The sequence below is a fragment of the Streptococcus parasanguinis genome (assembly GCF_023109675.1).
GTDB classification, from domain to species: Bacteria; Bacillota; Bacilli; order Lactobacillales; family Streptococcaceae; genus Streptococcus; species Streptococcus parasanguinis_I.
Genome location: NZ_JALDUR010000010.1, coordinates 1 through 57089, shown reverse-complemented (window position 1 = coordinate 57089; position 57089 = coordinate 1). Strand labels below are relative to the sequence as shown.

The following is a 57089-nucleotide window of genomic DNA, read 5'->3' as shown; positions in this document are numbered from 1 at the left end:
CCGATGACCGAAATGAAGTCCCCTTCTTCTACTTGGAGATCCAAGCCTTTTAAGACATGGTTTTCATTAACCGTTCCTGCTTCAAATGTCTTATGAATGCCTTCAATTGATAATAATGTTGCCATACTTTTCTCCTACTTATTTCCTAACTTCAATCCGCGAACACGAAGACGTTTTTGCGCCTCAGGAGCGAACAAGACAATCGCGAGCAAGATCGCATTGAAGAGACGAACCATATTTTGATCGAGATTTGGGATCTCATAAATATTTAAGATAATCAAACGGTACACAATAGCTCCAACCCCGATGGAAAGCAAACGCCAACCAATGGTCAATTCGTGGATCAAAACTTCTGCGATAATCACAGCACTCAAGCCGACTACGATCGTCCCTGTACCAGAAGTCACATCTGAGAAACCATCATTTTGTGCAAACATGGCTCCACAAAGGGCAATCAAACCATTCGAAATCATGTAGCCCAACATCTTCATGTTATCTACATTGACCCCATTGGCCTCACTCATTGGAATGTTATCACCAGTCGAGCGCAAAACCAAGCCAAGTTGCGTCTTCATTAAGAGAGTTAACAAGATACAGACGATGATCAAGCAAGAAATGCTAATCAAAAAGACAGCTTCTTCATTAGAAAGACCTAATTTCATCACACTCTTGAAAATGGTACTAGAATCTCCGATAGAAAGGTTAGGAACCCCTCCCATGATTTTGATATTGATAGAGTAGAGACCGGTCAAAGTGACAATCCCTGTCAAGAGGGCTGGAATTTTCATTTTTGTATGGAGAATTCCAGAGACCAATCCTGCGATCATTCCGGCTAGGAAGCCTAAAAAGGTTGCAAGCCAAGGATTTCTTCCGGCTTGAATTTGGGATGCTACAACTGCTGCCCCAAGTGGAAAGGCTCCTTCTGCCGTCATATCAGCAATATCTAAAATTCGAAATGTTAAGTAAACACCGATCGCCATGATCGACCACAATAAACCTTCTGATAAACTTGATAAAACAAAATTCATCTCAAACCTCCTATTTTTCTACCTTCAACGAGCTAATATCAATTCCAAGCTCTTTAGCCATCTCTTTATTGGTGTGCAATTCTAATTTTTCAGGTGTTTCAACTGCGACTTTGCCGGTTTTCTCACCCTTCATGATGCGAATGGCCATCCGAGCAGCTTGTCTTCCCAATTCCTCATAATCAGTACCAAAGTTGTACAAGCCACCAGTAGCCACCATTTCAGCAGAACCTCCAAAAACTGGCACCTTATGGCTGATAGAAACCTGTTTGACAGTGTCCATTGTAGAAGAGATAATATTGTCCGTCGGAACAAAGACGATATCTGCCTCTGACATGATACTATCTGCTGCAGCTTTCACATTGTTACTATCAAGAATTGTTTTTTCAACCACTTGATAGCCTTTAGCTTCTAAGATCTTCTTCGCATTGTCTTTTTGGACGACGGAGTTAGGCTCACTTTGCGTATAGAGAATCCCAACTATTTTCGCCGTTGGAAGCACTTGCTTAATCATGTCTACCTGTGTAGCGATCGCATCTTCTGACTGGTCACTTGTCCCTGTGATATTGCCACCTGGTTCTTTCAGGTTTTTCACCAATTTCGCTGCCAAAGGATCTGTGACAGCTGAGAAAACAATAGGTGTTGATTTAGTGGTATTAGCCAAACTTTGTGCAGAAGGGGTTGCAATCGCAAAAACTAGATCACTTTTCTCCGCCAATTGTTTGGAAATGTTTTTCAGATTTCGTTGCTCTCCTTGAGCATTTTGGAAATCAATCTGGATATTTTTCCCATCCACATATCCCTCTTTTTTCAACTCCTCGATAAAGCCTTTTCGTGTCGCATCGAGCGACTTATGGGTGATGTACTGGGAAATCCCAATTCGAAAGACATTGTCTTTTTTAGTATCCTTTAGATTGTGTAAGGTCACCAATGATGTTAACAGAAGTCCTACAACCAGGACAGGTGCTAGCAATTTTTTCACTACTTTCATTTATTGACTCCTTTTCTGCAAAATAAACAAAAAATCCGCTTAGATGATACTCTAAACGGATGCTTGAAATTCTCCAACAAGTTACAAAACCTCGGTCCATTTAGATACTAGCTCTATGGACCATCATCAAAAATCTTAGCCACATAGATACAAACGAATTGCTTGGGTTGTTTGCATCCATGAGATCATGTCTACAAACACTATCTAAAGTAGCTAAAGTAAAATTTTTGAGTTGAAATGGCTTGTTGCTTCATGTTTATTTTCTGCTTTCTTTATTTATGGGTATTATCTTACCTTAATTTTTTTTGGCTGTCAAGACTATTTCAGAAATTTTTGAAATTTTTTGAAAATTCAACTGTTCCTGACAAGAAAAAAACAGAGGCTGGAACACGTCCAAGCCTCTATTTTTTAATCTTCTTTTGATTTTGTTTCTTCATCTTCCTCGACGATTTCAGAAATTTCAACTTTCACCTTGGTCACACGACCATTTTTTACTTTGTCATTTGTCAAAATGAGGTGTTTCTTTTGACTATCGACTTCACAGCTGAGTCGTTCTTTCAAGGATGGAATCCGCCCAACTTCAGTCAAATAATACCCTGCAATAGTATCCACATCATCACTTTGCAACTCAACATCAAAATATTCGTTAAAGTCATTTAGTGACATGGCTCCTTGTACGACATAGGTATTGTCCGCAATTTCAAAGACATCAATTTCTGCTTTGTCAGTCTCATCGTCAATTTCACCGACGATTTCTTCCAAGAGGTCTTCAAGAGTAACCAAACCAGACATCCCACCATATTCATCAAGCAGAATAGCCATTTGATTTTGGGTATTGCGCAATTCCTTCAAAAGATCATCCACAAAAATAGTCTCTGGAACAAACAAAGGTTCTTGTAAAATCTTTCTTAAGACAATATTATCAAAGCCATTGATAAATCCTTCGTTCAAGAGACGTTTGGTATGGATGAGACCGATGACATTGTCCTTGTCATCATCATAGACAGGAATCCGTGAAAAGTTTTGCTTAAGGATACTTTCAATGATTTCTTTGGTATCATCATTGATATCAACCATGAAGGCATCCGTCCGTGGCACCATGACTTCACGCGCTACCATTTCATCTAATGAAAAGATCCCTTGGAGCATCTCAATCTCGTCCGCATCTAGTGTTGCTTCACTATTGGTCAGCATATACTCGATTTCATCCCGCGTCATCTTTTCATCCGGATCATCGAATTCCATTGGCGTGATACGGCTCAAAAGGTTGGTCGACGCTGAAAGTAACCAAACAAAGGGGCTAACAATTTTTCCTAATAGAATCACAATCGGAGCCGTTCGAACAGCTAACTCATCTTTCAGGTTCATAGCGATTCGTTTCGGATAGAGTTCCCCAAATACGATCGAAATATAAGTCAAAAACGCTAGAGATAAAAAGCTTCCAGCTGCAACAGCCGTTTTAGTATTGCCCATCCATCCAGCAATGACATGACCAAGACTATCTGCAAGACTCGCCCCAGATAAGATGGTAATCAAGGTGATCCCCACCTGAATAGTGGATAAAAAATGGTTGGGCTGTTCCAAAACGCTAAGAAGACGAATGTATTTTTTATCCCCTTCTTCTGCTTTTTGCACTACACGAGAACGATTCAACGATACCATTGACATTTCGGTTGCCGAGAAAAAGGCGTTCAATAATGTCAAAACAATCAATAAAATAAATTCCAATAAAATTTCCTGACTGCCAGGGTCTTCCATGGATACTTTCCTCCAGTATATAATATTGTATATTATACCACAAAATATGAGAGCCTGCATTCTTCTATGTCATTTTCTTTTTTCACCATCAAAAAATCAGGACCAGGTCCTGATTTTAGTGCTCTGCACTGGTAAAATCATAAAAGAAGGCATTGAGTTTTTCAACCAGCTCTAGCGATGAGAGACTACTTGTACAGATAAAAGGTTTTTTCTTTAATTCCGGCATCATAAAGTTGGCCACCACGACATCTGCATCTGAAGCTTCGATATCCTCTACTGTTAGATTATACTTGATCATCTGAGTAAATTCAAAGTTATCCGTACAGTAGAAATCTAGAAAATCGATCATGGATTTAGCATGGTGGTCATCAAAACGACTGATAATCAAGACCTTAATGGACTTCCGGCGGCGCAATAATTGTGGTAAGAGACGTTCCCAGTGAGTGTAGACCGTGTAGATCATGTGCTTGATAATTTCTTCATTCAGATTATGCTTCATGGTCTTCATATAAGTGATGATATGGTCTCTCAAATCATCATAGAAGGCTGGGAAGATGCTCATAAAATCTTCGTTGGTATTGGTCTTGGTATCAAATAAGAGGAACTCCGAGAACAATTCCTTCCGACCTAAGTGAGCTGTATTATGAACGTGCATCAACATCTCATCAAGATTTTCGATATCTAAATCATAGGTATAGCATAGATCTTTGAACATATCTTTAATGAGTCTAGTGGATTCTTTTGCATAAGGATCTGTTTCTGCGGCCTCAATCAAGCTTTCTGGGCTGAAATAGAAATTTTCTTGAATAAAGATGATGAAGAACTGCTCCAGCACTTTTTCATTTAACTCGACACCCAACTGCAAGCTAAAGTAGCGCAACATCTCCTCAACATTGGTCACCCCTTGATATTGATCTTTATAGGCTTCAAAGGTCGTTGGAATGTTGATGAAATAGCCTTGCTTAATACGTGATAAGTACACTGTCAAGAGAACTTTGTAAGACTTAATGACAGAGAAGGTCAATGGATAGCCATAGAGCTTGAAGAAGAAGGTGATCAAATCGGTCACGGCCTCTTCCTTAAATTCTGGGAAAGGCCATTCCATATAGTAATAACGCTCTGCAAAATATTGGGCATAAAAGAAACGAACATCGATCTCATTCCCAACAAGGTTCAAGGGTTTCAAATCAATTTTCACATTGTATTTAGTTTGAAGTTTCTGATTAATTGTCCGAATCAAGCGATAGAAAGATTGGTAACTCAGATCAAACTTTCTGCAAATATATTCATTGGAAACATCCTTGTGGAAGAAGAGGTATTCAATCAAGGCGAAGGCTTGTGATTCTTTAAAAAAGTGATGGTAAATCACCTCAAGCCCAACCGAATCCTCATAACTGATCTTGATCCCATTGGTAGAGGATTCAATTAAAAAGTCATCAAATGTACTACGAAGATTAGACAAATCTTCTTTTAACGAACGTTCTGTACAATCCAAACGCTTGGCCAACTCTTTTAAGTGGAACCATCTTTTTTCCTTAATCAAGATTTCCAATAATTGCAATTGGCGTCTTTGTTTTTTCGATAAGAGCAGTCTCATCTTTTCCTACCTTTTCATATTTTCTTTCAAAATCACTTATATTTTAACACATTTCATAGCACTTGTTGACTTTTTTCCAGCATTTTTTCAAAAAACTGTACAAAAAAGACTCCAAGGCCCATATAGGCGCTAGAGTCTATGATTTATTAATGATACCAAATTCTTCTTTTTTCTTCTGCTCCTTAGCAGCACGGTGGTTATCATAAAGATTTACCAAGAATTTTACAATTTCTTTTCCAATCGAATAGACTGGAATCGCAACGACCATCCCGATAATGCCGTAGATATTACTTGAGAGCAATAAGAGAACCATAATGGTAATCGGGTGAACCTTCATCACGCCTCCAACGATACGCGGATAAAGAATATTCCCATCGATCTGCTGGATAATCAACATGTAAATGACTGCTTTGATCATCATATCCACATCTGTGAAGGCATAGGTGATGATCATCGGAATCAACCCGATGGTTGGTCCTACATATGGAATGAGATTGGCCAATCCAGAAAAAATGGCAAAGACCAAAGCGTACTTTAATCCAATAAAACTATAGCCAATGTAGGCTAGGGTTCCAATGATAAAGGCATCGATCGAAATCCCACTAATATAGCGAGAGACCGTTTCATTCAAACTAATCAAGAGGCTTGAAATGTGGAGTTTGTCATTGCGTAAAATGGTCCGCTCCAACATCGGTAATAACTTCTTCCCATCGACCAAGAAATAAACCAAGAAGACAGGGGTCATGATCAAGATAAAGACCGTATTGACAATGGTGTTAACCACACTTCCTAAACTGTTGGTCACACTATTCAAGAGATTTTGTAGGATATCCATATATGAGAGATTCAACTGTTGAATCGTCGACTGGATATTCACATTCTGGAACAAAGGATTGGTTGAGAGTTTTCGAACCAAACTTTGAACTTCCCAGTAAAGTCCTTGAGTTGAATTGATCAAGCTGGTTAACTGATTGATTAAGATAGGGAGCAGATAAAAGATTCCTAAGCCAATGATCCCAAACAAGAGTACTAAGGTGATCAAAATCCCAAACACACGCTTGATTTTTAAATGTTTTTCCAACAATTCAACAATCGGATTGGTAATGTAATATAAAAAACCTGCAATTAAAAATGGTAAGAGGATGGTATTCAGAACAGATACAAATGGAGAAATTAAAGTCCCCATTGATTTCCAAATATAGAAAATCACCGTCAATAATAAGATCTCACATGTCCAGAATAACAATTTACTATTTCGAAACATTCCTTACCTCCTGTTTTCTATTCTACCATATTTTATGATAGAATAAAGGAGATTTTAATCAAAAGGATGAAGTTATGAATAATTTGATTGAACTACAAGACGTCAATTTGATCCGCAATGGAAAAGCCCTTTTAAAAGAGATTAACTGGCAAGTAAAAGAAAATGAATGTTGGGCGATTTTAGGCCTCAATGGGGCAGGAAAATCGACCCTCCTCAAACTGCTCATGTCTGAATACTGGGCTAGTTCTGGCCAGGTAACGGTCCTTGGAACCCGCTTTGGAGAAGGGGGTATTCCTGAGTTACGTAAGCGTATTGGGATCGTTAGCTCCTTTATTTCAGAAAGACTGCCAGAACATCTTTTGACAGAGCAAATTGTCCTAACTGGTCAATACAAGAGCAGTATTTTATATGCTGCATACGGGGAGGAAGAACTGAACTGGGCACGGGATATGCTGACTTCAATTGGGGCTAGCTCTTTGATCGGTCGCAAATACCGGGAGCTCTCCCAGGGAGAAAAGCAGACAGTCCTCATTGCACGAAGCCTCATGGACCAGCCAGATCTGATCATTTTTGACGAAGCTTCTAGTGGATTGGATCTCTTTGCCAGAGAAAAACTCCTCCGTCAGATCCATCATATCAAACAACTGGATCACGCGCCTACCATGATCTACGTCACCCACCATGCCGAGGAAATTACAACAGACATGACCCATGTCCTCTTACTCAAACATGGCCAAGTGGTCGAGCAAGGACCAAAGGAAAAGATCCTAACTCCCCATGTCCTTAGTCAATTTTATGAAGCACCAGTATCCCTTATTGATCTTGGTGATGAGCGACTCTTTGTCAAACCAGAAATCGCACACTGAAAAGAAAATGAATAAAGCAAAAAGAGAGTGGGACAGAAATCGGTAATTCGTCAGAATTCGATTTCGTCGTCCCACCTCCGCACAGTTGAGTAGGGCTGTAAAAGCTGATGAAATCAGCGTAGTAGAGTCCACTCAACCACTGCGTCTTGATCGACAATCCAAAAATAATTGAGAGGCTAGGACTTTTGTCCCAGCCTCTTTTACTCTTATCTCAACGATTCCGTGCATACTCGATCAAATCGTATGGAAGCGTATTGGCACTTTCTCTTAGGGAATAGCTTTCTAATTCATTGACATTTTGACGCATACGGCGCGCTTGCTTGGCGGTAATCAGGTGTTGCGCTTCATATTCAAAAATAATCTTACGCTCCAAATAATAGCCTCTCAACATTTCATCGATATTATTTGGTTTCACGCGATTAATAACCCGCTCCACAAAGGCCCCACTGGTAATAATAGCAGTTTCTCTCAGACGAGATTCTTGTAGGAAAGAGATCAAACTGCTCCGATAAATCCCCTTGAGATCTTCCAAACTTTCGATAATGATTTCTGTATTGGCCAAATAAAGGGCCGCAATCTGGTCATAATCAATGGCCTCTAACTTACTGTCTTCTCGGGTCCACCAGTTTCGCAAGCCAGACCCAAAAGTTAAGATCTCATGGACGAATAAACGCAAAAGACGGAAAGACACCAAGAGGTAATAGGTTAAGCGAGACGAAAGATTGCGATTGACACGTTGCTCCATATTGCGAAGATAGTGTTGGTAGACACGGTAGCCCCGCTCTCGAATCTTCCCTTCTTCATAAGCCTGTTCCAAGCCGTCACTTTCAATACTCAAAATCAAGAGCTTCAACTGTTCCCAGTCCTTTTGAATGAGCCTGTTTTCTTGGCCCAGAATTAAGTTTTCTATGCGCCCATGGTAGTTATCAATCGCCGCATATAAGGGACCTTTGTGCTTGCTATTCTTTAGGTCTGCTTCTAATTCCATGACGACATCATTTAAAATCGCGATCTGCATCAGGTAGTCATTGGTTTCTTCCTTGTCTTCTGATAATTTTGGAAGTACCACTAAGCCAGCAATAAAGCTGACAAGGGTAACTCCTGCCACTAAAAAGAGTAGGATAGGGTATTCTTTTTCGATCTTGGTTGGAATCAAAAGAATCGTCGCAATCGAAACCGTTCCCTTCACACCCGAAAAGGTCAACAACAAGGCATCTTTTAGATAATTTCTCAACGATTTTTTTAGTCGAACCGTTCGGAACCAATAAAAGAGGTAAACCATGACAAAACGAATCAAAAAGAGCAAGGCTGTCAACAAAAAGACAGAAAGAACTAAAAGAAGATTATTGTAAATGGGACTACTTAAGATGGGCTTGGCAATCATTTCCAATTCCATTCCTAAGATGACAAAGACCGAACCATTTAAGATAAAGTTGACCGTATTCCAGACAGTATGACTCACAGTATCTACCCGCGCTTCAAGGAGGGTAATGTGCTTAAAGCGACTGGCTTTTAAGATCCCTGACACAACCACTGCAATGATACCAGAGACATGGAGTTCTTCTGCTAGGAAGAAGGTCAACAGAGGGAGGCTCAGTTCTAATAACAATTCACTGGCAATATCACTAGCGCGAACACTCAAGAGCAAGGTTTGCAGCCACCGGTTCACAAATGCCGTCAAAATCCCCACTGCAAATCCTCCAATAATGGAGATTCCTAAGGAAACCCCTGCCTCTCCAAGGGAGAAACTTCCGGTCGCAAGGGCTGCCAGGGCCACTCGAAAGGCAACTAGACCTGAGGCATCATTTAGTAATCCTTCGCCTTTTAAGATATTCGAAACCCGCTTTGGAAAGCTAAAGCGCTCAGACAGGGAAGCAAAGGCTACTAAGTCTGTAGGACCAAGGGCCGCCCCTACTGCCATACAGGCTGCTAAAGGAAGACTCAGCCATAAGGAGTGAGCTGCCCAGCCCAAACTAATGGTTGAGATAAAAATCACTGGAAAAATCAAATAGAGGATGACCCGCCAGTGTTTCAAGACAGAAGTAATATCTGCTTCTTCTGCCTCTCGAAATAAAAGAGGGCCAATGACCAAGGCCAGAAAGAGCTCGGTATCCAGATGAAAATTTTCTTCTGGGACAAAGAGAGCCCAACCAATCCCTAGTAAAATTTGAATCAAGGGTAGAGGAAGACTCGGCACAAGTTTATTCGTGGCATTTGAGACGATCAAAATCATCGAAAAGATCACTGCATAAAGGAGTAGTTCCATATCACTCCCTCCTTAGCGTTCTTGGCAGCAGGTCTCAAATTGCTGTTTTAACTCCGCAATCTTTTGGTCTGTCTTGGTTACATCCTTGTGCTCAATCTTCTTTTGGCACCGTTCCATCTCAAGCGAAACCAATTTCTTTTTTATTTTGAGCATCTTTTTGGTCATATGGGCTTCATCATAAAAACCCATTGCACGCTCGTGGATGGTTGATTCAACAAAATGATGTCTCAATCCTTCGATTTTATTCTTTAAATATTCTTTATCCATGACGGTAGCTTTCTAATTTTTCGATCATGACCAAAAAGGGTGGCTGATTCACTTGATTCAGTGTCCGGTAGATAGTCGCTGTATAGTCTTTTTGAGGCAGATGACTAACAAAGTCCAGCACTGCATCACGCTCGATGTCTCCTCCCTCATGACCATAATAGATCATAATAGCCATTCGCCCACCTTTTTCTAGGCGAGCACAGATTTTTTCCATCGCTTCAATCGTGGTAGCTGGAAGAGTAATGACCGATTTATCTGCAGATGGCAGATAACCCAGATTAAAAATAGCTGCTTTGAGGGTCTCCACATATTGGTCCACATGCTGGTGGCCATCCAAAATCAACTGGACATGTTGAAGACCCAACTTCTCCAATCTTTCTTGAGTATTTACAAGTGCCTGCTCCTGAATATCAAAGGCATAGACCTGGCCTGCTAGTTGAGCTAAAAAGGCCGTATCATGTCCATTTCCCATGGTCGCATCCACCACCACATCTTCTTTGGTGATGACTTCTGCTAAAAATTGATGGGCCATTTCAAGTGGTCGAAGCATTGGCAGTCTCCTTTTCTTCTAGCTTACATCCTTGGGTACTTCCACGCCGACGCATTTCAGTTTCAATAGCATTTAGGACTTCCCATTTGTTGAGACTCCACATAGGGCCAATCAACATATCCCGTGGCGCGTCCCCTGTAATCCGGTGGATGACAATGTGTTTGGGGATGATCTCCAACTGGTCACAGATGACCTTGACATATTCCTCCTGGCTCATGAGTTGAAGTCGTCCTTCATGATAGTCCCGTTGCATCCGTGTATTGGTCATCAAATGCAAGAGGTGCAACTTGATGCCATCAATTTCATTATCGGTCACACAACGGCGAACATTTTCCACCATCATCTCATGGGTCTCCCCAGGAAGGCCATTGATCAAATGGGAGACGATCTCTGCCTTGGGCACCTGTTGGCGAATACGCTTGACTGTTTCAACATAGAGATCATAACTATGGGCTCGATTGATCAATTCAGAAGTCGCTTCATAAGTCGTCTGAAGCCCCAACTCAATCGTCACATGCATGCGTTCTGTCAGCTCTGCTAGGTAGGCCAAGGTCTCATCTGGTAAACAATCCGGACGCGTACCAATGTTGATTCCTACCACTCCTGGTTCATTGATGGCCTGTTCATACCGCTCTCGAATGACTTCCACTTTATCGTGGGTATTGGTGAAATTTTGAAAATAGACCATGTACTTCTTCACATCTGGCCATTTCCGATGCATAAAATCAATCTCTTTGTAAAACTGTTCTCGAATCGGAGCTTCTGGGGCCACAATGGCATCTCCTGAACCCGAGACCGTACAAAAAGTACAGCCACCGTGGGCGACTGTTCCGTCTCGATTGGGACAATCAAAGCCTGCATCAATAGGGACTTTAAAGGTCTTTTCTCCAAATAAGGTTCGATAATAATCATTCAAGGTATTGTAGGATTTCATACCCTTCATTATAGCAAAAAAAGAGTCGAACTCAAAACGCGAGTTCAACTCCTATTTGTTAGTTATTTTTGCTTGCCTGTAAAGCGCCATTGAAATCGCAAGCGATCATACAAGGGATACTCAAACTGTAAGACAGCAAGACCCAAAATCATACTGCCAAGAACGTCTGATGGATAGTGGACCCCGACATAAACGCGGGAAACCACAATGGTCACAATTCCCAGAACCAGCAAGCCTTGAAGGCAATAGCGGGCTGTTTTATGTTTTACATGTTGGCTGATGATGATGATCAAACTTCCCAAAACAAGGGTAGACGCCAGTGAATGACCACTCGGGAAAGAAAAGCCTTTTTCCTCTACTAGATGAAGAATACTTGGTCTCGGTCTCTGGTAGATATTCTTTAGAAGAAGAACCAAAAGACCAGTCAATACCAGATTGCTTCCAAGGAAGAGGGCTTCACTGTACCACTTCTTATAGACAAAGACCGCCAGCAAAAGACCCACCCAGATGACAATGATCTTGGTACCCATGACATGGGTCACCTTGGTAAAGAAGGCCGTCAGTGCTGCAGGCAGATCGCCTCGAATAGCAGATTGAATCGTGCTATCAAAGCCTGTTAATTGTTGCGGGTAAAAGCGAATCACATACCCAAGAATGACAAAAATGAGAAGGGCGAAGCTTGCCTTCGCCCAATGTTGTTGTTTATTTTTCATATTTTTTTAAAATCGGTTGCAATAAGGTATAGATCAACCCAAATGCGATGGCCCAAATCACCCCTTCGATCAGGTTAAACGGTGCAACCATTGCGGCTAAATAGTGGACAAGCCCTAGTGTTTTCGAAATATCATAATTCATAAAACGAGCATACAAAGGGATTGCATAGACATAGTTTACCAATACCATCGTGATACTCAAGCTGATCGTTCCAACAATCGTTGCCAGGACAAATCGGCCATGGGTCCGTTCCTTGTTCCAAATCCATGCAAAAGCAAGAACAAAAACAAGAACTCCAATGATATTGATTGGTAATCCGATCAAGGTTTCAAGCCCCTTATTATTGAGGGCTAATTTAAGGACAGATCGGATCAAGGTTACCCAAACGGCACTTTTAAAATCCAACAGGACCAAGGCCAACAAAATGGCGATGATACTCAAATCAATTTTGAAGAAATCTATCAAGAAAGAAAATTGATAGAACATCAAAATAAAAGATAAAGCGGATAAAACAGCCACTAGGGTCAGTTTACGTGTATTTGTCATAACAGGTTCCTCCAATTTTTACAAAATTAGAGAAGCTGGAAAGACGTCTACTCCATCATTCTACTCTAAACTATTTAAACAAAGCTTAAACTAGAAACTATTCTAGTTACTTTAGCTGGTCTCCATCGAAACATGCCGTTAGTCAGTCTTAGACTCCAACGTACTATTCCCATGCATCAGCTCTAAACAGATCAGAATAGCTGTCAGTCTATTCGTCTCTCGTCTTCTCCCATCCAGACTATACTGTCGGTTGTGGAGTCACACCACATCAGCTTGCGCTCGCGGACTTCTTTTAGACTATGGAAAAGAACATTTCCTCGTAAAAGTCACCGCCGGTCGGGAATTACACCCTGCCCTGAAGACCCTTTTATGATAACAAAAAAAACTTGCCTAGGCAAGTTTTTGTAACTTTATAGATTACATCGTTCGGTTTTTTAGTTTTCATCGGCTATTTGAGCTTATCATGCTCATAACGATGGCTCAACTCCAGCCCCTTAAAACCTTGCTGGCGGAGTGCCTCATAGACAATCATGCAGACAGTATTGGAGACATTTAAACTACGGACATGCTCATCATTCATCGGAATGCGAATGGCCTTCTCCTCGTGCTGGCGCATAAAATCTTCCGGCAAACCTTTATCCTCGCGTCCAAACAAGAAATAATGGGACTTCCCATCCTGATAAGAAACATCCGAATAGGTCTGATTTGCAAACTTGGACACTAGGTGTACCTGACCGTCGCGCGCCGCTTCCATAAACTCTTCCAGGCTATCATAAAAGCGGACATCCAGCTTGTCCCAATAATCAAGTCCTGCTCGCTTCATTTTGCGATCATCGATCGGAAAAGCCATGGGGCGAATGATATGTAAGGGGGAATTGGTCGCCGCACAAGTCCGTGCAATATTTCCCGTATTTTGTGGAATCTGAGGTTGGAACAAGACGATGTGGTTTTGAGCAGCTGACTCTTGGTAGTCCAGTTCTTCAATATTCATACTCGATCTCTTTCTGATAAAAAAATAGCCACACTGCCCGGAGTCAAGCTCAGCAAACAGCGTGGTTACAGCTTCATTAACTTAACTCACAACAGGTTTGAGGTAAATCAACGAAGGTACTTTCTAAGTATATCACTTTTGAAGCTCCTGTCAATAGTTTTTTTAGATTTTTTTAAGAAACTTTATCAAAGTTTTCGATCCCTCCTCGTTCTACTCTTTTGACGATTTTTCCTACTTGTTCTTAGCTTCTCAATATTCCACCAAAAAATCCTTAAAAAAGATGAATTTTTCTTGAAAATAGAGTATGATAGAAGCATACTCTGGAGGTATTCTATGAAAATTATTGTTGTTGGTGGAGGAAAGGTCGGAACGGCCCTTTGTCGTTCTCTCGTTGCTGAAAACCACGATGTTATTTTGATCGAAAAAGACGAATCCGTTCTTAACCATATTACCAAACGGTTTGATATCATTGGAATTTTAGGAAATGGGGCAAACTTCAAGATCTTGGAGCAAGCAGATGTTGAAGACTGCGACATCTTCATTTCCATGACCGAGTACGATGAAGTGAATATGGTCTCTGCTGTTTTGGCTAAAAAAATGGGAGCCAAAGAGACTATCGTTCGGGTGCGGAATCCGGAATATTCCAATTCCTACTTCAAGGAAAAAAATATCTTGGGCTTCTCCCTAGTTGTCAATCCGGAATTGCTGACAGCTCGCTATATTGCCAATATCATTGACTTCCCAAATGCCCTTTCTGTGGAGCATTTTGCCAATGGCCGAGTTGCCTTGATGGAATTTAAAATCAAGCCAGATAGCAATCTCTGCAATATGAGTCTATCCCAATTCCGGAAGAAATACGGAAATGTCATTGTTTGTGCAATCGAGCGTGGCAACGAACTCACCATTCCAAACGGAGATTTTGTCTTGCAACCTCAAGACAAGATTTTCGTAACAGGTAACCGGATCGAGGTCGTTCTCTTCCACAATAATGTTCGCCCTCAAGTCATTAAGAGCATGATGATCATTGGTGCTGGAAAAATTGCCTATTACCTACTCAATATTCTTCAAGATGTACGTCGCAAGATCGATCTCAAGGTTTTAGAAGTCAATCGTGAACGGGCGGAATTCTTTAGTCAGGAATTCCCTGATCTCTATGTCGTCCATGGAGACGGAACTGCCAAAGACATTCTTTTAGAAGAGAGTGCCAATAACTTCGATGCTGTGGCTACTTTGACAGGGGTCGATGAAGAAAACATCATCACCTCCATGTTCTTGGATTCTGTCGGCGTCAAAAAGAACATTACCAAGGTCAACCGAACCAGTCTGTTGGAGATCATTGGCGATCAAGATATGACCAGTATCGTAACGCCAAAACGCATCGCCGTGGATACTATTATGCACTTTATTCGCGGACGTTACAATGCACAGTTCTCAAACCTAGAAGCCCTGCACCATGTCGCAAACGGTCGGATTGAAACCTTGCAGTTCCAAATTAAGGAAGACAATAAACTAACCCAATATCCCCTCTCTGAATTGAAATTGAAAAAAGGCGTCTTAATCGCTGCCATTATTCGAGATGGTAAGGCGATTTTCCCTAATGGAGATGACCGTTTGATGGTAGGAGATCGGATTATCGTGACCACCTTGATTCAAAATGTCACTAAAATCTACGATCTACTTGAGAGGTAAGCCTGATGAATAGAAGCATGATTCGTTACCTCTTATCCAAACTCCTCTTAATCGAGGCAGGTCTCCTGATCGTTCCCATAGTGGTCGCTGCAATCTATCAGGAACCTGCCAAGGTCTTTGTCTCTATTGGGGCAACCATGGCCATCTTACTTGGGCTGGGGCTACTTGGTAGTTTTCACAAACCAAAGGACTTTCACATTTATGCTAAAGAAGGAGTCCTGATTGTAGCCCTCTGTTGGATCCTCTGGTCCTTCTTTGGCGCCCTTCCCTTTGTCTTTTCGGGACAAATTCCCAACATTATCGATGCCTTCTTTGAAGTCAGCTCTGGCTTTACAACAACAGGGGCAACGATATTAGATGATGTGGGTGTCCTCACCCATTCTCTCCTCTTTTGGCGCAGTTTCACCCACTTGATTGGGGGGATGGGAGTATTGGTCTTCGCCCTTGCAATTATGGACAATAACAAGAACAGCCACCTTGAAGTCATGAAGGCAGAAGTTCCTGGTCCAGTTTTTGGGAAGGTCGTTTCCAAATTAAAAAACACAGCTCAAATCCTCTACTTCTTGTACTTGGGCTTGTTCTTCCTCTTTGTGGTTCTTTATTTCCTTGCTGGTATGCCCCTTTATGATAGTTTTGTCATCGCCATGGGAACGGCTGGAACCGGGGGCTTTACCGTTTTTAACGACGGAATTGCCCACTACAATAGTAGTTTAATCACCTATTTGGTCAGTATCGGGGTTTTAGTCTTCGGGGTTAACTTTAACCTCTACTACTTCCTCATGATCCGAAAATTCAAGGCCTTCTTTAAAGATGAGGAATTGCGGACCTATATCACCATCGTCCTCGTGTCCAGTGTCTTGATCGCTTACAATGTCCTTCATCTCTATGCCAATGTCGCTAAGAGTTTTGAGATTTCCTTCTTCCAAGTTTCCAATATCATCACCACTACCGGTTTTGGTTATGGAACGACGGAAAAATGGCCTCTCTTTTCTCAGTTCATCCTCTTGATGCTGATGGTTGTAGGTGGTTCTGCTGGATCGACCGCCGGGGGGCTAAAAGTCATTCGGTGCTTGACCTTATGGCGAATCGCAAAAAATCAGGTTCTTTCGACCTTGTCTCCGAATCGCGTTCTGACATTGCATGTCAATGATACGGTATTGGATAAGGATACACAGCATCAGATCCTCAAGTACTTTACAATATACAGTTTTATCACGATCGGCCTACTCTTTGTAGTCAGTCTAGACAATAATAACTTCATGACGGTTGTCAGCGCTGTCTTTAGTTGTTTTAACAACATTGGACCTATGATTGGAACAGGTCAAACCTTCTCCATCTTTAGTCCGATTTCAAAACTGTTACTTTCCTTAGCCATGATTGCCGGACGGCTTGAAATCTATCCAATGATTCTACTCTTCCTCCCTAAAACATGGTCTAAACGCTGATAGACAACTCTTTTACAAAATCAACACCCTTAGAAAAATAATTTCTAAGGGTGTTTCTGTTTATTTGCGATCGTCCTATTTTGATTCTTCATTTCGCTTCAGACTAAAATGGTCTGGCAAGGGGTCTGGTCCTACTTTGGTTCCAGGATGGCAACGTAGAATCCTTGCAATCCCCATCAAGACACCTTTCACACCAAAACGTTCAATCGCTTGGATCATATAATTGGAACAGGTCGGTTGAAAGCGACAAGAAGGCGGAAATAGGGGAGAGATCCATTTTTGATAGCCTCTGACCAGCGCAATTAGGATTGTTTTCATGCTTTTTTAGATTTAGTCACTGCTAGATTGTGCAACTGGCTGATTTCTTTTTTGTTCAAGCGACGGTATTCACCCGGACGAAGTCCTGAGACGTCCAAATTCCCAAACTGGGTCCGGGAGAGTTTATCCACTAAAAGTCCCACCGCTTCAAACATCTTTTTAACCTGGTGGTTACGCCCTTCATGAATGGTCAACTGAACCACTGAACGGTTCTTTTCGACATCCACTTTTAAGATCTCGTAAGTCGCTGGCTTGGTTTTCTTTCCATCAATGGTCACCCCTCGCGTCAAGGGACGCAAGTTTTCCTTATTGGCAATCCCTTTGACACGCGCCACATAGACTTTATCAATTTCATTTCGCGGGTGAATCATCTCATCTGTAAAATCGCCATCATTGGTCAAAATCAAGACACCAGATGTATCCCAGTCCAAACGTCCCACTGGGTAGATGCGCTCTGGTACTTGAGATAAAAGGTCAACGACTGTTGTCCGCCCTTTATCATCTGATACACTAGAGATGACGCCACGTGGCTTATTTAAAAGATAATAGACCTTTTCTTCGTTATAGATTGGAGTCCCTTCTACTTCAACCTGGTCACCGGTTTTAATGATAGTCGCTAATTCACGCACGACTTGGCCATTGACCGTCACCAAGCCTTGCTTGATCAGTTCTTCGGCCTTGCGACGACTAGCCACACCTGCATGGGCAATATATTTGTTAATTCTCATCTAGTTCCTCTGTTCTCTCTGAAAATAATTGACCTTCCTCTGGATCGATGTCCACTTCCTCAACCTTTGGCAATTCCTCCAAATGATTGATCCCCATATAATCCAAAAAATACTCCGTCGTGACATACAAATTAGGACGCCCGATGACTTCTTTTTTTCCATCTTCACGGATCAGATCAAATGACAGTAGTTTGGTAATAGCACCACTGGAATTGACGCCTCGAATGTCATCGACCTCCACGCGGGTGATCGGTTGCTTATAAGCAATGATTGACAAGGTTTCAAGGGCAGCCCGAGACAAACTTTGGTTCATAGGCGTTCTAGAATAGTCTCGTAAAACCGAAGCGTAGTCTGCCTTTGTCACCAATTTATAACGGGAAGCTGTCTCCATCAAACACAGACTGGTATCTGAGTCCTCCTGGTATTTTTGGGCCAATTTTTCTAAACTTTGCACCACACCTGTTGGGGGTAAAGAGAGAAGATCTGCGATTTGTCTGGCAGTAATTCCTTCTTCACCCGCTACAAATAAGAGTGCTTCAATTTCAGCTAATTTGCTCATGTTCAATCCTATTTAAGTAAATTTCTCCAAAAGCCGTATCCTGTACCACTGTGACCTCTTGAATCTTGATTAATTCAAGGGTTGCAAGAAATAGGGTAATGACCTCTTGGAGATCCGCTGCTTCTAGAAACAAGTCCTGCAAGAGAACTTGTGAGCGATCGTGGAATCGGTGACGCAGCTGGTCCATCAGATCCTCAATCTTGTATTCATCCTTTACAATGGTTGTATGGTTCTGGCGGAATTCTTCTTTTTTCTTCGTCAATAGTTTTGAGAAAGCCAAGAAGAGATCCACCGTGGTGCGATCATGAAGTAATTCGGTATCGTCATAGACCAATTCCATCTTTGGTTTCGAATAATAGAGGGCGCGCTCCTCGTGCTGCGAGGCCATCAACTCTCCTAATTGCTTGTAAGTACGGTACTCTTCCAATTGAGAAAGGAGGTCCTGCTCTAGATCCTCTGCTTCATCCATCTCCTCTGCGACCTTAGGAAGAAGTCTACGACTCTTGATCAGGGTTAGTTGACTAGCCATCAGCATGTATTCCCCTGCTACCTCTAGTTTCATAGCCTGGAGAGTCGCCAAATAAGCCAGATACTGTTCGATCACCTCAATCAAGGGGACCTCATAGATATCCATCTGGTATTTAGAGACCAAGTGGAGCAAGAGGTCCAAAGGCCCTTCAAAATCTTTAATTTTAATATCCATTATTTATATTTTTCTAATGTCACCATGGTTTTTAGGCCCAATTCACGCGCAATACTAAAGAGATCTACACCAAGTTCACGTTGTTTCAAAATATACTGCTCACGAATCGATTGCGCCGAAAGGTCTTGGTTGCCTTTTTCGATCAAGAAGGCTTCTAATTGTCGGAATCCCCACTGACGGGAGTAAGATTTTCCCTTATTATCAAAGAGATAGACACCATCGAGGAAGAGCTGCAACTCATCCAGTAAAGGCTCTGGAACTTTTAAAACCCGTTTTTGGCCATCTTTGCCCACTCGAATGACATGAAAGTCCAGCTGAATATCTTCGACCTTGACTTGGAGGATCTCACTTGGCAATAAGCCCATCTCCAGAATCAATAAGGCCATCAAGCGTCCCTGTGGGTTAGTTGATTCTTCCCAAAAATGGGTCAGATCCAACAATTCACGATCATGGGTCTTGGCCGGTTGAATTTTAGGTAAGACTAAACGATGGTATTCAGAAATAAAGCGTTCTTGATACAAATAATATAAAAATTGATTAACAGCGGATAATTTTCGTTTTTGAACCGCCGGTTTAAAATCTTTAATCGAAGCTTGGTAAATTCTCAAATTCGTCGGTGTCACTTTTCCATGAATTGATTCAATAAATTGGTCCAAATCATAGAAATAGGCTGACTGAGAATTTTCACTTAGTTCTTTTTGATCAATAAAACTTGCAATAAATTCTTTCATTTTGGAATCATCTCGTATTCATTTGAAAAATTATGCATTAGCGAATTGATGGCTTTGAGGATAGATTTCCGAGTAATAATCCCTTGGAAATAACCTTCTTCATCCACCACTGATAAGAAGGAGTCATCCACCAACTTGTGAAGGACTTCTGTCAAATTGAAGTCTAAGCCGATGACCCCGACCTCCTTCTTTGCAACGTCTACGATATCCATCGAAGCAAAAGTCTCCTCAGGAATCTCGTGTTTCAATTGATAAGATAGAATATCCGTTAGGGAGATCGTCCCCACAAACTTGCGTTCATCCGTCACTACCGGGATGCGACTATAGCTAATCTGGCTCAACAGCAAGACCGCATGGTCTACATTGTGGGTATCAATCAAGACCGCTAAATTTTTGGCAGGAGTTAAGAACGTCTCTTCCTGCGCCAGCAAGAAACGTTCAAATTCCTTTGCTATCATCTGCTAAACTCCTTTGTCAATTCAGGGTACAATTCATGATCTCGCGTATAATACTCTACCTTGAAGTTCGAATCGGTAATCTCTATCTTGGCATACAAACACTCGCGAATCAGACCACGAGGTTGGCTAACGGATCCAGGATTCACAAAGAGGGCTCTTCCTTCCTTCCAAGCATCTGGGATATGAAGGTGGCCGTATAGACAGATATCTGCTTCCTCCTCTTGGGCCCACAAATCCAATTTTTGAAAACTAAAATTGATCTGGAAAAGATGTCCGTGGGTCTGGATGATCCGTGTTGGCCCTAGTTGGGTCACCAAGCGTTCCGGATAGCCATCATAAAAATCCATATTTCCTTGGACAACGTGGATCCCTTTCCAGACAGGATCATCACTTTTTAGTTCAGAATCCCCATTGTGAAAGATCCCATCGACCTGGCCTAGGTATTTTTCTTTAATAGCTTCAACAATGGAGCGGTCTCCATGTGAGTCACTCATAACGATGATTGTTTGCTTTGCCATGATGGAAATACCTCCAATAACTTTTTAACAGCTAAAGCACGATGTGATTGTGTATTTTTTTCTTCTAGCGTTAATTCAGCAGCAGCACGGCCCGTTTCCCCAACTAAGAAGAGAGGGTCATAGCCAAAGCCGTGTTCCCCTTTGGGCTCAAAATTAATATACCCTGGCCAATCTGCCTCCACCACTAGGCTTTCCTTGCCTGGTCTTGCAACCACCAAGGTCGTATGGAACTGAGCTGAACGATCTTTCAAGTCAAAAACCATGGCCAATTCGTGCAACAATTTCGCATTGTTTTCCGCATCTGTCGCACCAACTCCCGCAAAGCGAGCTGACCAAACTCCTGGTAAGCCTCCCAAGATATCTACCTTCAAACCTGAATCATCTGCTAAGACTGTTTTCCCAGTTAGCTCTGCAATCGTTTCAGCTTTTAGGCGGGCATTCTCTTCAAAGGTCAGACCTGTCTCTTCGACTTCTGGAAGCTCTGGGTATTGATTGAGATTTTCCACTTCAAAGCCCAGCTTTTCAAACATATTACGGAATTCTTTGGTTTTTCCCTCATTTCGAGTCGCAATAAGAATCGTATCTTTGACCTTGTCTTGACCCAAGAAGGCTTCCACATCCACCCCATCACTTGGCAAATGCAAATAGAGCAATTTCCCTTTTTCAACCAAGAGCAAGGCTCCTTGACGCTGTACTATTTCAAAAGCTCTTCCCTTGACTTCATTCAAGATTTCGGTCAAAAAGGTCAGAAAACGAAAGGCTGAACCATAGCGCATCACCGATAGATTGAGAGGGAATCCTTCAGGATCCTTGGCAAAGAGAAGTTCCAGCTGATCTAACAGAGTGGAAGCTTCCGCAGGCACTTGACTAAATTGGTTGTAGTCTGCATCTTCTCCCCATTGGGCAATATACCAATCTTGGGGATCTTTGTATTCAAATAGTTTGTCACTCATAAATTTACATGCTCCACATTCACTGAACGTTCTAGCCATTTTTCGGCAATCGCTGCAAAGCTATTGGCATTTGCAGTTGTATAAAAGCGGTGGGTCTGCTCTATGAGTTCGCGACTCTTATTGAGCTCAAAATAGTTTAATAAAACGGAGATATCCCGAACACACTCTGCCCCACTATCAATCAATTTGACATCCGGTCCCATAACATTTTGAATGATCGGTTTTAAAAGGGGATAATGGGTGCATCCCAAGACTAAGGTATCAACCTTTCCAACTAGTGGTTTTAGGGTTTCGTAAACCACCTTTTTGGTCACACTGGATGCCAACTCGTTTGATTCCACTAAAGGAACAAACTTGGGACAAGCTAAACTGCTGACTTCCATGTCTGGTGCTAGACTTTGAATCTTCTCTTTATAAATTCCAGAAGAAACCGTCATCGGTGTCCCAATGACCCCAATTTTTTGATGGGTCGTCGATTTAATGGCTGCAGAAGCTCCGGGCAAAATCACTCCTAAAACAGGAATATCAAGTTTCTCCTTGACTTCTTCCCAAACAACTGCCGTCGCTGTATTACAGGCTAAGACAATCATCTTGACATTTTTGGTCAGAAGGAAGTTCACCATCTGCCAAGTATACTCGCGAATTTGGTCTGCTGGTCTAGGACCATAAGGTGCACGCGCTGAATCTCCAATATAGACGACATCTTCGTGAGGAAGCTGACGGAGCAATTCGCGGACAACAGTTAGGCCCCCTACTCCAGAATCTAAAAAACCAATCGGTCGGTTATCCATATCTCTTCCTTCCAAAAGGAGGGACTAAGAAATTCCTCCAAGCCCCTCTCATTTATTATCGTGAGATTGCCCCACTCTTATTTTTTCTTGTTTTTCGCCATTGCTGATTTTTGTTGGTTCACAATTTGGCGATAGACTTGTTGAACTTTTGCTTCGCTTGGACGTTGGCCACTCGCACCTAAAAGCGTACGGACTGCTTCAATATTCAAACGTGGGTTTGATGCAAATTCTTTTTCAAATTGACGACGAAGCAAGAACATTCCTGCAACCATCCCACCAAAGAAAGCTAAAATAATCAACAAAATTCCTAAAAAGAGATTCATACAATTTTCTCCGATCCATTATTTTTACATAACTATCATTATATCAGACAATCGCTTATTTTTCAATGTCAAAGCCGTAGAGTGTCGCAAGATAATCTTCTGGTTTTTCTGCTCGACGAATCAAACGGGCCTGCCCATCTTCTTGAAGCAAAACTTCTGCCGAACGCAACTTGGCATTGTACTGATAGCCCATTGAAAATCCATGGGCTCCAGTGTCATGGATCACGAGTAAATCTCCAATCTCCGTCACGGGTAGTTCTCGTTGTTTGGCAAATTTATCGTTGTTTTCACAGAGACTTCCCACGACATCGACCACTTCAGTTGGTTCATCTGAACGATCCATATTGGTAATATGGTGATAAGCACCGTACATAGCCGGTCTAAGAAGATTCACAGCTGAAGCATCGACACCCACATAGGTCCGGTAGGTTTTCTTTTTATGCGTCACTCTGGTTACCAAGAGGCCGTGTGAAGCCAGCATAAAGCGACCAAGCTCGGTATAGATTTTCACATGACCAAGTCCTGCTGGTTTAAGAATCGCATCAAAAACGCGATGCACGCCCTCCCCAATAATGGCAATATCATTTGGTTCTTGTTCTGGCTTGTAATTGACCCCAACTCCACCAGAGAGGTTGATGAAGCCCAAGTGGACACCTGTTTTCTCGACGACTTCTACTGCTAATTCAAAAAGTTGACGCGCTAGCTCTGGATAGTAGTCGTTGGATACAGTATTAGAAGCTAATAAAGCGTGAATGCCAAACTCTTCCACACCTAGTTCTTTCAACTCGATAAAGGCTTGGATCAATTGCTCCTTGGTCATTCCAAACTTGGCTTCTTCAGGATTGTCCATAATATCGGTTCCCAGTTCAAAAACTCCACCAGGATTATAGCGGCAAGAAATGACCTTGGGAATGCTAGTCACAGACTTCAAGAAAGCAATGTCTTCATAGGCGTCCAGATTGATCGTTGCCCCTAATTCTCTAGCATAGACAAATTCATCTGCTGGCGTATTGTTAGAAGAAAACATGATCTCTTTTCCACTAAAGCCCAGTTTATCCGCCATTAACAATTCGACATAGCTGGCAGTGTCGACACCACAGCCCTCTTCTTGCAAAATTTTTAGGATCGATGGGTTAGGAGTTGCCTTGATGGCAAAGTATTCCTTAAATCCTTCATTCCAAGCAAAAGCTTGATGGAGAGCACGAGCCGTTTCACGAATTCCTGCTTCATCATAGAGATGGAAAGGGGTAGGGAATTCTTGGGTCAGGCTTTCTAATTGTTCACAGGTTACAAAAGGTGTTTTCATAAGCGCTCATTTCTATTCTTTAGTCACTATTAGTATAGCACAAGTCGAAAGACAAAAAAAGCCGAGGCAACTGCCCCAGCTCAATCTCTCTTTGATTAGTCGTTTCTTCCGAAGATACGAAGAAGGCTGATAAAGAGGTTGATAAAGTCAAGATAAAGTTCCAAAGCCATTGCTACTGCCCAACCTGTAGCAGGTTGACCATTTGTTTGATCATAGACATAGCGAATCTTTTGGTTATCCCAAGCTGTCAAACCTGCAAAGAGGAAGACAGAGATAATACTCAAGATATAGTCCATTCCAGAACTTCTCAAGAACATGTTCACAACAGAAGCAATGATCACACCGATCAAGACTCCCATCAAGGCACGTCCCATTCCAGACAGGTCCTTTTTCACGACGCGTCCGATAGCTCCCATGACAATAAACATCAAGGCACTGACCAAGAAAGCCTTATAGACAGTTGCTTGCATGTAGCGAGCAATGATAAAGCTCAAGGTAAAGCCATTCAAAGCTGAGTAGATCAAGAAGATCGGAAGAGCAGACGGGCTATTTTTAACAGCCTTCCCACTTGCAACAAAGACCAAGATCAATTCTACAACCACTGCTGCGTAGTAAACCATTGGTGCGGTTGTCAAGATTTGTACGAAGAAGTCTTGAAAGACTGTCATCATCAGGCCAGACACAAGGGCTGAAATCCCCACACCGATCCCAACTAATGAGTAGATTTTGTTATAAAAAGCATTCAATCCACTTTGTTCTTGGATTACTGAATCATTATACATATTAACAAGTTCCTTTCAAATTTGTTTACTACGATTTTAACATTTTTCGATGAAAAAATCTCCTTTTAGCCATCTTTTTACGCCATGGTTCTGAAGCTTCTTTAACAGCCCAGTATTTATCCACCATGGTCACTACGAAGGATTCTTTGTAGCGAGGCGGAGCAAGGGTAGCTCCCCACATGTGTTTAATAATGATGTCTTCTTCCTTGGCATTGAGATCTGTGATCTTTCGTGCATTTCTCACGGCAATGCGGGGATGGATCCAGGCGTGACTTTTCGTAAACTTGGTCTCGCGCCAATCATAGTAAAAGAGGTCATGCAAGAGGCCACCCCGAGCCGTACTTTTGGCATCCCAACCAAATTTTTTAGCCAGTTTATAACTGGTATAGCTCACATGAATGGAATGCTCCAAACGATTGGAATGAATATGGTGGGGAATGTCGGCTAATTTTTGAACCTTAGGATGCTGGATCAGATGGCCTACATAGGTCATGTATTCTTTGTCACGATGATATTGCATAAGATAACCACCTTTCGTTGATAAGCTCTCCCAATAAGATCTCCATCAACTTCTTCTTACAGGTTAAGTATACTTCTTTTTCTCAAAATTTCCTTAAAGAAAACATCAAAATTCCTGCTGCCACTGCAACATTTAAACTCTCTGCCCGACCTGGCATGGGAATATGAACCAGCTGGTCTGCTTGTGCCGCCATTTCCTGGCTGATGCCATTTCCTTCATTCCCCATAACCAGGATAAACTGATCGGTCTGAGAAAGCTGACGGTAGTCAATGGAAGCTTCTGAAAGCGTCGTTGCGAGAACTGCTAGATGAGAGTGCGCAGCTCGCTCCAATAGTTCTTCTCGATCCAGTTTCCAGATAGGAATATGGAAATGACTGCCCTGCATGGATCGAAGGGTCTTGAGACTGTATAGATCAGCGGAGGCTTTCGAAAGCATGACGCCATCAAAACCTGCTGCATCTGCTGTTCGAATCATCGTCCCTACATTGCCAGGATCCTGTACATCCTCCAAATAGAGGAATCGCCCTTGTAGCTGATCCGGAAGCTCTGGCTGCTCTAGAAGAATCTCTGCGACAATCCCTTGAGGAGTCTTCGAATCTGCCAAGAGGCTTAAGATCTCCGGAGTCACGATAGTGACTTTTTGGATGTCCTCTACCCGGTCTAAATAGGCTTCTAAAACAAAGACCTGCCGAATCTTCGCATGATTTTCTACTGCCTCTTCAAACAGATGCCAGCCTTCAATGAGATAAGAATCTGTCCGGTATTTTTTTTGATGTAATTTTTTTGCATTTTTGATTACATTATTGGATTTAGACGTTATAATATTCATAGAACTATTATAGCACAAAGAAAAAGAAGAAATCATACCTCAGATAGATTTCTTCGAGTCAAGGAGGTCGCACATGCAAAAGGTAAAAATGATTGCCCAAGGACGGGTTCAAGGGGTTGGCTTTCGCTGGGGAGTCTACAGTCTTGCTTTAGAGATCGGTGGGATCACTGGCCGTGTCTGGAATAATGACGACGGAACAGTTGGCATTCTGGCACAGGCAGAGTCTAGTAGCCAAATGGCCAAATTCATCCAAGAAATTCGCAAAGGTCCTACGCCTTTTGCGCATGTGACTTATTTAGATGTTACGCTCGCAAACTTTGAAAACTATACAGACTTCAAAATTGCAAATTAAGACTAGAGAACTATTGTGTATTTTCAAAAAAAACAGTAGAATAGAAAGGTAACATTAAAAAAAAGAAGGAACTATTTGTGAAAAAAAATAAACTTGCATTACTTGCATCGATGGGACTAGCTTCGCTTGTCTTCTTATCAGGATGCGTGAGTGTCGATCGGAAAACTGGAAATCCGACTGGATTGATCTGGAATCTTCTTGGCCGTCCAATGGGCGAAGCCATCAAATTCTTTGCCAACAACCTTGGCTTAGGCTTTGGGATCGGGATTATTATCGTCACCTTGATCGTACGGTTAATCATCTTGCCACTTGGTTTGTACCAATCATGGAAGGCAACCTACCAATCTGAAAAGATGAACTACTTAAAACCTATCCTTGGGCCAATCCAAGAGCGCATGAAGAACGCTAGCACACAAGAAGAAAAGCTATTGGCGCAACAGGAATTAATGGCTGCTCAACGTGAAAATGGAGTTAGCATGTTTGGTGGAGTTGGGTGTTTGCCACTCTTGATCCAAATGCCATTCTTCTCAGCTCTCTTCTTTGCAGCTCAGCACACCAAAGGGGTAGCAGATAGTAGCTTCCTTGGCATTGCTCTCGGCAAACCAAGCTTGCTCTTGACAGCGATCGTAGCAGTTCTTTACTATATCCAAAGTATGCTTTCTCTTCATGGAATTGAAGATGAAACCCAAAAGGAAAGCATGCGCAAAGCATCACTGATGAGTCCGATTATGATCGGTGTCTTCTCATTGATCTCCTCAGCCGGAGTAACTCTTTACTGGGTAGTCGGTGGGGTGATCCAAATTATCCAACAATTTGTCATCAACTACTTGATTCGTCCAAATCTTCGCAAGCGCGTCGCTGAGGAATACAAAAACAATCCTCCAAAAGCGACTAGTCACCGCGTGAAAAAAGATGTCACACCTACTGCAACGACACAAATCCAACACAAACCAAAAAACAACCGCAATGCAGGAAAACAACGCAATAGAAAGTAGTACAAACTACTAATTCTAGCGGTATACAGTAGCACTTGAACCCAAGGTTCAAGTGCTTTTTTTGATATCGTTCAGTCAGCAAAGAATTTTCACTCTCACAAAAAGATTAAGAGCACAAAAAAACAAGCCCTCTTGGAGGGCTTGCGTTTTATAGTTACGCTGTTTTTTCTACGTTCAAAATTTTCACTTGGTAGCTTCCAGCTGGGGTCTCAACAGTGACAACGTCACCTGTCTTCTTACCAATCAAAGCGTGACCGATTGGGCTTTCGTTAGAAATCTTTCCTGCAAAGGCATCTGCCCCTGCTGAACCGACGATGCTGTATACTTCTTCATCTGTTTCGCCAACTTCTTGGACTGTAACGGTTTTTCCGATCGCAACTTCGTCTACTGCAACAGCATCACTATCGACGATTTCTGCATAACGGATTTTTGTTTCCAAGCTAGAGATTTGACCTTCCACAAAAGCTTGTTCATCTTTTGCTGCTTCATACTCAGAGTTTTCTGAGAGGTCACCATATGAACGAGCGATCTTAATCCGTTCTACCACTTCAGGTCGACGGACCAATTTCAATTCTTCTAATTCTTGTTCCAATTTTTCTTTTTCTGCTAGTGTCATTGGGTATGTTTTTTCTGCCATTATTCTTCTCTTTCTATTATTTGAATGAAAAAGCTGTGGACGCGCCACATGCTTTTTCTAGTTTGAACTTGCTTGTGTCAATTTACTATTGACATGTTCTTCAACATTTTTATTGTGTTCTTCGTATGTCTTAGCGAAGAAAACTTCACCATTTTCGACATTTGCGACAAAATACAAGTAATCGGTCTTACTTGGGTTCACTGCCGCTTCGATCGCTGATACTCCAGGGTTATCCACTGGGCCAGGCATCAAGCCGGTATTCTTATAAATATTATAAGGGGAATCCAGCTCTGTATTGATCGTTGCATCTTCTTTTAAGGTCGTCTTTTGACCAAGTTTCCCTTCTGCATAAAGAATTGCAATATTACTTTGCAAAGGCATGTCTTGGTTCAAACGGTTATAGAAGACACTCGCGATATCTTGGCGGTCCTGATCCGTCGCCCCTTCTTTTTCAACCAAGGAAGCAAGAGTCAATACTTCGTTTACATTGATGTTCTTGCTCTCAAGTGTTTCATAGTATGGGCTTAAGTTTTGATCCATTGCCGCAAGCATCTGATCGATCATCTCTTTCACTGTGGTATCTTTGCCATAGTTATAAGTTGCTGGGAAGAGATAACCTTCTAAACGGTAGCGAACACCAGAATCCTTACTTGGCAGATTCGCCAAGAGCTTAGGATATTTGGCCACCATCTTCTCAATAAAGGCATCGTCTTGGACAGCCTTCAAGAAATCTTCTTTCTTAAATGGAGTCTTGCCGGCCTTCTTAGTGGAGACATCGGTGGTGATAGCCGTCGCAATCTGATCGATCGTATAGCCTTCTGGAATCGTCACCTTCCCAAGAACTGGAGCCTGAGGAGTTTTGGTTCCCTCTTCCTGCAGTTTTTGGATGATGGTTTCTAGATCCATGCTCTTTTGAAGGTTGAAATAACCGGATTTGAAATTGCTATAGTTCTTGAACTTGGTATAGTAGTTAAAGAACTGGCCATTTTTCACGAGTCCTTTTTTCTCAAGGATCGCGCCAATCTCACGATTACTTGAACCTGCTGGAATCTCAACCGTTACGAATTCTGTTGCATTTTTATCCATTGGCTTGACAGCTGAATGGATATAGGTCACAGCAAAGATCCCTGTAGCCACGATCACAATCAGCAAAAGGCTGACCACTGTCCGCACAATTCGTTTAGCGATTTTATTTTGTTTCTTTTGTTTTTGTTGGCGCTGGTTACGAGAAGAGCGCGATAAGTTCTCCTCTACCGGTTCCTGACTTGGTTCTTTTTTAGCAGGCTTTGTAAGCTCACTCTTTTCTTCCACAGCAGGAGTCGCCTGTACCGGCTCCACTGGTTCTTCTTTGGGAGCCAACGCAGATTCTTCTACTTTTGGAGGTGGTGTTGCTTCTTCCTCCTCTTTCAGTGAAGAAGGGGTTTCAATGCTTCGATCAGGTAGATCATACTCTTTTTCGATCTTTAGAAGTTGCTCATTGGCCTCTTCTAAGTCTCTGAGGATCTGCTCTTTGAAGCTTAATAACTTCTCACTGTCTTGTGATTTATCAGTCAAATAATTGACCTCCCTCATCATAATCCTTAATATTATATCTTAAAAGATTTAGAAAAGCAATACAAATCGCCCTTCTTCTTCAAAATACCTATTTAATCAAGGTTTTCGTTTTCCCAGACCAGATTGTACCAAACTTCACCCGCATATTGGGATTCTGAAAGACCTTCATTGGTAAATCCTTGTTTTTCGTAATAAGGAATCAAATAATCATGACAGGTCAAATTGATCCCTTGACGGTCCTCCTTAATCGCAATCTCTTTCATCGCTTCAAGCAAAAGAGTTCCCACTCCAAGTCCTTGGGCTTCTTTAGCAATGGATAGACTCGTAATGGAAATAAAGCCCTTTTCTAACTGGCTTAGATCTTCAACCTCTGAAAAAGAGGAATCGATCAAATAGCGCTCTGGTCTAACAGGTCCTTCTAAATAGCCTAAAATCTGACCTTGGCACTCTGCTACAAGAAATGTCGTTTGAATCTTTTCAATGTGATCTTTTAAAATCTCACGCGCAATCGCTTCTTCTTCTGAGAAATTCTCAAGCTCAATGCGCTCGATGGCATCCAAATACTGCAGCTCTGCCTGTCTAATGTGAATCTTTTCTTTCATCATTTACCCCTTCTATCGTTCCCAAACCATATGGACACCTCGATCAGACTCAGCTTCATCCCGGAATCCTTGCTGGGCAAAATAAGATAGTAAGTTTTCTGGGCAATCGATCCAAATGGCTTTCTTTTCCATTTGAACAGCTAGATCCTTTAAAGCAGCGATCAAAATAGAACCATAACCTTGACCTTGAAAGGCTGGTCTCACTGCTAATCGCAATACGATTAGGTCTCCTTTTAAATGCTGGTCTTCTGTCGCCAACAAGTAGGCCACCATATCTCCCGCCTGTTCTGCAAGTAGAGAAATGGCTTCCTTTGAACCTAGCGCTTCCTCAAGAGTGGCCTTGTGCTTCTTTCCTTCATTGTCATGAAGTTCTTCTTCTAGCAACAGCAGCTGTTCTTGATCAGCTGGGGTGATTGATCGAATCATCATCCTGCTTTCCTCATCTCATACTCCTTCAGTGGACAGATAAATTTGAGTCTGGAACCAATCGATTCCAGACTCAATCATCTCTTATTGTACACTATGTGTCAAACTAGATAATAAACGCTCAAATGAGTATTCATAGGTTTGAATATCTCCTGCTCCCATAAAGACATAGACTGCATTGTCATGGTCAAGAAGAGGAGAAACATTCTCAGCTGTAATAATCGCTGAACGTTTGACAATTTTTGCTTCCAAATCTTCAACTTTCACATCGCCGTGATCGACTTCCCGTGCAGAACCATAGATCTGTGCCAAGTAAACAGCATCTGCTTGATTCAAAGCTTCAGCAAATTCATCTAACAAGGCAATCGTCCGTGTAAAGGTATGTGGTTGGAAAATGGCCACAATCTCTTTACTTGGGTATTTTTGACGGGCTGCATCCAAGGTTGCAATAATTTCCGTTGGATGGTGCGCAAAGTCATCGATGATCACTGTTCCATTGACTACTTTTTCAGTGAAGCGACGTTTCACTCCAGCAAAGGTCTTCAAATGCTCGCGGACTAAATCTAAGTCAAATCCTGCAATGTAAAGCAAGCCAATGACAGCTGTGGCATTCATGATGTTGTGACGACCAAATGTTGGGATATGGAACTGCCCCAAATCTTCTCCACGGAAATGAACGTTGAAGGTTGAACCTGTCGTTGAGCGAAGCAAGTTGCTTGCCACAAAATCGTTCGTCTCCTTATCAAAACCATAGTAATAAATTGGCGCTGATGAGGTAATCCGACGCAATTCTTTGTCTTCTCCGTAGATGAAGAGTCCTTTGCTGATTTGTTTGGCATAATCGTTAAAGGCATTAAAGACATCTTCCAAGCTCGTGAAATAGTCTGGATGGTCAAAGTCAATATTGGTGATGATGCTGTATTCAGGATGGTAAGGCATAAAGTGGCGTTCATACTCATCTGATTCAAAGACAAAGTATTTGGCTGCTGCAGAGCCACGACCTGTCCCGTCACCAATCAAATAACTGGTATCAGTGATATTTGATAAGACGTGAGAAAGCATCCCTGTTGTTGAGGTTTTTCCGTGTGCTCCGGCAACCCCCATGCTGACGAAGTCACGCATAAATTCACCAAGGAATTCATGGTAGCGTTTATAGGTTAGGCCATGCTCATCTGCATAAGCAATTTCCACATTGTTATCTGGACGGAAAGCATTCCCAGCAATGAGGATCTTGTCGCCTTCCAAATTTTTCACATCAAATGGATAAATTTGAATTCCTGCTTGTTCCAAGCCACGTTGCGTAAAGTAATACTTCTCAACATCTGAACCTTGAACCGTATGTCCCATTTGGTGAAGCATGAGGGCTAAAGCACTCATCCCTGCTCCTTTAATTCCAATAAAATGGTATGTATTAGACATGTTTTCTCCTTATTCTTGATCTAGATGGGTTAAATCCAATTCTTGTTTGATTGGCTGTGGTTTCAACTTGTGCTGATCTTTATTGTATATTTGGCTAGTCTTTAAGAAATCATAATTGTTTTTCTTTTCAGTCGGTTCTGCCACTTCTGGTTCTCCTGCAGATTCGAACTCTGCAAGGATCAACTGATCTTGTCGCAATCGTTTGCTATATTTCAATAATTCGCCTGGGTTTTCCTTTTGGGAGGGAGCTGTTGGCTGACCAGGTTTCCGTTCTGAAATAAATGGTTTTTTCCGCTTACTTGTAGTAGCTGCTGGATCCGTTGTCAGATAGGGGGCTGTACGTTTCTTTTTCAGATCTTCACGCGCACGCTCTCTAGCTTCCTCTGCATAACGATTGGCAGGGCTTTTTTTATCAATCGGCTCTTTAAAATCAGGTTTTCTTACTGGCCGTCTTTTCGGTAGGGGCTCTTCTAGTGGTTGATGGTAAGGATGCTTAGGTTTGGTATTTTCAGCAATCGGTTGCCATTCCAAATAATTTTTATCCACATAGTCGCCTGTAATGTTACTAATCAAGTCTGTTTCATCATACAGGTTCATGTGGGGCATCTCTGTTAACATCAACTCATTATCCCCTACTTGAGGAAAATATTTTTCTGTCATGCTTTCTTCCTTTCGACACTCCATTAATTATAAACTATTCACAGAATTTTTCAAGCTATTCTGACTGAATTCCAAGAATCTCACGAATTTCCTCAACCGATAAACTAGATCGTGTTTCCGTTCCATCTAAAATCGTTGAAACCAGATGGCGTTTTGAAACTTGGAGCTCTTGAATTTTTTCTTCGATAGTCCCACGGGTAATCATGCGGTAGACTTCAACATTTTGTTCTTGCCCCATTCGATGGGCCCGGCCAATCGCTTGTTCTTCTACAGCAGGATTCCACCACAAATCGACTAAGATAACGGTATCGGCACCAGTGAGGTTCAATCCAACCCCACCAGCCTTCAGTGAAATGAGAAAAGCATGGCGCTCTCCTGCATTAAAGGCATTGGTCATTTCTTGACGATCTTTTGCGGGAGTAGAACCCGTGATTTTAAAGGAGGTCATACCGAGCTGGTCAATCTCCTTCTCCAGAATATCCAACATGCCTCTGAATTGGGAGAAGATCAAGACCCGATGGTCTCCATCCTGGATTTGAACCAGAAGGTCGCGAAGACTCTCCAACTTCCCACTGTCTCCTTGATAGTCTTCCATAAAGAGGGCTGGGGTATCACAGATTTGGCGAAGACGCATGAGACCGGAGAGGATCTCCACCTTGCTTCGATTTAATTCTTCCTCGCTAGAGCTTCGAACCCGATCTTGAATTTGCTTTAATTGGGCTAAATAGATGGTTTTTTGGCTTTCGTCCAACTCATTGTGATAGATGGTTTCAATCAAGTCTGGTAACTCTTGAAGGACCTCTGTTTTTTTCCGTCTCATGACAAAGGGTTTTACAAAACGGGCAATGGTCTCAGGGCTTAATTTTTGAAATTCTTTTTTAGCAGGAAATAGACCAGGAAGCACAATTTGGAAAATGGACCAAAGTTCTCCAACATGGTTCTCAATGGGTGTGCCAGAAAGAGCAAATACATGTGGCACATCAAAACCACGTAAGTGTTGGGCAATCTTGGTTTGGGCATTTTTCATGACCTGGGCTTCATCTAGAATCAAGTACTCATACTGATTCTTCTGGTATTCCTCCACATCTTGACGAAAAGACGCGTAACTAGTGATAACTACCTGTGGATTGGTTGCGATGAGTTCATCTCGGTGCTGCTTGAGACCATAGACGACTGCCACTTCCATCTGAGGAGCGAATTTTGAAAATTCTTGTTTCCAATTGTAGATGAGACTAGATGGAGCTAGAATCAAGATTTTAGTTTCTTTTTTTGCGACACTGGTCAAGAAGGAAATAGTCTGCAGGGTTTTCCCAAGCCCCATATCATCCGCTAAAATACCACCAAAACCATAATGATTTAACATGGAGAACCATTTAACCCCTGTTTCTTGGTAATCCCTTAGGGTCGCTTGGATTGTCATCTGAGGGAGTTGGAAGTCTTCTGGATGAGTCAAATCATGAGCTAAATTTCGAAAGTCTTCTGAAAAATGAACATTGTCTTGATCTGCCAACAAATCAGATAGCTGATAAGCGGCAATCCGGCGGGCTTGTAGTTTCCCACCCTTGCTCATTTTCGCCCGCAGATCTGCTAAGGCTCGACTGATCTTCTTGGTTTCTTCATCAAAGACAAGAACTTTCCCTGTATGGCTGACAAAATAGTCTTTTTGCCCTACTAGAGCTTTGAGGACCTGGTCCACTTCGGCTGGATCCACACTTTCAAAGTCAAAACCGATCTCCAGTAGACTGCCATTGGTTTTAACATCAATTTTTGGACGCTCCACTTGATAAAGATCTAAAAGGCTATCAGAGAGGGTAACCTCTCCTAAGGCTTCAAAAGTCGGGATCTGTTGGTGAAAGAATGGATAGATTTGCTCACTTGATAAAGGACTTCTTTGGGAAGAAAAATCATCCGTAAAACCTGCTGCTAGCATGGTTGAAAAGACTTCTTGCTCCTTATCGAAATCACTAGAATAAGGAAGATTGAGAAGTTCCTCACGCGTGGTCACCACACGATCCTGGTATTGAAAGACAACATCCAGTAATACAGTCTGATCCTGTGCTAGATCAAAATGAAATTCCGGAGTGAAATCGTGGATTAAAAAGCTGGTCGGGGCTGTTATTTGTCCCAGTTTTTTGAACTCTTTTAGACTATAGGAAAGTTTGGTCTGATCCGTTGGATCAAAATGCAGGCGTTTTTTGCGATCCTGATCCATTGGAAGATCCTGGATAGCCTTCCATAGAGTCCGCTGTTGGGGCGTCAGGTGATAGAAGACACCATTTCGAAACAGATAAACAGCAGACTCGACGACCTTCACCTGTGGCTCAGTAATGATCAATTCGTAAAAATCACCATGGTCTTCCACCTGAAAATGAAAGAGATCTTCCTCTCCATGGACATCCTGAAAATAGACCTCTGAAAAGTCATACAAGCTATATTGCAGGAGAAAAGAGTCCAAATTCATCAGTAATTCCACAGCTTCTTCAAAAAGAGTCGGTGGAAAATAGAGATGGCGCCCAGCATTTGGAAAGAAATCTTGCTCTTTCGATCCACCATCTGTGACCAAGCCTTGTAGGAAATTGATCACATCCTGGCTAGCCCGATCAAATTCTAAGTAAGAAATGGGTTCATAATAACTTTTGCCAATGGCAAAGTGTCCTTCTTTCTGAAGGGTCTGCAAAAAAGCTAGCACATCTCTGATCACATAAGAGCGCTCATCTGGTAAGCGACGAATACGCAGTGTCCACAAGAATTGACCAGAGTATTCGTCCTCCTGCCCAACGGCTGATAAGGCATAGCGGGTCTCTTTCTTTTCGATTTTTGGAAGGACCTGGTCTAAAAACAAACTTCCAAAAGAGACCTTTTCCTGAGTTTCCTCTGTTGCAGTGGCATCTTCTTCAAGACTTGCAAGAGCTGCTTTACCACTGTCATCATTCTTCAGATAAGCTTCTACAGCTGCCAAATGTGTACAGAATTTTTTCTTTTGAAAGAAAGTACAGCTACAAAAAACGGCATCGTCATCCAAACTGTAACGCAAGCTTTCTTCTTCCACCCGAAAATACAGGTATTTTTCTTTTACTTCCTGAAGGGAAACTTTCCCAGCTTCATAGAGAAGGCTCCCTTGTGAACGAACCTTCCCAGGAATTAATTTTGCCATCTTTACCACCTTAGATTAATCCCTTCATTATACCATATTTCAAAGTATAGTTAAAATTTATTCGATCAAACTTATTAAAATAGACGTTTTCAGGCTATTTACTATTCCATATTCCCCACTTAAACAGTCCTTAAAGTTCACAAAAAAATACCCCTCAAGGGGGCAATCCATTCACGAGTTCAGCAGGCAAGATCTAGCAAGCCACACACGGTGCTTTTTGTACTTCAAAAGTGGTAGACCACCGCGCACCAATGGGTGCTCGACCGCCTACCACCTAATAAGATTATAACATAACTTAACTACTTTTTTATGCTCCACGTCTATAGATTTTCCATTAGTCATTTCCTTGATCTTGCGAATTCCCTTTTATTAAGGCGTTTCCAATCATCATGTACAATTTTCCCAAGCACAAAAATTTGATGAAGGACCAAAATATCCCAAAAACAGCTAAGCCTTTTACCAATAGAGAGTAATAACTTTCTTTGACAATCTCTCCATAAAATGTCATCGTTGATGTCATGATCACCCATTCCCAAATGATTAGAATGAGTGAGGCACCATAAAGGATAGCCATCCCCCAAAAGATCAACGAATTTTTTAAAAATTTTCTCACGACACGTACAAGTGCCCATAAGCATAACAAAGAAACAAACAAAAGTAATTCTGTACTTGACATCATTTCACTCCTTTTTCAACCCATTTAAAGACATTAGACTTTTTCTTCTACTTAGTTAGTCTTTCAGATGTTCATATAAAAAAGGACCCTTCTTGTCTCTTGCAGTTGACAAAGAGTCCTTTTTACTGATTTTTCAATCATGCTCGAACTTTACCGAACCTTGACCATCCCATTTTCTTCTAACCTTTTTTTCGTTTTAATATAGTCAGTTAAGTCCTTCATTTTCTTATTGGACTTAAAAACTTTGTTCCAAGTTTTTAAGTCCAATTTTGAAAAATCTGTCACTATATGAATCTGCAAATGGCCTGATTTAGATTTTTCAACAGAATAGTCCATTCCCTTGATATGACCATAATTTTCAAGCAAACTATCCTTGGCTGAGTTAAATGCTAATGAATCAGAAACATCAATATCAGGTAGTTCTTTCCAGAGCTCCGTCTTAAGGATCTCATTGTTTTTTACAGTTAGAATAGTCGTTTCATCCCCATTTCCATATGATCCCTGATACTTTTCTTGACGCGTTGACTGACAAGCTGTTAAGAAAACAATGATGAAGCTAGTAACCAAAAATTTCATCAAAACAGTTATTTTTCGCATATTCCCTACTTCCGTTTTCGCGCAATCAAATGGATTGGAGTTCCTTCAAAAACAAAGGCCTTGCGAATTTGGTTCTCCAAGAAACGGAGGTATGAGAAGTGCATCAGTTCTTCTTCGTTAACAAAGACCACAAAAGTTGGCGGCTTGGTTGCCACTTGTGTCGCATAGAAGATCTTGAGGCGTTTTCCTTTATCGGTCGGCGTTGGATTAATGGCAATGGCATCCATAATCACATCGTTCAAGACAGCTGAAGGAATCCGCGTATTTTGACTCTCACTGATCTGTTTGATCATGTCTGGCAACTTGTGCAAGCGTTGTTTAGTTAGGGCAGAAACAAAGACAATCGGCGCATAAGAAAGGTATTGGAATTGATCGCGAATGTCATCTTCCCACTGCTTCATGGTATGGTTGTCTTTTTCAATAGTATCCCATTTGTTGACAACAATGATCATCCCTTTACCAGCTTCATGAGCAAAGCCAGCGATCCGCTTATCATACTCCCGAATCCCTTCTTCGGCATTGATAACCATCAAAACCACATCTGAACGGTCGATGGCACGCATGGCACGCATGACAGAATATTTCTCAGTGTTTTCATAGATTTTACCAGATTTGCGCATACCAGCTGTATCGATCATGGTAAATTCTTGACCATCTGCATCGGTAAAATGGGTATCGATGGCATCCCGTGTAGTTCCAGCAACCGGGCTTGCGATGACCCGGTCTTCCCCGAGAATCGCATTGATCAAGCTTGACTTCCCAACATTTGGACGACCAATCAAGCTAAATTTGATGATATCTGGATTTTCTTCTTCTGTTTCATTCGGAAGATTTTCAATGATGGCATCGAGCACATCCCCAGTTCCGATCCCGTGGACAGAGGATACCGGTAGTGGCTCACCCAGTCCCAAGGCATAAAAGTCATAGATATCATTGCGCATCTCTGGGTTATCCACCTTGTTGACTGCAAGAATAACCGGTTTATGGGTCTTATACAAGATACGAGTGACATATTCATCCGCATCCGTGATCCCTTCTTTTCCAGAAACAACAAAGACGATCACATCTGCTTCGTCCATGGCGATTTCTGCTTGATGCTTGATTTGCTCCATAAATGGGGCATCTACGTCATCAATCCCCCCTGTATCAATGATACTAAATTTTCGATTTAACCACTCAGCTGTTGCATAAATGCGGTCACGAGTGACTCCTTCTACATCCTCAACGATGGAAATCCGCTCACCGGCAATCCGGTTAAAGAGAGTCGATTTTCCGACATTGGGACGGCCTACAATCGCAATAGTTGGTAGGGCCATGATTTCCTCTTTTCTAATGAAAGGCGAGACCTCGGTTCAAGAACGCCTCTCTTCATTTCATAATAGTTTGTGTTTTTCTAGTAGTTTTTTGGTCTCTTCTTGTTCAGGTTGACCAAATTGAGCTGCAAGACGCTCGCTCCAGCTGTCCGTTACACGCGCTCCAGCATAATCTGCCTGAACCTTGTCGTAGGCAGTCACAACCGATAGGTCTTGTTCTTGGTATTCTTCTTCAAAAGCAACCTGCTCCAATGGCAAACGTGGTTTCACCGCATGCTGCTGATTAGGTACTCCGAGAGCAATCCCAAAAACAGGATAGGTATAGTCTGGCAGACGGAAGAGTGCTGCGACTTCTTCTGAACAGTAGCGCAACATGCCGATAATCACTCCACCATAGCCGAGACTTTCAGCTGCTAATAGCGTATTTTGAGCTGCTAGAGCCGCATCCACTGAGGTGATCAGTAAGTTGTCCACCCCTTCAGGATGGAAATCCTGCTCATGAAGTTTGACAGCTTTTTCAGCGCGGTTTAAATCTCCAACAAAGAGGAGAAAGACATCCGATTGGCGAATCGCTTCTTGAGGAAGCAAATCGTAGAGAGCTTCTTTCTTTTCCTTGCTTTTGACCACAATCACAGAATAAGACTGAAAGTTTTTCCAACTTGATGCCATCTGCCCAGCTGATAAGATTTCCTTGAGGTCAGCTTCTTTGATGGCTTCTTCTTTAAAACGGCGAACAGAAAAATGAGATTTCATTAAACGGATGGTTTCATTCATCGGCGATTGACTCCTTCCAAATGGATTTCCTTGGCTAAAAATTTCACGCGCTCCATGACACGTTTGGCCTGCCAGGTTTCATCCCCGTTGCGCGAAGCCGCAAAATGACGTTCCAACTCTTCAAAATTAAAGTTAGAAGTAAAGAAGGTTGGGAGATTTTCCTGCATCCGGTGCTGCAGAATCACCTGTAAGATTTCATCTCGCACCCAGGCTGACATCTGTTCCGCACCGATATCATCGAGAATTAAAATTTCGGCTTTTTTCACCTGATCGACGGTTTCTTTGACCAAGCCTGAACTGATGGCATTTTTGACATCGATCGCAAAACTTGGGAAATGTAGTAGAGTGGTAGAGGCCTGACGTTTTTCGGATAAATCATGAGCCAAGGCTGCCATCATGTAGCTCTTTCCTACTCCAAAATCACCATAGAGGTAGATCCCCTTTTGATATTCCGGATAGTTGGCCACAAAATTAGCTAATTCCTCAAAGGCCACAAATCTTCCCTTATCGTCGAGCTCTACCTTGGCTAGACTCGCTTCTTTCAAGGTTGAAGGGAGATTGATCAAGTTGAGACGTTGGTTGATCGCAGCTCGTTTTTGGGCTTCGACTAACTCTGGCGTTTCCTCATAAGCGACATCCGCATAGCCTTCATTCATGGTGAGGATGGGCTTATAACCTTTGGCTATATAATCCGGATCTCCCAATAAGAAACGGTTGCGTTCACTAATGTATTGATTAAATTTTGAAATACTCCGTCGAATTTCTTGTTCAGACAAAGACTGGTCCTTGATAAAGGCAGCCACTTCTTGGTCTGCCAAGATCTGTGCGACCAAATCCTCATAGTTAAATTGACGCACACGGTTCATGTGAGACATGGTTTGACCTACACTTTCCATCTACTCACCTCCTTGATTCAGTTTTTCTAACAGGCGTTGTTTCTCTTTAGCAAGATCCACCTTTTCTGCTTGACTGGTTTGATTTTGATAGTTTGGTTGGCTCCACTTGGGAACATTGCTGTGCTTGCTCTTGGCTGATGTAGGACTCGTTCCCTTGTTTCCTTGAGCCTTAGCTTGTTCCTGGCGTTCTCGAACTTTTAAAATCGCTAGTTCTGCACTGTTGACCCCTTGATAAGAAAAATCATTTCCTACCTTCAAAGCATACTTTTCATTGAGATTAGCAGACTGGGTCTTATTAAAGGTCAACAATAAGATGATATTGATCACCTCATCTAATAAGCCTAGATCAGCTAACTTGGATAAAGTCTTGCGTTCGCTCTGCGTAATGGTCGCATTGCGCGCCTTCTTAATCTCCGCTAGAAATTGTAGGCTGGATTTTGCCTTAGCTTCCCTCAGAATGGTTTCTTCCTGACGGCTATAGGACATGCGGGGTTGCTCCTGGCTCGCCTGAGCCAACTTTTGCTTCATTCTCTTTGGAGAGACAATCCGGTCTACAGCTGTTTCTTTTGCTAGGAGATAGGTTTCATACCAGGTCCATTGTTGCTCTTCTGCGATGGCAAAGAGGGCTAGGGTTGCTTCTCCTTCATCCGCAAAACGAAGCCCATCACGCCCCATCATTCGCTTAAACATCTCCATATCAAACTGCTGTTTCTTGCTTGGAAGAACGGTCGCCTCCCCAGCATCTAGTCCAAAGACTTGCGAGAAGGAAACTTGCCGTCTAGTCCCTAAAGAGCGTGCTGGGAGCAGATCCTCCACGGCCTTTTCCCCAATCTTTTTTTCAAGCAAGCGTTTGAAAACAGCATTCGAAAAAAATTGTTCTGCCTCAAGAGGAGCATGTAATTGGATGGTGATCCCAACTTCTTCCTCATAGAGATCGATCAACCCCATGGCAATTAAACGATCAAAAGCGAGTAGCAACTGTGGAAATCCTATATTCAAGTGATTGAGGATTTGAGCAAGTAAATATTGTTTTTCACCCTGATCATAAGAGGCGAGCAGATAACGATAAACTGCTGCCGTTTCCGTCTCTAAAATAGGCAGGTAATACTGCTCCAATGCAGCCCCTGCCGGTGGAAGAAGATTATTTTTTAAAAATGCGAAAGGCGTATTGGGCTTCATCTATTTTTCCTTTTTCTTCTTGGTTCCCTTCGTAATTTGTTTCAAGAGGGTTTCTAACTCACCGACATCCTTGAAACTCCGGTAAACACTAGCAAAACGGACATAGGTGATCTCATCTAGATCTGCTAACTCATCCATGACCAACGAACCAATATACTCACTGTTGATTTCATTATCACTTTGGCTCCGAACCTTTTGCTCTATTCGGTTTACAATTTCTTCGATTTCGTCACTAGAAACAGGCCGTTTTTGAGCCGAGCGGATAATACCGTTAAAGATTTTATCACGAGAAAATTGCTCGCGTGTCCCATCCTTTTTGACAACCACTAGGGTCCGCTCTTCCACTCGCTCGTAGGTAGTAAAGCGATAATGGCACTCTTCGCATTCCCTGCGACGACGGATGGTGTTCCCATCTTCAGCTTGTCGACTATCCACCACACTAGACTTACTTCCACCACATTTTGGACAACGCATTTGCTACCTCCTTAAACTGTTTTAACACTTCATTTTACCATAAATTGAATCGTAAAGAAAGCAGAAGAACAGGAGAATCCCCTATGCTTGCTCCTCATTGATCCATAAAAAAGAGTCGAAGGACGATTGAATAAAATCGTTTTCCTTTCGACTCTCCGTTAATATTAAAGTGACAATTCAGCTTCTAAGCCATAGTGATCACTGACATGGGCTTTGTTTTGACCATCAAAAATGACATGTAGACGCTGGATGTCCCATTCTGGACTTGCAAAGATGTAATCGATTCGCAATGGAACTTGATTGTCCGTCCAGCCATCGATTCCAGGGCCTACAGTATAAGTCCCCTTTGTTTCTTTGGCTTCTATAAAGCTGTCTTGAAGTTTAAGGGAACTGGATAGAATCGTCTCATACCCTTCTTGACCAGCAGGATTATTGAAATCACCAGCTAGAATAAAGGGTTTGCCTACTTGGCTGAAGTAGTTCTCAATGCGTGGCCACTCAAATTGGAAACCTTTGTCCCACCAAGAAAGATGGACGCTGGCAACAGCAATTTCTTTGCCATCCACACTTGTATGGGCAACGGCCACTTGACGCGTATGATAGTCCGTTGGGTCATCCATATTGGATACCAAAATCTCATCCGCCTTCAAGGGTTGACGCGAAAGAACCGCTACACCCTCATTGAGATGATCATAACCAATATGGTTGTAGGCCCAAGTCCAATAATAATGGAGTCCTTGAGCAGCTAACTCTTCTACCAATACGCGAACAAAGTGATCTTTGTGAATGGCTACAGCTGATGGCAAAGCTTGATAATACTCATCTGTTTCGACTGCTTCTGAGGCCATTTCTTGATTGACCTCTTGGAAACAGATCACATCATATTGCGCTTCTAAAATTTGTTCCTTGAGGGTTTCAAATTTTTGCTGAGCATTCTCTTCCATCCAACTATGGGAATTTAATGTTAAAAATTTCATCCCCTGATTTCTCCTTCTCTCCAAATCAAGAAACGGCAAGAGGCCGGGTGCACTGCCCCAACCTCATTTTCTTTGCCGACGTCTCTTATAATTCTACTGTTGCAACTGGCGCATTTGCTGCCAATTTACCAGTATGTTCGACCTTAACGGATTTAATCGCATCTGCATTTGTGAAGACAACAATTGTTGAAGTTTCACGACCAGCTGCACGGATCGCATCAAGGTCTGCTTCTACCAAGAGGTCTCCAGCAGCCACTGTTTGACCTTCAGAAACTTTAACCTCAAATGGTTTTCCTTCAAGACTAACAGTATCTAGACCGATGTGAACCAAGACTTCCAAACCATTATCTGTTACCAAACCAAGGGCATGTTTGGTTGGGAAGACACTAGTAACTTTACCAGCAACTGGTGAAACGATGTGGCCATTTTCAGGCTCAACTGCAAATCCGTCTCCCATCATTTTTTGTGAGAATACAGGATCTTTCACATCTTCGATGTTGATCACTTCACCATCTGCAACAGAGTGAACTTCATCAGTTACCCCTTTAAAGGTTGCTTCAGCCTTTTGAACTGCTGTCATTTGGCTAGGAAGTGTTTCAGGAATGACTTCACCTGAATCAAGAACGTCTTGGATATCAGATTTCAATACGTCAGCTTTAGGTCCGTAGATCGCTTGGACCCCTTGTCCTTTCATGACAAGACCCATAGCGCCTTCAGCTTTCCATTGTTCTTCTGTTCCGACTTTTTCAGCGTCCTTAACGGTTACACGAAGACGAGTCATACATGCGTCAACGTCGACGATGTTAGCACGTCCACCAAGAAGGTTGATAATGTTAATGACTTGTGAGCTTGCTGAGCTTGTAGCAGCACCTGCTGCTGCACCATCTCCTGAAGGGGCATCATCATTTTGTTCATAGTTACCGTTACGTCCTGGAGTCGCATAATTGAATTTCTTAATCATGAAGTTGGCAATGAAGTACATGATAAATCCAAAGAGGACTGTTACCCATACAAAGTTAAAGATATCTAATGCCAAACCAGCGTTGATGGCCATTGGGGTACGTGTCAAGAATTCGATTGAACCGAATGAGTGAACTCGAAGGTTAACCAAGTCAGCCATTGCAAAGGCAGCCCCTTGAACAAGAGCATAGATGATGTACAATGGTGTAGCAATAAACATGAACATGTATTCAATTGGTTCTGTTACACCTGTCAAGAATGTTGCAAGGGCAGTTGCAAAAAGCATCCCTTTGTATTTTTCTTTTTTATCTGGATCCACATTGCGGTAGATGGCAACCACAATCCCCATCAAAATACCAAATGATCCGATCATTTGACCAACTTTGAAACGAGCTGGTGTGTAAGCATGAAGCAAGTGTTGGTATTGGCTAGGATCAGCTTTCTTCAAGTTGACAAGGTCTGTTACCCAAGCCAACCAAAGTGGATCTTGTCCAAATACAGTTGTTCCTTTGGCAGCACCTGTAAGAACTTGGTAGCTACCACCCAATTGAGTATAGTTGATTGGAATGGTCAACATGTGGTGAAGACCAAACGGCAAGAGAAGACGTTCCAAGGTACCAAACAAGAATGGTGCCAATACTGGAGCTGTTGATTGTGAGTTGGCGATCCAAACACCAAATCCATTAATTCCTGATTGAACTACTGGCCACAAGGCTGACAAAACCAAGGCTGTAAGAGCTGAACGAACGATAACAACGAATGGTACAAAGCGTTTCCCGTTGAAGAAAGAAAGGGCTTCTGGGAGTTTACGGTAGTTGTAGTATTTATTGAAGGCAGTTGCTCCAACGAAACCTGAGATAATCCCTACAAATACCCCCATATTAAGAGCTGGAGCTTCAAGAACACTGATAAAGTAGTCCGCAACTTTAATTGATCCACCGAAGATTGTGTGAACCGTAGCAGCCTTATCAGCTAACATTGCAGATGTCACTCCGAAAACTGCACCGGTAATACGGTTAATCAAGATGAAAGAGAGACCAGCTGCAAAGGCACCCCCTGCACGTTCTTTGGCCCAGCTACCACCGATAGCAAGGGCAAAGAGGATGTGAAGGTTTCCGATAACCCCCCAACCGATTTGTTCGAGAATTCCACCTGTAATAACAAGTGGAGATAAATTCGGGTTGATCATAGGGATAGATTTCCCGATTGAAATCATCAACCCAGCCGCTGGCATGACAGCGATAACGACCATCAAGGCCTTACCGAACTTCTGCCAGAATTCAAAGCTAAATAAACTTTTGAATGATCCTTTGTTCATCATTCAACCTCCTTATATTGTTTAAGGCTTTGTTTTAAGAAAACGTTTGCGCTTAATTTGTTTCTAGTATACCATATTTTAAAAATTTGTAAAGCCTTACATTCATTTTTTTCTCCAAATTTTATCTTTTTTAAGCCATATTCTTTTTAAAACTCATTCTTTTTCGACGCAAACGTTTCCCTTGAAGTATAAAAACATTCGAACCCTCTAAGGGTTCGAATGTTTTATTCTAATGCGTCTTGCATGGCATAGCCAATCCCACGAACGGTCTTAATATAGCTTTTTTGACCTGGTAGATCAATTTTCCCACGAAGATACCGGATATAGACGTCCACAATATTAGTCTCACCTGTACTCTCGTACTTCCAGACACTTTCCAATAACTGATCTCGTGTCACCACTCCCTTGCTCCCCATCAGGGTCGCCAGGAGATCATACTCTCTGCGGGTCAAACTAATCATGTCTTTCCCACGATAGACGGTATGGTGTTCCACATCAATGCGCAAATTGCGGTATGATGTTGGGATTTTCATCTGACTACAATGTTGGTCAATATAATCACGTCCTCTAAAAATGGCTGTGATCTTATCTACCAAATCGCTGATAATAAAGGGTTTGACCATATAGGAAACGGCAAAGCGCTGAATACTCTCTTTGTGCTCAGCAATTTTTTCGCGGCTATCCAAAACAATCAAAACAGAAGCTGGGCGAATCCGACTGATTTCCTCTGCGAATGTTTCACCAGACATATCTGACAGATCGTAATTAAACAAGATCAGATCATATTTGGTCGCAGCAATCAAGGCCAGACCCGCTTTTCCATCCTCGACCACATCAACTTGATACCCCTCTTTTTGAAGTTCCAAATCAATGAAGCGAGCGATTTGATTCTCATTTTCTACTAGTAGAACTCGTTTGACCATAGAGCAAGATTATTTTTCGTCGTACCAAGAATAGTGGAAGGTACCTTCTTTGTCTTTACGTTTGTATGTGTGAGCACCAAAGTAGTCACGTTGTGCTTGGATCAAGTTCGCTGGAAGATCCGCTGAACGGTAGCTATCAAAGTAAGTGATGGCTGCTGAGAAGGTTGGTACGGGCACACCAGCTTGAACAGCAAGAGCTACAATGTCACGAACTGATTGTTGGTACTTAGCAGTGACATCCAAGAAGTACTCATCCAATAGAAGGTTAGCAAGATCTGCATCGCGGTTGTAAGCATCTGTGATCTTTTGCAAGAAACGAGAACGGATGATACATCCATCGCGCCAGATAGATGCGATGTCTGCAAATGGCAAGTTCCAGTTGTTTTCTTTAGAAGCAACACGCAATTGCGCAAAACCTTGTGCGTAAGAGATGATTTTTGAGAAGTAAAGGGCTTGACGAATCTTTTCGATCAACTCAGCCTTGTCTCCTTCAAATTTGAATGCAGCTGGTTTTGGAAGAACCTTGCTAGCATGTACACGTTCTTCTTTGTAGGCAGAGATGTAACGGGCAAATACTGACTCAGTGATGAGTGACAACGGCACACCAAGGTCAAGCGCTGATTGGCTAGTCCATTTACCAGTTCCTTTGTTTCCTGCAGCGTCCAAGATGTAGTCTACGATTGGTCCATCTTGACCTTCGTCGTCTTTGCGTTTCAAGATATCCGCAGTGATTTCGATCAAGTAGCTGTCCAATTCACCCTTGTTCCATTCAGTGAAGATTTCAGCCATGTCTTCTGCAGAAAGTCCAAGCAAGTGTTGCATGAGGTCATAGCTTTCTGCGATCAATTGCATATCCCCGTACTCGATCCCGTTGTGGACCATTTTCACGTAGTGACCAGCTCCATCAGGACCGATGTAAGTCACACATGGTTTTCCATCTTCAGGCGCTTTTGCAGAGATTTCTTCAAGAACGTCAGCTACCAAGTCATACGCTTCTTTTTGCCCACCAGGCATGATTGAAGGACCTTCAAGGGCACCTTTTTCCCCACCAGATACACCAGTACCAATAAAGTTGATTCCTGAGTTCGCCAATTCTTCATTACGACGGATGGTATCTTTATAGAAAGTATTTCCTCCGTCGATCAAGATGTCACCTTTATCCAAGTGTGGAAGAAGGGCTTGGATAGTTGCGTCTGTACCAGGTCCTGCTTGAACCATGAGCATGATACGACGTGGTTTTTCGATTGAGTTTACGAAGCTTTCGATATCATAGCTTGGCACAAAGTTTTTATCAGGGTGGCAAGCAATTACATCTTCTGTTTTTTCTTTACTACGGTTATAAATGGCAACTGTGTAGCCACGAGATTCGATATTAAGGGCAAGGTTACGACCCATTACGGCCATACCAACAACACCAAAGTTTGCTTTAGTCATGTGACACTCCTCTTTATAGTTTGCCTTTATTCTACCATTTTTCCTCCTCAAAAGAAAGCAGAAAATAGCTTCCCGCCTTCTCCAAGAGGGAGAAGATCATGCAAGTCATTTGATCTTAAAAACAAAAGTGCCCGAGAAACAGTTCTCAGACACTTCTTGATGAATGGCATTAATCTTCTTTAGAAGCTAACTCCTCTGCTTCAATGACCGGTTGTTCTCCTTCTTTGAGTTTATTGACCGTCATATTGACCCCAAGGGCTCCTGCTAGCAATTGACGAATATCAAATCCGGCTCCTTGAGAGACTTGGTCGATACTTTGCATAATATCGCCCACCATCTTAGAAGCATTGCCTTCCCCGTACATGGTGATCTTATCAACCTTGGTTAATGGTTCTGCGACAGCACGCGCAATTTCAGGCAACTTGTCAACGACCATTTCAGTAATGGCTGCTTCTTGCATTTTCTTCATCGCTTCGGCCTTTTGGTCCAAACCTTTGGCTTCAGCTTCCAGTTTCAAGCGAATGGCTTCTGCCTCAGCACGACCTTTGGCTTCAATAGCTTCGGCCTCTTGTAATTGGGCAAATTTCTCAGCTTCGGCTTGAGCTTTTCGAGCTTCGGCTTCTTTTTGTGTTTCGAAGAGTTCTGCTTCCGCCTTGCGTTGGCGTTCGATCAATTCTGCTTCTGCAGCTTGTTGACGCGCATATTTTTCAGCTTCAGCTTGTTTGCGGATATTGGCATCCAATTCTTGTTCACGAACCTTAACTTCGCGCTCTTTGACTTCTGCTTCTTTTTCTTGCTTCATGATATTGGCTTCGGCTGCCACGCGCTCTTGTTCACGACGTTGCACTTCTGCCTCAATCCCTTTAGCGGCATCTGCTTTTGCTTGGGCAATATCTGCTTCTTGCTTGAGGGCTGCTTGTTTGAGTTTTAATTCGTTTTGTTTTTGCGCGATTTCAAGATCGGCAGCGACGCGTTTGTCGTTGGCCAATTTATCTTGTTCTGCTTCGACTTCCTTGCGTTCGCGTTCTGCTTTGGCTTTGGCAATCAAGGCATCTTTCTTAATGGTTTCAACATTTTCAATCCCGAGGTTATCGATGACTCCCCCTTCATCAGAGAAGGATTGAACCGTAAAGGCGATGACTTCTAGACCCATTTTAGCCAAGTCTGGTGCTACGTTGTCCTGCACTTTTGAGGCAAACTCTTGACGGTCATTGACCATCTTACGGAGTTCCATCTGACCGATCACTTCCCGCAGGTTTCCTTCCAAGACATCTTGGACAGAATTGGAAATATCTGTCGTATTCCAGTTCAAGAAGTTTTCTGCAGCCCGGGCAATCATTTCATCGGTTGTACCAATTTTTAATTTAACAGCCGCATCGGCACGGACGTTAATGAAGTCAAGTGTTGGGACTGCTTCTGACGTCCGAACATCTGTCGAGAATTGCTCAATATCAAGATAAGAGCGTTGTTCGACAAAGGGAATCATAAAGCCAGCTTTCCCACGCAAGTGACGTTGTTTCCGAAGACCTGTAATGACCACGACTTCGTTGGGTTTAGCATTGACATACCCTTTGACCAACAAGATCAATACAAGAATGGCTACGATTACAAAAGTAATCAACCAACCTGGAATAAATAAAGTATCCATACTTTTTCTCCTTTTTTTAGAGGTCTCCCCTCTGTTGTTTATTAATCCTAGTATATCAAAAGAAGGTCTTTCCTCAAAGAAAAGACCTGTATTTATGTCTAAATTTATCAAATGCAATCTCTAGCTTATTCTTCGTCAAACAAGCCATTTAGACCGGCGAAAGGACTGTTTTCTTCTTTCTTAATCGCTTGAGCGGCTTGGTATTCTTCTTCGGATAGGATTTTCCAATCATTTCCTTCGATAAAACCTTGTCCAGCCTCTTCTTCTGGAGTGAGAACCTTGAGAGGAATATTGAGTAGGATATTATCTGCTACACTCTCACTCAGGTCAATCTTCCCACCTTCGATTGGAAGGATCAAGTCTTCCTCTAGGGCCTCGATATCTGCGTCAGACTGTACATCCTCCGCAAACACCTCTGTTACAGGATAGCTCTCTTGAAGCTCGACAGGCTCCATGCTTCGGCTAGATGCCAAAACGATGGTGTAGCTCAACTGGTAATCCAAGATATAGAGGCCTGTATCATAGGCTACTCGTCCTGTCGCTGTCACATTCTTTAAATCAAGAATTTCTGGATTACGCTTTTGCAGATCCTTTAACAAATCCAACTCTTGATCAAAAGCTAGTCCTTCAGGATTTTTACGGATTTCTTGTGTATATAAGTTCATTCTTTTGTCCTCAAATCTTCTAGATACTACTAGTATATCATGAAGCTGCCCCTCAACCAAGAAGTCTCCTCAAAAATTTGTTATAATCATGAAAAAGATACAGTAACTAGGCCAATTGGTGTTGTACACAAGGTCCCACCATCTCTTGGACAAAAGAGGGGCACTGGCTAGGGCATTGAGCAATGTTAGATAGAGGAGAATTCATGAAAGAAATCGGAGCTGTTTTTCGGCAAATACGTGAAAGTCGTCACATCTCTTTAGAGGAAGCTACGGGTGGCGAATTTTCGCGCTCCATGTTATCTCGATTTGAAAGAGGGGAAAATGACCTGACGACCCAACGGTTTTTTCAGGCTTTGCAACAGATCAAAACCAGCCTCAGTGAGTTCTCTCATCTAGCTGGAATCGATCAGCACTCTTTTATTCCCAAATTGTTGAAAGAGCACTATGAAAACATGAGCTTGGAACACGATCAAGCCTTGTACCAAAACTACCAGCTAGCCTATCAGAAAGATCACAAAAAAGAAGACTTCTTAGCCAGCATTATTCTCAAGGCCCAAATGCTTGGCTTCTATCCTGAGGTGGAGCTCACTTCTAGCCAAGAGGAACTGGATTTCCTCCATGATTATCTCTTCTCTGTCACGATCTGGGGAATTTTTGAATTAAACCTGTTTTCTCTGACCTCTCCACTTTTCTCTAGTCAGCTCTATAGACAATACACAGAGGAGTTGGTCCAAAGAGATGATTTCAAGCTTCTCCTAGACTCTTCTCGTCCTGCCCTTAACTCTATTTTTCTTAATGGCTTCTTTCTGGCCATTAGTTCAAATGAATTTGAAGATGCATCTTATTTTGACCAACTAATTAACGACCACTTTTACTCTGAAAACGAAGCCTACCTTCGGACGGTTTATCTCTACGCCAAAGGAGAATTTCTCTATCGAAAGGGAGAAAAAGAAATCGGTCTTGAAAAGATGGAACAGGCCATCCAGGTTCTCTCTATTCTGGATTGTAAGGACAGTGCCAGCTACTACAGACAGGGCATGCAGGAACTCATCAAAGAAACCTAAAAAACTCACAGATCTACTCTGTGAGTTTTTGTTGAAAATATGCAACATTAATTTTTTCTTGCTTTTTAGGTTTACAATAGGACTATCAAGTAAAGAAAGAAGGTTCTTCCCATGATGACCAAACTAAAAAACCACTTCCTCCGCTTTCTTCTCTCACATACCAGCGTTTATCTGAAGGATCAGGAACTTCTTCTCTCTGATGATGAGAAACTAGACCTCTTCAAACAGATCGTTCGATCTATCAAACAAGTCCTAGCAACTGATCACGTGAAGGAGGAAGGCTTATGAAACTCTTAGCTCGTAATAAAATTTTTGCCTTACTCAGCCTTTCTCGCTTTTTGAATACCCTTGGTGCTGCCATCTACAATCTGGTCTTTGTGGTCTTTGCTGCCAGCATGCCTCAGCCTAGTCTGGCAGTTGGCATTGCCAATCTCATTGTATTTATTCCTAGCCTCTTTAGCATTTTTGTTGGTATGAAGGCTGACCGCACGAAGAAAAAAGCTAACTGGTTGATCCGCATTGGCTATCTTCAAGCCATCCTCTTCATCCTTATTGCTCTCATGACCAAGATTCCGGGTTACCTTGCCTTTTCGATTGTTTGCTTCTTAAACATAGTTTCAGATTGTTTGAGTGATTATCGCGGAGGCTTGCAACTCCCTATCATGAAAAAGAACATCCCCGACGAGGATTTGATGGAGGCCTATTCCTTCAACCAACTACTTAGTATGGTCTGCTCGATTTCTGGACAAGCTCTAGGAGTTTGGTTGCTAGCCATCAGCCATCAAAATTTTGCCCTGGTCGCTTCGATCAATGCATTGACTTTTCTCCTGTCTTCTACCTGTCTCCTGATGAGAAAAAAGCAGCTGACACATGATCCCGTCATTGAGCCCCAAAGTAAGAATTCTTTGGTACACGAATGCCAAGAGATGTACCAGAACGCTAAAAGTATTTTTGCAGATGAGGAGGTCCACCACTTTGGCAAGTTGCTCTTCTCATTGGTTCTTATCAATGCCCTAGGGGGATCCATCTCTGGTATCTACAATTTGCAACTGCTTCACTCCCCCTTCTTTCAGTTGAGTTTTAGCCAATCCCTCTTGATTTTAGAGGTAGTGACTATTTTAAGCATGGTCTGGGCTAGCTTGACACCCCATGACTATTTTTCCAAGCAATCTCTCCATCATATCCTCCTGTGGATCGCAGGTGGGCTGACCATGCTTGGGCTCACAAATATCCTGGTACGCTGGGACATTCTTTTCCTTCTACTCATCACATTCCTTGGTTATCTTGTTGCAAAAATCAACCCAAAAGTTTCCAGTCTTTTAATGAGTAAATTACCCGCTGAAAAATTAGCTTCTACCTCTAGCTTTTTGGGACTGATGGTCAGCTTTGCCATGCCACTTGGGACAGCTCTCTTTTCTAGTCTAGCTATCTGGAGCCTTCCCCTAGCTTGGGGAGCCTTTGCCATCCTTGGTTTCGGCACCGTCCTCTTGTCTAGCAAATAAATTAGTAAGATAGGGTTAAAATACAGATTTAAAAACACTTGCATGATATATTTATATATTGTATAATTAGGGAAAATGCAGATGCAGTAAATGTTTTTATGGAATACGATTAAAAAATTTGCTTGATAATTATAACATTAAGCTTTGTGTTTATAAAACATCTCTAGAAGTTTACTATAGACTGAGTGAATTTAAAGAGACTCCATCCATTGAAGAATTGAGAGGTAAAATAAATGAATGAATTAGAAGTTAGATTCGCACTCAATGATGAGGGAGATTATAATAAGGCTATTTCATATTTAGAAAAACAATATAAATTTAAGTGTGAAAATAAGCAAGTTGATGAATATTTTAAAGCAAAAGGAAAAGAATTTGAAAATGATGAGGTAGGAAGTTTTATTTATAGGATTCGTCAAGAAGATGACAATATATCATGTATTTTCACAAGAAAAGATACAATAAAACAAGGAATGTGGAATGAAAGTGAAATAGAGTTGGAGTCTGAAAAATTAGAATTTGTAAGGAAGATGTTGCAAACCGGTTTTTCAAATGTCTTCACAATAAGTAAATACAGAAAGACTTACCATAATGCTCTAGAAAATAAAACGATTAATCTAGATAAGATTGATGGTCTTGGATTTTATCTTGAAATAGAGATTTTAGGAGATTTTTCTCAAGAAGATTATAATCATTTTTATGATAAAATGTGCGGAGAGTTCTCGTTTTTAAATTCAAAAATAGAAACAAAGGGTTATGTCCAATTAATGAGAGAAAAAAGTGGACGTAATTGAAATTACCAGTAAGACTATTGGAGGTTACTGATAAAGGAAACAAAGACTTAGGAAATTTTCTTGGAAAATCTTTTCCCCCATCTCAAAGTAGTGCTTGTAGAAAGCAACCACTGCGTCCTACAGTTATCTCTATCAAACATCAAAGGCTGGGCAAAAACTGCCCAGCCTCTTTCTTTACATTTTTCTTAGGCGAGCCACCCGCTCAGCAATGGGTGGGTGGGTATAAAAGAGTTTTTGCAATCCGGATTCTTTTTTAGGATCGTTGATAAAAAGAGCACTGCTCGCATCATCAACATGTCGCTGCATGGGTTCGCTATTGTCTAGCTTTAACAAAGCATTGATCATCCCTTGAGGATTCCGCGTCAATTCAACACTTGAAGCATCTGCTAGGAACTCCCGTTGACGAGAAATGGCTAACTGGACCAAGGTCGCTGCTAATGGCGCTAAAACGATGGCAAGCAAGGAAAGGATCAACATAACAATCTCCAAACCACCGCTACCTTCTCGATCATCGTCCCGGCTACGGCCACCGCCCCACCACATCATCCGGCCACCAATGCTAGAAAGCATGGTGATGGCACTGGCAAGGGCCACTGCAATCGTAGAGATGCGAATATCGTAATTGCGAATATGGCTGACTTCGTGTCCGATGACTCCCTCCAATTCCTCACGGTTCATCACAGCCAGAAGACCTGTCGTTGCTGCAACAGCAGCATTTTGAGGATTGGACCCTGTCGCAAATGCATTCATCGAAGGATCATCCACAATATAGACCCGAGGCATGGGAATCTGAGCTACCATAGCCATATCTTGGACAATATGGTAGAGCTGAGGAGCTTGCTCTTCCGTTACCTCACGCGCCCCGTTCATCCGCATGACAACTTCCGTGGATTGGAAAATCATGCTAAAGGCATAGATTCCACCAATAATCAAAGCTAGAATGACGCCACCAAGGGAGGAGCCTAACCAGAGGTAGCCAACGGCTGCTCCGATGAGGGCCAAGAGTATGAAAAAAGCAATAAGGAGAATCCAGGTTCTCCTTTTATTGCTTGCAATTTGGTCAAAAAGCATATTAGTCTCCTAATCCGCTAAAGTCCACCTTTGGTACTGCTTTTTCTTCTTCAGGCACTTGAAGGAATTCAGCTTGTCTGAAGCCGAACATTCCAGCAATTACGTTTGTTGGGAAAGTTTCCAACTTGACATTGTAATTGCTTGTGACACTATTGTACAATTGACGAGCATAAGAAATTTTGTTTTCTGTATTGGTCAATTCTTCTTGCAATTGCATGAAGTTGGTGTTAGCCTTCAAGTCTGGGTAATTTTCAGCCACCGCAAAGATGCCGGCTACTTGACGGGAAAGAGCATCACTGGCTGCCATCGCTTCTGCAGGTGAAGTAGCTTGAGCCACTTGTTGGCGAAGTTGAGTCACTTTTGCTAGTGTATCTCCTTCGTACTTGGCATAGCCTTTAACGGTTTCGATCAAGTTTGGAATCAAGTCATTCCGACGTTTCAATTGTACATCAATTTGACTCCATGCTTCACGAGTTTGCATCCGGCTTTTCACCAAACCGTTGTAAACTCCTACTACAATCAACACAAGGACCACAATGATCCCAAGAATAATCCAAATCATTTTATTGAATTCCTTTCATTTCTTTCTACCAGTATATCAAATTTCCCTTATTTTGTGGTAAAATAAAAGCATGAAACCAGAAGAATTTTATGTCCGTTTAGCCGATCTCGGCTTCCCATTAACTGATCGCCAAAAAGAGCAATACGAACGCTATTTTGAGCTCCTCGTGGAATGGAATGAAAAGATTAATCTCACTGCCATCACCGAAAAAGACGAAGTCTATCTCAAGCATTTTTATGACTCTATCGCACCCATCTTGCAGGGGTTGATCGAAAATCAACCCGTCCGTCTCTTGGATATCGGTGCTGGTGCTGGCTTTCCAAGCCTTCCTATGAAGATTCTTTTCCCTGAGCTGGATGTGACCATCATTGATTCCCTGAATAAGCGGATCAATTTTCTCCACTTGCTGGCTGAAGAGTTAGGTTTGAGCGGAGTTCATTTCTACCATGGACGTGCGGAGGACTTTGCGCAAGAAAAGGCTTTTCGTGCCCAATTTGATATCGTAACTGCCCGCGCTGTTGCTCGGATGCAGGTCCTTTCTGAGCTGACCATTCCTTATTTGAAAGTAGGAGGACGTCTTCTTGCTCTCAAGGCTAGCAATGCTCCAGAAGAGTTGGAAGAAGCCAAAAATGCCCTCAATCTGCTCTTTAGCAAGGTTGAAGACAATTTACAATATGAGTTGCCAAATGGCGATCCACGCTATATCACTGTAGTCGAAAAGAAAAAAGAAACACCCAATAAATACCCAAGAAAAGCAGGCATGCCCAATAAGCGGCCATTGTAGTAAGATACAAAGGGCCAAGCGGATAACGTCAAATAAGAGGCTGGGACAAAAGTCCTAGCCTCTCAATTATTTTTGGATTGTCGAGCAAGACACAGTGGTTGAGTGGGCTCTACTACGCTGATTTCATCAGCTTTTACAGCCCTACTCAACTGTGCGGAGGTGGGACGACGAAATCGAATTCTAACGAATTACCGATTTCTGTCCCACTCTCTTTTTTATTTTTGTTTCAATTCTGTTCGTAGGGCTTCTTGCTGCTCTTTTGTCAAATGAACGCCCTTACTTGCAACAATCTGACTAGAGACTTTGTTGGCAAATCTTAAAGCTTGCGCGATATCTAAGCCTTCTAAACGAGCGGATATGAAGGCACCCACATGGCTATCTCCAGCGCCTACTGTATCGACAACTTCTGTTGGAAAACCGTCTGCCTCATACCAGTTGCCATCATAGGCAACCGCTCCGTTTTCACCCAAGGTGACAATGACTAATTGTCCCGTTCTTTGATACAAGTGTTCGATGGCTGGCTGGATCTCTCTACACCCTGAAAAAGCCAGTGCTTCAGCCTCATTTACATGGAGAATTGGATGCAGATCATAAATTGCTTCCAGTCGATCCTTTGGAATCAAGAGTCCGCGTGGCCCAGGTGCGAAAATCACCTGGCCCTCTAGTTGTGAAACAGACTGGACCAATGCCAGACCGGTTGGCTCCTCGACTTCAAGGCCACATAAGTAGATGTAATCAAACCGATCTGTCTCGATCTCTTTTAGCCACTCTGCTTGGAAGCTATACTCCACTCCGTGGTCCGATAAGAAGGTCCTCTCACCATCAGACTCTACAAAGCAGTAACAGCAACCATTGGCCCCTTCTAATGAGATGTTAGAGGAAATCCCTAATTGTTTCAACTCTCTCCGAATAAAATCACCATATATTCCAGAACCGACTGGCGAGACAAACTGGTAGGGTTGCGACAAAAAATGAAGGATATTAACGACATTAAAGGCACAACCTCCCACAGACCATTGCTGGTGATCAATATGGGCATCTCCTTCACGACTCGGCAAACGATCCAAGTAAATCATCACATCACAAACTGTAGAACCAATAATTAACGCAGCTGTCATCTTTTTCTCCTTACTTTGCCTTCTATTATACCAGAGGAAAGATAAAAAACAACCAACCCCTTGTGTGAACTGCACCCCAAAAGTTAGACAGAAAAAAATCTAACTTTTGGGGTGTTTTTATTATGAAATTAACTTATGAAGA

60 protein-coding genes and 1 riboswitch (1 of these 61 running past the window's edge) are annotated in these 57089 nt (G+C 42.2%); of the genes, 10 read left to right on the top strand and 50 right to left on the bottom strand.

The window, feature by feature from the left end; all coding sequences use genetic code 11:
* From M1G14_RS07885 to M1G14_RS07860, 6 genes are all read right to left on the bottom strand, one after another.
* Nucleotides 1-125, bottom strand: partial view of an ABC transporter ATP-binding protein gene (locus tag M1G14_RS07885; RefSeq protein WP_003005034.1) — the 5' end (the start) only. It extends 679 nt beyond the left edge of the window; the window shows 125 of its 804 coding nt (coding positions 1-125); its start codon is at nucleotides 123-125; the stop codon falls past the left edge of the window.
* Nucleotides 126-134: 9 nt separating this feature from the next.
* The gene (locus M1G14_RS07880; protein WP_013903975.1) at nucleotides 135-1028 is read right to left on the bottom strand and encodes an ABC transporter permease; all 894 of its coding nucleotides are present in this window, start codon (nucleotides 1026-1028) and stop codon (nucleotides 135-137) included.
* Between the two features lie 10 nt (nucleotides 1029-1038).
* On the bottom strand, nucleotides 1039-2016 hold the full coding sequence (locus tag M1G14_RS07875; protein ID WP_049522839.1) for an ABC transporter substrate-binding protein: 978 nt from the start codon (nucleotides 2014-2016) through the stop codon (nucleotides 1039-1041).
* Nucleotides 2017-2424: 408 nt separating this feature from the next.
* Nucleotides 2425-3774, bottom strand: a complete 1350-nt coding sequence (locus tag M1G14_RS07870; protein WP_049522840.1) for a hemolysin family protein — start codon at nucleotides 3772-3774, stop codon at nucleotides 2425-2427.
* 115 nt (nucleotides 3775-3889) lie between these two features.
* Nucleotides 3890-5371 carry an AcpB/EbpR/MafR family transcriptional regulator gene (locus tag M1G14_RS07865; RefSeq protein WP_049522841.1) on the bottom strand — a complete coding sequence of 494 codons (1482 nt, stop codon included), beginning with the start codon at nucleotides 5369-5371 and terminating at the stop codon, nucleotides 3890-3892.
* A gap of 136 nt (nucleotides 5372-5507) precedes the next feature.
* Entirely contained in the window at nucleotides 5508-6635 is a 1128-nt protein-coding gene (locus M1G14_RS07860; RefSeq protein WP_049474010.1) for an AI-2E family transporter, read from the bottom strand.
* A gap of 74 nt (nucleotides 6636-6709) precedes the next feature.
* Here M1G14_RS07860 and M1G14_RS07855 point away from each other — a divergent pair, with 74 nt between their 5' ends.
* Nucleotides 6710-7501: an ABC transporter ATP-binding protein gene (locus M1G14_RS07855; protein ID WP_024054785.1), complete on the top strand. Its 792-nt coding sequence runs from the start codon at nucleotides 6710-6712 to the stop codon at nucleotides 7499-7501.
* Between the two features lie 211 nt (nucleotides 7502-7712).
* Here the strand turns inward: M1G14_RS07855 and M1G14_RS07850 are convergent, their stop codons facing one another.
* The 7 genes from M1G14_RS07850 to trmL form a co-directional block, all read right to left on the bottom strand.
* Complete coding sequence (locus M1G14_RS07850) at nucleotides 7713-9767, bottom strand: cation:proton antiporter (protein WP_049474011.1); 2055 nt, start codon at nucleotides 9765-9767, stop codon at nucleotides 7713-7715.
* Nucleotides 9768-9779: 12 nt separating this feature from the next.
* Nucleotides 9780-10034, bottom strand: coding sequence for a hypothetical protein (locus M1G14_RS07845; RefSeq protein WP_049474012.1), 255 nt, complete (start codon nucleotides 10032-10034; stop codon nucleotides 9780-9782).
* Nucleotides 10027-10584, bottom strand: a complete 558-nt coding sequence (gene mnmM, locus M1G14_RS07840; RefSeq protein ID WP_049474013.1) for a tRNA 5-(aminomethyl)-2-thiouridylate-methyltransferase MnmM — start codon at nucleotides 10582-10584, stop codon at nucleotides 10027-10029. Before mnmM ends, M1G14_RS07845 begins: the two co-directional genes overlap by 8 nt.
* Nucleotides 10568-11527, bottom strand: a complete 960-nt coding sequence (mnmL, locus tag M1G14_RS07835) for a tRNA modification radical SAM protein MnmL/YtqA (protein ID WP_152903638.1) — start codon at nucleotides 11525-11527, stop codon at nucleotides 10568-10570. The genes mnmM and mnmL overlap by 17 nt, the downstream gene beginning before the upstream one ends.
* 53 nt (nucleotides 11528-11580) lie before the next feature.
* On the bottom strand, nucleotides 11581-12231 hold the full coding sequence (locus M1G14_RS07830; protein ID WP_049474015.1) for a phosphatase PAP2 family protein: 651 nt from the start codon (nucleotides 12229-12231) through the stop codon (nucleotides 11581-11583).
* Nucleotides 12221-12778, bottom strand: coding sequence for an ECF transporter S component (locus M1G14_RS07825; protein ID WP_003005658.1), 558 nt, complete (start codon nucleotides 12776-12778; stop codon nucleotides 12221-12223). Before M1G14_RS07825 ends, M1G14_RS07830 begins: the two co-directional genes overlap by 11 nt.
* Nucleotides 12779-12995: 217 nt before the next feature.
* Nucleotides 12996-13145, bottom strand: a riboswitch (FMN riboswitch).
* A gap of 81 nt (nucleotides 13146-13226) precedes the next feature.
* Nucleotides 13227-13769, bottom strand: coding sequence for a tRNA (uridine(34)/cytosine(34)/5-carboxymethylaminomethyluridine(34)-2'-O)-methyltransferase TrmL (gene trmL / locus M1G14_RS07820; protein ID WP_003008338.1), 543 nt, complete (start codon nucleotides 13767-13769; stop codon nucleotides 13227-13229).
* A gap of 333 nt (nucleotides 13770-14102) precedes the next feature.
* On the opposite strand from trmL, the gene trkA reads away from it, so the two are divergent.
* On the top strand, nucleotides 14103-15458 hold the full coding sequence (gene trkA / locus M1G14_RS07815) for a Trk system potassium transporter TrkA (protein ID WP_049497801.1): 1356 nt from the start codon (nucleotides 14103-14105) through the stop codon (nucleotides 15456-15458).
* Nucleotides 15459-15463: 5 nt separating this feature from the next.
* Nucleotides 15464-16903 (top strand): TrkH family potassium uptake protein, encoded by a 1440-nt coding sequence (locus M1G14_RS07810; protein ID WP_247926484.1) that lies wholly within the window; start codon nucleotides 15464-15466, stop codon nucleotides 16901-16903.
* Between the two features lie 75 nt (nucleotides 16904-16978).
* On the opposite strand, the gene yidD is transcribed toward M1G14_RS07810, so the two are convergent.
* The 14 genes from yidD to M1G14_RS07740 all read right to left on the bottom strand — a co-directional run bounded on the left by yidD (nucleotide 16979) and on the right by M1G14_RS07740 (nucleotide 26422).
* Nucleotides 16979-17221, bottom strand: a complete 243-nt coding sequence (yidD, locus tag M1G14_RS07805; RefSeq protein WP_023918885.1) for a membrane protein insertion efficiency factor YidD — start codon at nucleotides 17219-17221, stop codon at nucleotides 16979-16981.
* Entirely contained in the window at nucleotides 17218-17949 is a 732-nt protein-coding gene (locus tag M1G14_RS07800) for a pseudouridine synthase (RefSeq protein WP_003005375.1), read from the bottom strand. The genes yidD and M1G14_RS07800 overlap by 4 nt, the downstream gene beginning before the upstream one ends.
* Nucleotides 17939-18508 carry an SMC-Scp complex subunit ScpB gene (gene scpB, locus M1G14_RS07795; protein WP_023918890.1) on the bottom strand — a complete coding sequence of 190 codons (570 nt, stop codon included), beginning with the start codon at nucleotides 18506-18508 and terminating at the stop codon, nucleotides 17939-17941. The genes M1G14_RS07800 and scpB overlap by 11 nt, the downstream gene beginning before the upstream one ends.
* Nucleotides 18492-19211 carry a segregation/condensation protein A gene (locus tag M1G14_RS07790; RefSeq protein WP_049472072.1) on the bottom strand — a complete coding sequence of 240 codons (720 nt, stop codon included), beginning with the start codon at nucleotides 19209-19211 and terminating at the stop codon, nucleotides 18492-18494. The genes scpB and M1G14_RS07790 overlap by 17 nt, the downstream gene beginning before the upstream one ends.
* Entirely contained in the window at nucleotides 19211-19942 is a 732-nt protein-coding gene (xerD, locus tag M1G14_RS07785) for a site-specific tyrosine recombinase XerD (protein ID WP_003005319.1), read from the bottom strand. Before xerD ends, M1G14_RS07790 begins: the two co-directional genes overlap by 1 nt.
* Nucleotides 19939-20400, bottom strand: a complete 462-nt coding sequence (gene cbpB, locus M1G14_RS07780; protein WP_003008353.1) for a cyclic-di-AMP-binding protein CbpB — start codon at nucleotides 20398-20400, stop codon at nucleotides 19939-19941. Before cbpB ends, xerD begins: the two co-directional genes overlap by 4 nt.
* Nucleotides 20397-20918, bottom strand: coding sequence for a metallophosphoesterase (locus M1G14_RS07775; RefSeq protein ID WP_247926483.1), 522 nt, complete (start codon nucleotides 20916-20918; stop codon nucleotides 20397-20399). The genes cbpB and M1G14_RS07775 overlap by 4 nt, the downstream gene beginning before the upstream one ends.
* A complete protein-coding gene (locus M1G14_RS07770) occupies nucleotides 20891-21871 on the bottom strand; it encodes a nucleoside-triphosphate diphosphatase (RefSeq protein WP_061590846.1) in 981 nt (326 codons plus the stop codon). The genes M1G14_RS07775 and M1G14_RS07770 overlap by 28 nt, the downstream gene beginning before the upstream one ends.
* Nucleotides 21868-22662 carry a glutamate racemase gene (gene racE, locus M1G14_RS07765; protein ID WP_247926482.1) on the bottom strand — a complete coding sequence of 265 codons (795 nt, stop codon included), beginning with the start codon at nucleotides 22660-22662 and terminating at the stop codon, nucleotides 21868-21870. Before racE ends, M1G14_RS07770 begins: the two co-directional genes overlap by 4 nt.
* A gap of 77 nt (nucleotides 22663-22739) precedes the next feature.
* Nucleotides 22740-22985, bottom strand: coding sequence for a YneF family protein (locus M1G14_RS07760; RefSeq protein WP_031575486.1), 246 nt, complete (start codon nucleotides 22983-22985; stop codon nucleotides 22740-22742).
* Nucleotides 22986-23040: 55 nt separating this feature from the next.
* Nucleotides 23041-24291: a diaminopimelate decarboxylase gene (locus M1G14_RS07755; RefSeq protein ID WP_070466409.1), complete on the bottom strand. Its 1251-nt coding sequence runs from the start codon at nucleotides 24289-24291 to the stop codon at nucleotides 23041-23043.
* A 95-nt stretch (nucleotides 24292-24386) separates the two neighbouring features.
* Nucleotides 24387-25073, bottom strand: a complete 687-nt coding sequence (locus tag M1G14_RS07750) for a Bax inhibitor-1/YccA family protein (protein ID WP_003008369.1) — start codon at nucleotides 25071-25073, stop codon at nucleotides 24387-24389.
* Between the two features lie 28 nt (nucleotides 25074-25101).
* Entirely contained in the window at nucleotides 25102-25593 is a 492-nt protein-coding gene (locus tag M1G14_RS07745; protein ID WP_003005617.1) for an HDIG domain-containing metalloprotein, read from the bottom strand.
* An 82-nt stretch (nucleotides 25594-25675) separates the two neighbouring features.
* A complete protein-coding gene (locus M1G14_RS07740; protein ID WP_049523730.1) occupies nucleotides 25676-26422 on the bottom strand; it encodes a TrmH family RNA methyltransferase in 747 nt (248 codons plus the stop codon).
* Between the two features lie 73 nt (nucleotides 26423-26495).
* On the opposite strand from M1G14_RS07740, the gene M1G14_RS07735 reads away from it, so the two are divergent.
* Together M1G14_RS07735 and yidC are read left to right on the top strand one after the other, a co-directional pair.
* A complete protein-coding gene (locus M1G14_RS07735; RefSeq protein WP_023918900.1) occupies nucleotides 26496-26774 on the top strand; it encodes an acylphosphatase in 279 nt (92 codons plus the stop codon).
* Nucleotides 26775-26851: 77 nt separating this feature from the next.
* Nucleotides 26852-27769 carry a membrane protein insertase YidC gene (gene yidC, locus M1G14_RS07730; RefSeq protein ID WP_003008377.1) on the top strand — a complete coding sequence of 306 codons (918 nt, stop codon included), beginning with the start codon at nucleotides 26852-26854 and terminating at the stop codon, nucleotides 27767-27769.
* A 154-nt stretch (nucleotides 27770-27923) separates the two neighbouring features.
* Here the strand turns inward: yidC and greA are convergent, their stop codons facing one another.
* The 20 genes from greA to M1G14_RS07630 form a co-directional block, all read right to left on the bottom strand.
* On the bottom strand, nucleotides 27924-28406 hold the full coding sequence (gene greA / locus M1G14_RS07725) for a transcription elongation factor GreA (RefSeq protein WP_003005389.1): 483 nt from the start codon (nucleotides 28404-28406) through the stop codon (nucleotides 27924-27926).
* A gap of 57 nt (nucleotides 28407-28463) precedes the next feature.
* Nucleotides 28464-29993, bottom strand: coding sequence for an endolytic transglycosylase MltG (mltG, locus tag M1G14_RS07720; protein WP_437441540.1), 1530 nt, complete (start codon nucleotides 29991-29993; stop codon nucleotides 28464-28466).
* A gap of 59 nt (nucleotides 29994-30052) precedes the next feature.
* Nucleotides 30053-30562, bottom strand: a complete 510-nt coding sequence (locus M1G14_RS07715; RefSeq protein ID WP_176745637.1) for a GNAT family N-acetyltransferase — start codon at nucleotides 30560-30562, stop codon at nucleotides 30053-30055.
* A 12-nt stretch (nucleotides 30563-30574) separates the two neighbouring features.
* Nucleotides 30575-30991, bottom strand: a complete 417-nt coding sequence (locus tag M1G14_RS07710) for a GNAT family N-acetyltransferase (RefSeq protein ID WP_049523727.1) — start codon at nucleotides 30989-30991, stop codon at nucleotides 30575-30577.
* Nucleotides 30992-31072: 81 nt separating this feature from the next.
* Entirely contained in the window at nucleotides 31073-32407 is a 1335-nt protein-coding gene (murC, locus tag M1G14_RS07705; protein ID WP_003005130.1) for a UDP-N-acetylmuramate--L-alanine ligase, read from the bottom strand.
* A gap of 9 nt (nucleotides 32408-32416) precedes the next feature.
* Complete coding sequence (gene zapJ / locus M1G14_RS07700; RefSeq protein ID WP_247926481.1) at nucleotides 32417-33067, bottom strand: divisome accessory protein ZapJ; 651 nt, start codon at nucleotides 33065-33067, stop codon at nucleotides 32417-32419.
* A gap of 55 nt (nucleotides 33068-33122) precedes the next feature.
* Complete coding sequence (locus M1G14_RS07695) at nucleotides 33123-36221, bottom strand: pilus expression-regulating Snf2 family helicase (RefSeq protein WP_049523728.1); 3099 nt, start codon at nucleotides 36219-36221, stop codon at nucleotides 33123-33125.
* A gap of 334 nt (nucleotides 36222-36555) precedes the next feature.
* Nucleotides 36556-36897: a hypothetical protein gene (locus M1G14_RS07690; RefSeq protein ID WP_049523729.1), complete on the bottom strand. Its 342-nt coding sequence runs from the start codon at nucleotides 36895-36897 to the stop codon at nucleotides 36556-36558.
* Between the two features lie 150 nt (nucleotides 36898-37047).
* The gene (locus M1G14_RS07685; RefSeq protein WP_049523689.1) at nucleotides 37048-37494 is read right to left on the bottom strand and encodes a DUF1307 domain-containing protein; all 447 of its coding nucleotides are present in this window, start codon (nucleotides 37492-37494) and stop codon (nucleotides 37048-37050) included.
* 5 nt (nucleotides 37495-37499) lie between these two features.
* The gene (gene der / locus M1G14_RS07680; protein ID WP_003013034.1) at nucleotides 37500-38810 is read right to left on the bottom strand and encodes a ribosome biogenesis GTPase Der; all 1311 of its coding nucleotides are present in this window, start codon (nucleotides 38808-38810) and stop codon (nucleotides 37500-37502) included.
* Between the two features lie 57 nt (nucleotides 38811-38867).
* Entirely contained in the window at nucleotides 38868-39581 is a 714-nt protein-coding gene (locus M1G14_RS07675) for a nitroreductase family protein (RefSeq protein WP_024054773.1), read from the bottom strand.
* Nucleotides 39578-40477, bottom strand: a complete 900-nt coding sequence (gene dnaI, locus M1G14_RS07670; protein ID WP_023918912.1) for a primosomal protein DnaI — start codon at nucleotides 40475-40477, stop codon at nucleotides 39578-39580. Before dnaI ends, M1G14_RS07675 begins: the two co-directional genes overlap by 4 nt.
* On the bottom strand, nucleotides 40478-41656 hold the full coding sequence (locus tag M1G14_RS07665) for a replication initiation and membrane attachment family protein (protein WP_247926479.1): 1179 nt from the start codon (nucleotides 41654-41656) through the stop codon (nucleotides 40478-40480). It lies immediately after the preceding gene.
* Nucleotides 41657-42130: a transcriptional regulator NrdR gene (gene nrdR / locus M1G14_RS07660; protein ID WP_003005476.1), complete on the bottom strand. Its 474-nt coding sequence runs from the start codon at nucleotides 42128-42130 to the stop codon at nucleotides 41657-41659.
* Between the two features lie 164 nt (nucleotides 42131-42294).
* The gene (locus M1G14_RS07655; protein ID WP_247926478.1) at nucleotides 42295-43107 is read right to left on the bottom strand and encodes an endonuclease/exonuclease/phosphatase family protein; all 813 of its coding nucleotides are present in this window, start codon (nucleotides 43105-43107) and stop codon (nucleotides 42295-42297) included.
* Between the two features lie 85 nt (nucleotides 43108-43192).
* Nucleotides 43193-45385, bottom strand: a complete 2193-nt coding sequence (locus M1G14_RS07650) for a PTS transporter subunit IIBC (protein WP_061590852.1) — start codon at nucleotides 45383-45385, stop codon at nucleotides 43193-43195.
* Nucleotides 45386-45609: 224 nt separating this feature from the next.
* Complete coding sequence (locus tag M1G14_RS07645; protein ID WP_247926476.1) at nucleotides 45610-46308, bottom strand: response regulator transcription factor; 699 nt, start codon at nucleotides 46306-46308, stop codon at nucleotides 45610-45612.
* Nucleotides 46309-46317: 9 nt separating this feature from the next.
* On the bottom strand, nucleotides 46318-47742 hold the full coding sequence (gene gndA, locus M1G14_RS07640; RefSeq protein ID WP_049474030.1) for an NADP-dependent phosphogluconate dehydrogenase: 1425 nt from the start codon (nucleotides 47740-47742) through the stop codon (nucleotides 46318-46320).
* A 169-nt stretch (nucleotides 47743-47911) separates the two neighbouring features.
* Entirely contained in the window at nucleotides 47912-49390 is a 1479-nt protein-coding gene (locus M1G14_RS07635) for a flotillin family protein (RefSeq protein WP_003017392.1), read from the bottom strand.
* Between the two features lie 125 nt (nucleotides 49391-49515).
* Nucleotides 49516-50055, bottom strand: coding sequence for a YceD family protein (locus M1G14_RS07630; RefSeq protein ID WP_061591236.1), 540 nt, complete (start codon nucleotides 50053-50055; stop codon nucleotides 49516-49518).
* Nucleotides 50056-50258: 203 nt separating this feature from the next.
* Between M1G14_RS07630 and M1G14_RS07625 the strand changes: the two genes are divergently transcribed.
* From M1G14_RS07625 to M1G14_RS07610, 4 genes are all read left to right on the top strand, one after another.
* On the top strand, nucleotides 50259-51119 hold the full coding sequence (locus M1G14_RS07625; RefSeq protein WP_061591237.1) for a helix-turn-helix domain-containing protein: 861 nt from the start codon (nucleotides 50259-50261) through the stop codon (nucleotides 51117-51119).
* A 111-nt stretch (nucleotides 51120-51230) separates the two neighbouring features.
* Nucleotides 51231-51407, top strand: a complete 177-nt coding sequence (locus M1G14_RS07620; protein WP_162837396.1) for a hypothetical protein — start codon at nucleotides 51231-51233, stop codon at nucleotides 51405-51407.
* Nucleotides 51404-52621: an MFS transporter gene (locus M1G14_RS07615; RefSeq protein WP_247926475.1), complete on the top strand. Its 1218-nt coding sequence runs from the start codon at nucleotides 51404-51406 to the stop codon at nucleotides 52619-52621. Before M1G14_RS07620 ends, M1G14_RS07615 begins: the two co-directional genes overlap by 4 nt.
* Before the next feature lie 233 nt (nucleotides 52622-52854).
* The gene (locus M1G14_RS07610; protein WP_061591239.1) at nucleotides 52855-53412 is read left to right on the top strand and encodes a CYTH domain-containing protein; all 558 of its coding nucleotides are present in this window, start codon (nucleotides 52855-52857) and stop codon (nucleotides 53410-53412) included.
* A 174-nt stretch (nucleotides 53413-53586) separates the two neighbouring features.
* Here the strand turns inward: M1G14_RS07610 and htpX are convergent, their stop codons facing one another.
* Nucleotides 53587-54483, bottom strand: coding sequence for a zinc metalloprotease HtpX (htpX, locus tag M1G14_RS07605; RefSeq protein ID WP_003017370.1), 897 nt, complete (start codon nucleotides 54481-54483; stop codon nucleotides 53587-53589).
* Nucleotide 54484: 1 nt separating this feature from the next.
* Complete coding sequence (locus M1G14_RS07600; RefSeq protein ID WP_049472048.1) at nucleotides 54485-55045, bottom strand: LemA family protein; 561 nt, start codon at nucleotides 55043-55045, stop codon at nucleotides 54485-54487.
* Between the two features lie 70 nt (nucleotides 55046-55115).
* On the opposite strand from M1G14_RS07600, the gene rsmG reads away from it, so the two are divergent.
* On the top strand, nucleotides 55116-55829 hold the full coding sequence (rsmG, locus tag M1G14_RS07595) for a 16S rRNA (guanine(527)-N(7))-methyltransferase RsmG (protein ID WP_061591240.1): 714 nt from the start codon (nucleotides 55116-55118) through the stop codon (nucleotides 55827-55829).
* A 215-nt stretch (nucleotides 55830-56044) separates the two neighbouring features.
* Here rsmG and M1G14_RS07590 read toward each other — a convergent pair whose 3' ends face one another.
* On the bottom strand, nucleotides 56045-56947 hold the full coding sequence (locus M1G14_RS07590; protein ID WP_061591062.1) for a carbohydrate kinase family protein: 903 nt from the start codon (nucleotides 56945-56947) through the stop codon (nucleotides 56045-56047).
* Nucleotides 56948-57089 lie beyond the last annotated feature (142 nt).

Bases quoted from the DNA above. Each gene is read 5' to 3' on its own strand.
- M1G14_RS07590 (WP_061591062.1), bottom strand. From the start codon at position 56,947: ATGACAGCTGCGTTAATTATTGGTTCTACAGTTTGTGATGTGATGATT.
- M1G14_RS07635 (WP_003017392.1), bottom strand. From the start codon at position 49,390: ATGGATACTTTATTTATTCCAGGTTGGTTGATTACTTTTGTAATCGTA.
- M1G14_RS07790 (WP_049472072.1), bottom strand. From the start codon at position 19,211: ATGGATATTAAAATTAAAGATTTTGAAGGGCCTTTGGACCTCTTGCTC.
- M1G14_RS07615 (WP_247926475.1), top strand. From the start codon at position 51,404: ATGAAACTCTTAGCTCGTAATAAAATTTTTGCCTTACTCAGCCTTTCT.
- M1G14_RS07755 (WP_070466409.1), bottom strand. From the start codon at position 24,291: ATGAAAACACCTTTTGTAACCTGTGAACAATTAGAAAGCCTGACCCAA.
- M1G14_RS07600 (WP_049472048.1), bottom strand. From the start codon at position 55,045: ATGATTTGGATTATTCTTGGGATCATTGTGGTCCTTGTGTTGATTGTA.
- gndA (WP_049474030.1), bottom strand. From the start codon at position 47,742: ATGACTAAAGCAAACTTTGGTGTTGTTGGTATGGCCGTAATGGGTCGT.
- M1G14_RS07770 (WP_061590846.1), bottom strand. From the start codon at position 21,871: ATGAGTGACAAACTATTTGAATACAAAGATCCCCAAGATTGGTATATT.
- murC (WP_003005130.1), bottom strand. From the start codon at position 32,407: ATGTCTAATACATACCATTTTATTGGAATTAAAGGAGCAGGGATGAGT.
- M1G14_RS07855 (WP_024054785.1), top strand. From the start codon at position 6,710: ATGAATAATTTGATTGAACTACAAGACGTCAATTTGATCCGCAATGGA.
- M1G14_RS07745 (WP_003005617.1), bottom strand. From the start codon at position 25,593: ATGCAATATCATCGTGACAAAGAATACATGACCTATGTAGGCCATCTG.
- M1G14_RS07715 (WP_176745637.1), bottom strand. From the start codon at position 30,562: ATGAAAGAAAAGATTCACATTAGACAGGCAGAGCTGCAGTATTTGGAT.
- M1G14_RS07690 (WP_049523729.1), bottom strand. From the start codon at position 36,897: ATGTCAAGTACAGAATTACTTTTGTTTGTTTCTTTGTTATGCTTATGG.
- M1G14_RS07800 (WP_003005375.1), bottom strand. From the start codon at position 17,949: ATGAGAATTAACAAATATATTGCCCATGCAGGTGTGGCTAGTCGTCGC.
- M1G14_RS07875 (WP_049522839.1), bottom strand. From the start codon at position 2,016: ATGAAAGTAGTGAAAAAATTGCTAGCACCTGTCCTGGTTGTAGGACTT.
- zapJ (WP_247926481.1), bottom strand. From the start codon at position 33,067: ATGACAGAAAAATATTTTCCTCAAGTAGGGGATAATGAGTTGATGTTA.
- M1G14_RS07830 (WP_049474015.1), bottom strand. From the start codon at position 12,231: ATGAAAAATAAACAACAACATTGGGCGAAGGCAAGCTTCGCCCTTCTC.
- M1G14_RS07675 (WP_024054773.1), bottom strand. From the start codon at position 39,581: ATGAATGAAACCATCCGTTTAATGAAATCTCATTTTTCTGTTCGCCGT.
- M1G14_RS07650 (WP_061590852.1), bottom strand. From the start codon at position 45,385: ATGAACAAAGGATCATTCAAAAGTTTATTTAGCTTTGAATTCTGGCAG.
- M1G14_RS07750 (WP_003008369.1), bottom strand. From the start codon at position 25,073: ATGTATAATGATTCAGTAATCCAAGAACAAAGTGGATTGAATGCTTTT.
- htpX (WP_003017370.1), bottom strand. From the start codon at position 54,483: ATGCTTTTTGACCAAATTGCAAGCAATAAAAGGAGAACCTGGATTCTC.
- M1G14_RS07865 (WP_049522841.1), bottom strand. From the start codon at position 5,371: ATGAGACTGCTCTTATCGAAAAAACAAAGACGCCAATTGCAATTATTG.
- M1G14_RS07740 (WP_049523730.1), bottom strand. From the start codon at position 26,422: ATGAATATTATAACGTCTAAATCCAATAATGTAATCAAAAATGCAAAA.
- cbpB (WP_003008353.1), bottom strand. From the start codon at position 20,400: ATGATAGCAAAGGAATTTGAACGTTTCTTGCTGGCGCAGGAAGAGACG.
- M1G14_RS07870 (WP_049522840.1), bottom strand. From the start codon at position 3,774: ATGGAAGACCCTGGCAGTCAGGAAATTTTATTGGAATTTATTTTATTG.
- dnaI (WP_023918912.1), bottom strand. From the start codon at position 40,477: ATGGAAAGTGTAGGTCAAACCATGTCTCACATGAACCGTGTGCGTCAA.
- M1G14_RS07845 (WP_049474012.1), bottom strand. From the start codon at position 10,034: ATGGATAAAGAATATTTAAAGAATAAAATCGAAGGATTGAGACATCAT.
- nrdR (WP_003005476.1), bottom strand. From the start codon at position 42,130: ATGCGTTGTCCAAAATGTGGTGGAAGTAAGTCTAGTGTGGTGGATAGT.
- M1G14_RS07710 (WP_049523727.1), bottom strand. From the start codon at position 30,991: ATGATGATTCGATCAATCACCCCAGCTGATCAAGAACAGCTGCTGTTG.
- mnmL (WP_152903638.1), bottom strand. From the start codon at position 11,527: ATGAAGGGTATGAAATCCTACAATACCTTGAATGATTATTATCGAACC.
- M1G14_RS07850 (WP_049474011.1), bottom strand. From the start codon at position 9,767: ATGGAACTACTCCTTTATGCAGTGATCTTTTCGATGATTTTGATCGTC.
- M1G14_RS07860 (WP_049474010.1), bottom strand. From the start codon at position 6,635: ATGTTTCGAAATAGTAAATTGTTATTCTGGACATGTGAGATCTTATTA.
- mnmM (WP_049474013.1), bottom strand. From the start codon at position 10,584: ATGCTTCGACCACTTGAAATGGCCCATCAATTTTTAGCAGAAGTCATC.
- M1G14_RS07625 (WP_061591237.1), top strand. From the start codon at position 50,259: ATGAAAGAAATCGGAGCTGTTTTTCGGCAAATACGTGAAAGTCGTCAC.
- M1G14_RS07810 (WP_247926484.1), top strand. From the start codon at position 15,464: ATGAATAGAAGCATGATTCGTTACCTCTTATCCAAACTCCTCTTAATC.
- M1G14_RS07645 (WP_247926476.1), bottom strand. From the start codon at position 46,308: ATGGTCAAACGAGTTCTACTAGTAGAAAATGAGAATCAAATCGCTCGC.
- rsmG (WP_061591240.1), top strand. From the start codon at position 55,116: ATGAAACCAGAAGAATTTTATGTCCGTTTAGCCGATCTCGGCTTCCCA.
- M1G14_RS07665 (WP_247926479.1), bottom strand. From the start codon at position 41,656: ATGAAGCCCAATACGCCTTTCGCATTTTTAAAAAATAATCTTCTTCCA.
- M1G14_RS07825 (WP_003005658.1), bottom strand. From the start codon at position 12,778: ATGACAAATACACGTAAACTGACCCTAGTGGCTGTTTTATCCGCTTTA.
- M1G14_RS07735 (WP_023918900.1), top strand. From the start codon at position 26,496: ATGCAAAAGGTAAAAATGATTGCCCAAGGACGGGTTCAAGGGGTTGGC.
- xerD (WP_003005319.1), bottom strand. From the start codon at position 19,942: ATGAAAGAATTTATTGCAAGTTTTATTGATCAAAAAGAACTAAGTGAA.
- scpB (WP_023918890.1), bottom strand. From the start codon at position 18,508: ATGAGCAAATTAGCTGAAATTGAAGCACTCTTATTTGTAGCGGGTGAA.
- M1G14_RS07775 (WP_247926483.1), bottom strand. From the start codon at position 20,918: ATGGCAAAGCAAACAATCATCGTTATGAGTGACTCACATGGAGACCGC.
- M1G14_RS07685 (WP_049523689.1), bottom strand. From the start codon at position 37,494: ATGCGAAAAATAACTGTTTTGATGAAATTTTTGGTTACTAGCTTCATC.
- trmL (WP_003008338.1), bottom strand. From the start codon at position 13,769: ATGAATATTGAAGAACTGGACTACCAAGAGTCAGCTGCTCAAAACCAC.
- der (WP_003013034.1), bottom strand. From the start codon at position 38,810: ATGGCCCTACCAACTATTGCGATTGTAGGCCGTCCCAATGTCGGAAAA.
- M1G14_RS07630 (WP_061591236.1), bottom strand. From the start codon at position 50,055: ATGAACTTATATACACAAGAAATCCGTAAAAATCCTGAAGGACTAGCT.
- M1G14_RS07695 (WP_049523728.1), bottom strand. From the start codon at position 36,221: ATGGCAAAATTAATTCCTGGGAAGGTTCGTTCACAAGGGAGCCTTCTC.
- M1G14_RS07880 (WP_013903975.1), bottom strand. From the start codon at position 1,028: ATGAATTTTGTTTTATCAAGTTTATCAGAAGGTTTATTGTGGTCGATC.
- yidD (WP_023918885.1), bottom strand. From the start codon at position 17,221: ATGAAAACAATCCTAATTGCGCTGGTCAGAGGCTATCAAAAATGGATC.
- racE (WP_247926482.1), bottom strand. From the start codon at position 22,662: ATGGATAACCGACCGATTGGTTTTTTAGATTCTGGAGTAGGGGGCCTA.
- M1G14_RS07610 (WP_061591239.1), top strand. From the start codon at position 52,855: ATGAATGAATTAGAAGTTAGATTCGCACTCAATGATGAGGGAGATTAT.
- greA (WP_003005389.1), bottom strand. From the start codon at position 28,406: ATGGCAGAAAAAACATACCCAATGACACTAGCAGAAAAAGAAAAATTG.
- M1G14_RS07760 (WP_031575486.1), bottom strand. From the start codon at position 22,985: ATGAATCTCTTTTTAGGAATTTTGTTGATTATTTTAGCTTTCTTTGGT.
- M1G14_RS07655 (WP_247926478.1), bottom strand. From the start codon at position 43,107: ATGAAATTTTTAACATTAAATTCCCATAGTTGGATGGAAGAGAATGCT.
- M1G14_RS07620 (WP_162837396.1), top strand. From the start codon at position 51,231: ATGATGACCAAACTAAAAAACCACTTCCTCCGCTTTCTTCTCTCACAT.
- trkA (WP_049497801.1), top strand. From the start codon at position 14,103: ATGAAAATTATTGTTGTTGGTGGAGGAAAGGTCGGAACGGCCCTTTGT.